General features: G+C 64.8%; 42 protein-coding genes and 1 riboswitch (2 of these 43 only partly in view). Of the genes, 21 read left to right on the top strand and 21 right to left on the bottom strand.

Features of this window, described 5'->3' with window-relative positions; genetic code table 11:
* The 7 genes from glnT to CK230_RS19945 all read left to right on the top strand — a co-directional run.
* Positions 1-1,085, top strand: the 3' portion of a protein-coding gene (gene glnT, locus CK230_RS19910) for a type III glutamate--ammonia ligase (protein ID WP_095818845.1). Its footprint begins 223 nt before the window's first position; only the last 1,085 of its 1,308 coding nucleotides appear in the window; its start codon lies beyond the left edge, outside the window; the stop codon is at positions 1,083-1,085.
* 38 nt (positions 1,086-1,123) lie between these two features.
* Positions 1,124-2,377 carry a sarcosine oxidase subunit beta family protein gene (locus tag CK230_RS19915; protein ID WP_095818846.1) on the top strand — a complete coding sequence of 418 codons (1,254 nt, stop codon included), beginning with the start codon at positions 1,124-1,126 and terminating at the stop codon, positions 2,375-2,377.
* A gap of 15 nt (positions 2,378-2,392) precedes the next feature.
* A complete protein-coding gene (locus CK230_RS19920; RefSeq protein WP_095818847.1) occupies positions 2,393-2,668 on the top strand; it encodes a sarcosine oxidase subunit delta in 276 nt (91 codons plus the stop codon).
* A gap of 241 nt (positions 2,669-2,909) precedes the next feature.
* On the top strand, positions 2,910-5,888 hold the full coding sequence (locus CK230_RS19930) for a sarcosine oxidase subunit alpha (RefSeq protein ID WP_095818849.1): 2,979 nt from the start codon (positions 2,910-2,912) through the stop codon (positions 5,886-5,888).
* Positions 5,881-6,504 carry a sarcosine oxidase subunit gamma family protein gene (locus CK230_RS19935; protein WP_095818960.1) on the top strand — a complete coding sequence of 208 codons (624 nt, stop codon included), beginning with the start codon at positions 5,881-5,883 and terminating at the stop codon, positions 6,502-6,504. The genes CK230_RS19930 and CK230_RS19935 overlap by 8 nt, the downstream gene beginning before the upstream one ends.
* A 258-nt stretch (positions 6,505-6,762) precedes the next feature.
* Positions 6,763-9,132 (top strand): aminomethyltransferase family protein, encoded by a 2,370-nt coding sequence (locus CK230_RS19940; RefSeq protein ID WP_095818850.1) that lies wholly within the window; start codon positions 6,763-6,765, stop codon positions 9,130-9,132.
* Between the two features lie 252 nt (positions 9,133-9,384).
* Positions 9,385-11,094, top strand: a complete 1,710-nt coding sequence (locus CK230_RS19945; RefSeq protein WP_095818851.1) for an APC family permease — start codon at positions 9,385-9,387, stop codon at positions 11,092-11,094.
* Between the two features lie 73 nt (positions 11,095-11,167).
* Here the strand turns inward: CK230_RS19945 and CK230_RS19950 are convergent, their stop codons facing one another.
* The 5 genes from CK230_RS19950 to CK230_RS19975 all read right to left on the bottom strand — a co-directional run bounded on the left by CK230_RS19950 (position 11,168) and on the right by CK230_RS19975 (position 19,938).
* Positions 11,168-12,517, bottom strand: coding sequence for an LLM class flavin-dependent oxidoreductase (locus CK230_RS19950; protein WP_095818852.1), 1,350 nt, complete (start codon positions 12,515-12,517; stop codon positions 11,168-11,170).
* A 193-nt stretch (positions 12,518-12,710) separates the two neighbouring features.
* Entirely contained in the window at positions 12,711-15,863 is a 3,153-nt protein-coding gene (locus CK230_RS19955; RefSeq protein WP_095818853.1) for an efflux RND transporter permease subunit, read from the bottom strand.
* A 250-nt stretch (positions 15,864-16,113) separates the two neighbouring features.
* Positions 16,114-17,274 (bottom strand): efflux RND transporter periplasmic adaptor subunit, encoded by a 1,161-nt coding sequence (locus CK230_RS19960; RefSeq protein WP_095818854.1) that lies wholly within the window; start codon positions 17,272-17,274, stop codon positions 16,114-16,116.
* A 55-nt stretch (positions 17,275-17,329) separates the two neighbouring features.
* Positions 17,330-17,935: a TetR family transcriptional regulator gene (locus CK230_RS19965; protein WP_095818855.1), complete on the bottom strand. Its 606-nt coding sequence runs from the start codon at positions 17,933-17,935 to the stop codon at positions 17,330-17,332.
* Between the two features lie 362 nt (positions 17,936-18,297).
* Complete coding sequence (locus CK230_RS19975) at positions 18,298-19,938, bottom strand: acyl-CoA synthetase (protein ID WP_095818857.1); 1,641 nt, start codon at positions 19,936-19,938, stop codon at positions 18,298-18,300.
* A 204-nt stretch (positions 19,939-20,142) separates the two neighbouring features.
* On the opposite strand from CK230_RS19975, the gene CK230_RS19980 reads away from it, so the two are divergent.
* The 3 genes from CK230_RS19980 (at position 20,143) to CK230_RS19990 (ending at position 24,529) form a co-directional block, all read left to right on the top strand.
* Positions 20,143-21,108, top strand: coding sequence for a sugar-binding transcriptional regulator (locus CK230_RS19980; RefSeq protein ID WP_095818858.1), 966 nt, complete (start codon positions 20,143-20,145; stop codon positions 21,106-21,108).
* An 83-nt stretch (positions 21,109-21,191) separates the two neighbouring features.
* Positions 21,192-23,246, top strand: coding sequence for a bifunctional aldolase/short-chain dehydrogenase (locus CK230_RS19985; RefSeq protein ID WP_095818961.1), 2,055 nt, complete (start codon positions 21,192-21,194; stop codon positions 23,244-23,246).
* A gap of 218 nt (positions 23,247-23,464) precedes the next feature.
* Positions 23,465-24,529 (top strand): D-alanine--D-alanine ligase family protein, encoded by a 1,065-nt coding sequence (locus CK230_RS19990; protein ID WP_095818859.1) that lies wholly within the window; start codon positions 23,465-23,467, stop codon positions 24,527-24,529.
* Between the two features lie 50 nt (positions 24,530-24,579).
* Here the strand turns inward: CK230_RS19990 and CK230_RS19995 are convergent, their stop codons facing one another.
* On the bottom strand, positions 24,580-26,094 hold the full coding sequence (locus CK230_RS19995) for a winged helix-turn-helix domain-containing tetratricopeptide repeat protein (RefSeq protein WP_245429982.1): 1,515 nt from the start codon (positions 26,092-26,094) through the stop codon (positions 24,580-24,582).
* Between the two features lie 172 nt (positions 26,095-26,266).
* Here CK230_RS19995 and CK230_RS20000 point away from each other — a divergent pair, with 172 nt between their 5' ends.
* Entirely contained in the window at positions 26,267-26,458 is a 192-nt protein-coding gene (locus CK230_RS20000; RefSeq protein WP_095818963.1) for a hypothetical protein, read from the top strand.
* Between the two features lie 75 nt (positions 26,459-26,533).
* Here CK230_RS20000 and CK230_RS20005 read toward each other — a convergent pair whose 3' ends face one another.
* The 3 genes from CK230_RS20005 to CK230_RS20015 form a co-directional block, all read right to left on the bottom strand.
* Positions 26,534-27,586, bottom strand: a complete 1,053-nt coding sequence (locus tag CK230_RS20005) for a substrate-binding domain-containing protein (RefSeq protein WP_095818860.1) — start codon at positions 27,584-27,586, stop codon at positions 26,534-26,536.
* Positions 27,587-27,627: 41 nt separating this feature from the next.
* Positions 27,628-28,620 carry an ABC transporter permease gene (locus tag CK230_RS20010; RefSeq protein WP_095818861.1) on the bottom strand — a complete coding sequence of 331 codons (993 nt, stop codon included), beginning with the start codon at positions 28,618-28,620 and terminating at the stop codon, positions 27,628-27,630.
* Positions 28,621-28,689: 69 nt separating this feature from the next.
* A complete protein-coding gene (locus tag CK230_RS20015; protein WP_095818862.1) occupies positions 28,690-30,201 on the bottom strand; it encodes a sugar ABC transporter ATP-binding protein in 1,512 nt (503 codons plus the stop codon).
* Positions 30,202-30,339: 138 nt separating this feature from the next.
* On the opposite strand from CK230_RS20015, the gene mtnK reads away from it, so the two are divergent.
* From mtnK to CK230_RS20045, 6 genes are all read left to right on the top strand, one after another.
* Positions 30,340-31,608 (top strand): S-methyl-5-thioribose kinase, encoded by a 1,269-nt coding sequence (gene mtnK, locus CK230_RS20020; RefSeq protein ID WP_095818863.1) that lies wholly within the window; start codon positions 30,340-30,342, stop codon positions 31,606-31,608.
* Positions 31,605-32,699 (top strand): S-methyl-5-thioribose-1-phosphate isomerase, encoded by a 1,095-nt coding sequence (gene mtnA, locus CK230_RS20025; RefSeq protein ID WP_095818864.1) that lies wholly within the window; start codon positions 31,605-31,607, stop codon positions 32,697-32,699. Before mtnK ends, mtnA begins: the two co-directional genes overlap by 4 nt.
* A gap of 216 nt (positions 32,700-32,915) precedes the next feature.
* Positions 32,916-33,061, top strand: a riboswitch (FMN riboswitch).
* Between the two features lie 79 nt (positions 33,062-33,140).
* Entirely contained in the window at positions 33,141-33,608 is a 468-nt protein-coding gene (locus tag CK230_RS20030; RefSeq protein WP_095818865.1) for a 6,7-dimethyl-8-ribityllumazine synthase, read from the top strand.
* A 160-nt stretch (positions 33,609-33,768) separates the two neighbouring features.
* Positions 33,769-34,833: a class II fructose-bisphosphate aldolase gene (gene fba / locus CK230_RS20035; protein ID WP_095818866.1), complete on the top strand. Its 1,065-nt coding sequence runs from the start codon at positions 33,769-33,771 to the stop codon at positions 34,831-34,833.
* A 133-nt stretch (positions 34,834-34,966) separates the two neighbouring features.
* Positions 34,967-35,125 (top strand): peptide ABC transporter permease, encoded by a 159-nt coding sequence (locus CK230_RS20040; RefSeq protein ID WP_095818964.1) that lies wholly within the window; start codon positions 34,967-34,969, stop codon positions 35,123-35,125.
* A gap of 222 nt (positions 35,126-35,347) precedes the next feature.
* The gene (locus CK230_RS20045) at positions 35,348-36,073 is read left to right on the top strand and encodes an MgtC/SapB family protein (RefSeq protein ID WP_095818867.1); all 726 of its coding nucleotides are present in this window, start codon (positions 35,348-35,350) and stop codon (positions 36,071-36,073) included.
* Positions 36,074-36,088: 15 nt separating this feature from the next.
* On the opposite strand, the gene CK230_RS20050 is transcribed toward CK230_RS20045, so the two are convergent.
* From CK230_RS20050 to CK230_RS20070, 5 genes are read right to left on the bottom strand one after another with little or no spacing between them, the layout of a single operon-like run.
* Positions 36,089-37,324: a VWA domain-containing protein gene (locus CK230_RS20050; RefSeq protein ID WP_095818868.1), complete on the bottom strand. Its 1,236-nt coding sequence runs from the start codon at positions 37,322-37,324 to the stop codon at positions 36,089-36,091.
* On the bottom strand, positions 37,317-39,575 hold the full coding sequence (locus CK230_RS20055; protein WP_095818869.1) for a DUF5682 family protein: 2,259 nt from the start codon (positions 39,573-39,575) through the stop codon (positions 37,317-37,319). Before CK230_RS20055 ends, CK230_RS20050 begins: the two co-directional genes overlap by 8 nt.
* Before the next feature lie 3 nt (positions 39,576-39,578).
* A complete protein-coding gene (locus CK230_RS20060; RefSeq protein WP_095818870.1) occupies positions 39,579-40,658 on the bottom strand; it encodes an AAA family ATPase in 1,080 nt (359 codons plus the stop codon).
* A gap of 19 nt (positions 40,659-40,677) precedes the next feature.
* Positions 40,678-42,123 carry a DUF5691 domain-containing protein gene (locus CK230_RS20065; protein ID WP_095818871.1) on the bottom strand — a complete coding sequence of 482 codons (1,446 nt, stop codon included), beginning with the start codon at positions 42,121-42,123 and terminating at the stop codon, positions 40,678-40,680.
* Positions 42,120-43,520: an SWIM zinc finger family protein gene (locus CK230_RS20070; RefSeq protein WP_095818872.1), complete on the bottom strand. Its 1,401-nt coding sequence runs from the start codon at positions 43,518-43,520 to the stop codon at positions 42,120-42,122. Before CK230_RS20070 ends, CK230_RS20065 begins: the two co-directional genes overlap by 4 nt.
* Positions 43,521-44,059: 539 nt before the next feature.
* Between CK230_RS20070 and CK230_RS20075 the strand changes: the two genes are divergently transcribed.
* Positions 44,060-47,464, top strand: a complete 3,405-nt coding sequence (locus CK230_RS20075; RefSeq protein ID WP_095818965.1) for an acyl-[ACP]--phospholipid O-acyltransferase — start codon at positions 44,060-44,062, stop codon at positions 47,462-47,464.
* A 70-nt stretch (positions 47,465-47,534) separates the two neighbouring features.
* Here the strand turns inward: CK230_RS20075 and CK230_RS20080 are convergent, their stop codons facing one another.
* Positions 47,535-48,260, bottom strand: a complete 726-nt coding sequence (locus tag CK230_RS20080) for an SDR family oxidoreductase (protein WP_095818873.1) — start codon at positions 48,258-48,260, stop codon at positions 47,535-47,537.
* Positions 48,261-48,409: 149 nt separating this feature from the next.
* Here CK230_RS20080 and CK230_RS20085 point away from each other — a divergent pair, with 149 nt between their 5' ends.
* On the top strand, positions 48,410-49,306 hold the full coding sequence (locus tag CK230_RS20085) for an AraC family transcriptional regulator (RefSeq protein ID WP_095818874.1): 897 nt from the start codon (positions 48,410-48,412) through the stop codon (positions 49,304-49,306).
* Between the two features lie 28 nt (positions 49,307-49,334).
* Here the strand turns inward: CK230_RS20085 and CK230_RS20090 are convergent, their stop codons facing one another.
* Positions 49,335-50,321, bottom strand: coding sequence for a zinc-dependent alcohol dehydrogenase family protein (locus tag CK230_RS20090; RefSeq protein WP_095818875.1), 987 nt, complete (start codon positions 50,319-50,321; stop codon positions 49,335-49,337).
* Positions 50,322-50,423: 102 nt separating this feature from the next.
* Here CK230_RS20090 and CK230_RS20095 point away from each other — a divergent pair, with 102 nt between their 5' ends.
* On the top strand, positions 50,424-51,326 hold the full coding sequence (locus CK230_RS20095; protein WP_095818876.1) for a LysR family transcriptional regulator: 903 nt from the start codon (positions 50,424-50,426) through the stop codon (positions 51,324-51,326).
* A 256-nt stretch (positions 51,327-51,582) separates the two neighbouring features.
* Here CK230_RS20095 and CK230_RS20100 read toward each other — a convergent pair whose 3' ends face one another.
* The 5 genes from CK230_RS20100 to CK230_RS20120 form a co-directional block, all read right to left on the bottom strand.
* Complete coding sequence (locus tag CK230_RS20100; RefSeq protein ID WP_095818877.1) at positions 51,583-52,602, bottom strand: isopenicillin N synthase family oxygenase; 1,020 nt, start codon at positions 52,600-52,602, stop codon at positions 51,583-51,585.
* 213 nt (positions 52,603-52,815) lie between these two features.
* Positions 52,816-53,472 carry a methionine ABC transporter permease gene (locus CK230_RS20105; protein ID WP_095818878.1) on the bottom strand — a complete coding sequence of 219 codons (657 nt, stop codon included), beginning with the start codon at positions 53,470-53,472 and terminating at the stop codon, positions 52,816-52,818.
* On the bottom strand, positions 53,453-54,544 hold the full coding sequence (locus tag CK230_RS20110; RefSeq protein ID WP_095818879.1) for a methionine ABC transporter ATP-binding protein: 1,092 nt from the start codon (positions 54,542-54,544) through the stop codon (positions 53,453-53,455). The genes CK230_RS20105 and CK230_RS20110 overlap by 20 nt, the downstream gene beginning before the upstream one ends.
* A gap of 76 nt (positions 54,545-54,620) precedes the next feature.
* The gene (locus CK230_RS20115) at positions 54,621-55,472 is read right to left on the bottom strand and encodes a MetQ/NlpA family lipoprotein (protein WP_095818880.1); all 852 of its coding nucleotides are present in this window, start codon (positions 55,470-55,472) and stop codon (positions 54,621-54,623) included.
* 284 nt (positions 55,473-55,756) lie between these two features.
* Entirely contained in the window at positions 55,757-56,446 is a 690-nt protein-coding gene (locus CK230_RS20120; protein WP_095818881.1) for an SDR family NAD(P)-dependent oxidoreductase, read from the bottom strand.
* Positions 56,447-56,636: 190 nt separating this feature from the next.
* Between CK230_RS20120 and CK230_RS20125 the strand changes: the two genes are divergently transcribed.
* Positions 56,637-57,671: the 5' portion of an anhydro-N-acetylmuramic acid kinase gene (locus tag CK230_RS20125; protein WP_095818882.1), read on the top strand. It continues 81 nt past the right edge of the window; the window shows 1,035 of its 1,116 coding nt (coding positions 1-1,035); its start codon is at positions 56,637-56,639; its stop codon lies off the right edge, out of view.

The following is a 57,671-nucleotide window of genomic DNA, read 5'->3' on the forward strand; positions in this document are numbered from 1 at the left end:
AGTTGCCCTGGAAGCCCGAGGTTGCCTGGGTGGCGGCCACCTGCGTGATGGACGACAAGCTCGTCGACCAGGCGCCGCGCAATACGCTGAAGCGGGTGATCGACGAAGCCGCCCGCGACGGCATGCATGTCAAGACCGGCGTCGAGGCCGAGTTCTTCCTGATCTCGCCGGACGGCAAGGCGATCTCCGACGAATACGACACCGCCTCGAAGCCCTGCTATGACCAGCAGGCGGTGATGCGGCGCTATGACGTCATCGCAGAGATCTGCGACCACATGCTGGCGCTGGGCTGGGGCCCGTACCAGAACGACCACGAGGACGCCAACGGCCAGTTCGAGATGAACTGGACCTTCGATCACGCGCTGGCGACCGCTGACAAGCACTCCTTCTTCAAGTTCATGGTCAAGTCGATCGCGGAGAAACACGGCCTGCGCGCGACGTTCATGCCCAAACCCTTCCAGGGCCTGACCGGCAATGGCTGCCATGCGCATATCTCGGTGTGGGACGAGACCGGCAAGACCAACGTATTCGCCGACAATTCGGAAGAGCTCGGCCTCTCCGCCAAGGGCAGGAACTTCCTTGGCGGCATCATGAAGCATGCCTCGGCGCTTGCCGCGATCACCAATCCGACGGTCAATTCCTACAAGCGCATCAACGCGCCGCGCACCATTTCGGGCGCGACCTGGGCGCCGAACACAGTGACCTGGACCGGCAACAACCGCACCCACATGGTGCGCGTGCCGGGACCTGGACGCTTCGAGCTGCGCCTGCCCGACGGCGCCGCCAACCCCTATCTCCTGCAGGCGGTCATCATCGCCGCCGGCCTCGACGGCATTCGCTCCAAGGCCGACCCCGGCAAGCGTTATGACATCGACATGTATCAGTTCGGCCATACCGTCACGGATGCGCCGAAACTGCCGCTCAACCTGCTCGACGCGCTGCGCGAATTCGACAACGACAAATCGCTCAAGGCGGCGCTGGGTGAGGAATTTTCGTCGGCATATCTAAAGCTGAAGCAGCAGGAATGGAATTCCTATGCTTCGCACTTCACCCAGTGGGAGCGCGACCACACGCTGGATATCTAGCATCCAGCGTTGCGGGTGAGCGGCCTCGGAATGACGCAATGAAATATTCGATCTTCTCGCTCGCCAGCGCCGCCCTCTCCGGCCACAAGAACTGGAAGCCGACATGGCGCAACGCAGCACCCAAGGATCGCTATGATGTCGTGATCATCGGCGGTGGTGGGCACGGGCTCGCCACCGCCTGGTTCCTCGCCAGCGAGTTCGGCATCCGCAACATCGCCGTGCTGGAGAAGGGCTGGATCGGCTCCGGCAATGCCGGCCGCAACACCACCATCATCCGCTCCAATTACGGTCTGCCCGGCAATACCGGCTTCTACGAGCTGTCGATGAAGCTGTGGGAGACGATGGAGCAGGACCTCAACTACAACGCCATGGTCAGCCAGCGCGGCGTGCTCAACCTCTATCACTCCGACGCCCAGCGCGACGCCTTCGCCCGTCGCGGCAACACGATGCGCATCAACGGCATCGATGCCGAACTGCTCGACCAGGCGGCGCTCAGGAAAATGCTGCCATTCCTGAACTTCGACAATGCGCGCTTCCCCGTGCAGGGCGGACTGCTGCAGCGGCGCGGCGGCACCGCCCGCCACGATGCGGTCGTCTGGGGCTATGCGCATGCGGCGAGCGAGCTTGGCGTCGACATCATCCAGAATTGCGAGGTCACTGGCTTCACGCGCGACACCAACGGCAAGGTCACCGGGGTCGAGACCTCGCGTGGCAAGATCGGCGCCGGCAAGGTCGGCATGGCGGTTGCGGGCTCTTCCTCACGCGTCGCGGCGATGGCGGGGCTGCGCCTGCCGATCGAGAGCCATGTGCTGCAGGCCTTCGTCTCCGAGGCGATCAAGCCGCTCATCCCCGGCGTTATGACCTTCGGCGCCGGACATTTCTATGTCAGCCAGTCCGACAAGGGCGGGCTGGTCTTCGGCGGCGACATCGACGGCTACAATTCCTATGCTCAGCGCGGCAACCTGCCGGTGATGGAAGATGTCTGCGAAGGCGGCATGGCGCTGATCCCAATGATCGGCCGCGTGCGGCTGCTGCGCCAATGGGGCGGCATCATGGACATGTCGATGGACGGCTCGCCGATCATCGACAAGAGCCCGGTCGACGGCCTCTACATCAATGCCGGCTGGTGCTATGGCGGCTTCAAGGCAACGCCGGGCTCAGGCTTCGTCTTCGCTCATCTTCTGGCGCGCGACGAGGCGCATAAGGAGGCCGCCCGCTTCCGCCTCGACCGCTTCCAGCGCGGCGCCATGATCGACGAGAAGGGCCAGGGCGGCCAACCGAACCTGCACTGAGGACAGCCCGACACCATGCGTATTGTCTGTCCCTTCTGCGGCGAACGCGAACTCGGCGAGTTCACCTATCTCGGCGACGCCAAGCCGCAACGCCCCGCCCCCGATGCCGGCGAAGACGCCGTCTACGATTACGTCTATCTGCGCGACAACATCGCCGGGGTGATGGGCGAGCACTGGTACCATGGCGGCGGTTGCCGGACCTGGCTGAAGGTCACGCGCAACACGCTGACGCATGAGATTTCGGCCGTCGAGCCGGCGGCGGGCGCTGGAGCGGGGCAGGTTGTGAAATGAGCTATTGTCGCCAAGTCAGCGCTGCCCCTCACCTGCCTGCCGGCATCCTCTCCCCGTATAGTGACGGGGAGAGGGGCACTGTCGCCGCCGGTTTCGCCAATCGCCAGCGCTGCAGAAAGAAAGCCGGCATCGCGGCCAGCCTCCTTCTCCCCGTCTCTATACGGGGAGAAGTGCCCGGCAGGGCGATGAGGGGCAGCGCTGCCCTTCGCCATGACTTCGAATTGACGAGAGGCTGGACACTGTGACCTCTCAACCCAATCGCCTCCCGACTAACGGGCTCATCGACCGCTCGACCGCGCTCAGCTTCCGTTTCGACGGCAAGAATTTTTTGGGCTTCAAGGGCGATACGCTGGCTTCGGCGCTAGTCGCCAATGGCGTCAAGCTGGTCGGCCGCTCGTTCAAATATCACCGTCCGCGCGGCATCCTGACGGCGGGCTCGGAAGAGCCCAACGCGCTGGTCGAGCTGCGCAGCGGCGCGCGGCGCGAGCCGAACACCAAGGCGACGACGGCCGAGCTCTATGAAGGCCTGGAAGCCGCCAGCCAGAACCGCTGGCCGTCGCTCAATTTCGACGTCATGTCGGTCAACCAGCTGTTCGCGCCGATCTTCGTCGCCGGCTTCTACTACAAGACCTTCATGTGGCCGGCAAAATTCTGGGAAGCGATCTACGAGCCGGCGATCCGCCGCGCCGCCGGCCTCGGCCGCGCGGCGGGCGTTTCCGATCCCGACCACTATGACAAGGCCTGGGCGCATTGCGACGTGGTAATCGCGGGCTCCGGCCCGTCAGGTCTGGCGGCAGCGCTTGCCGCCGCGCGCTGCGGCGCGCGCGTCATCCTGTGCGAAGAGGATTTCGCCCTTGGCGGGCGGCTGCTTGCCGATGGCGGCACAATCGACGGATTGCCAGCCGCCGAATGGGTCACGCGCGCGGTTGCCGAACTTGAGGCGATGCCCGACGTGCGCATCATGACGCGCACGACTTTGTTCGGCGTTTATGACGGCGGCACCTATGGCGCGATCGAGCGGGTCAACGACCATCTGCCGGCGCCGCCGGAGCATCAGGTGCGCCAGCGCCTGTGGCGGATCGTGGCCAAGCGCTGTGTGGTCGCTGCCGGCGCGATCGAACGTCCGATCGTCTTTGCCGGCAACGACACGCCGGGCGTTATGATGGCATCGGCCATGCGCAGCTATATCAACCGCTACGCCGCCACGCCGGCGAGACGCATTGCGCTGTTCACCAACAACGAGGATGGCTGGCGCACGGCCGAAACGGCGATCGCCGCCGGATTGCAAGTGGCGGCGGTCATCGATGCGCGGCCGGATGTCTCGCCGGCGCATCGCTCGCTGGCCAGCAAGGGCGGCTTCCCGGTGCTGCACGGCTCCGTCAGCAGCGTCGACGGCGGCAAGAATGGCGTGCGCAAGATTTCCGTCGCGCTGACCGGCGGCGCCCGCGCCGAGGTCGAGGCGGACGGGCTTGCCGTGTCGGGCGGTTGGAACCCGGCGGTCGGCCTCACTTCCTATCATCGCGGCCGGCCGAAATGGCGCGACGATATCGCCGCCTTCGTGCCGGACGGCGCACCGCCCGGCATGGTCGCCGCGGGTGCGGCCAACGGCGCCTTCGGTCTCGGCGCCTGCCTGCGCGAAGGGTTCGAAGCCGGCGCTGCCGCCGCACGCGATGCCGGGCGCAGCGGCAGCACTGGATCGATGCCGGTCGCCGACGACGAAGCCTTTTCGATCACCCCGCTCTGGCATGTAGCCGGCAAGGGCAAGGCCTTCGTCGACCAGCAGCATGACGTCACCGCTTCCGATGTCGAGCTGGCGCAGCGCGAGGGTTTTCAATCGGTCGAGCATCTCAAGCGCTACACGACGCTCGGCATGGCGACCGACCAGGGCAAGACCTCCAATGTCGCCGGCCTCGCCATCATGGCGGCGGTCAGCGGCAAGTCGATCCCCGAGACGGGCACGACGATCTGCCGGCCGCCCTACGTGCCCGTCGCCATCGGCGCTTTCGCCGGCCACCACCGCGACGAGAATTTCCATGCGACGCGGCTGACGCCGTCGCATCACTGGGCGACCGAACAGGGTGCGGTGTTTGTCGACACCGGGCTTTGGAAACGCGCCCAATGGTACCCTCGCGCGGGCGAGAAGGACTGGCTGGAATCCGTGACGCGCGAGGTCAAGGCGGTGCGCAGCGGCGTCGGCTTCTGCGATGTCTCGACGCTCGGCAAGATCGATGTGCATGGTCCGGATGCCGGCGCCTTCCTCGACCGCGTCTACATCAACGCCTTCTCCAGCCTCGCCGTCGGCAAGGCGCGCTACGGGCTGATGCTGCGCGAGGATGGCATCGTCTATGACGACGGCACGACCTCGCGTCTGGCCGAGGACCATTATTTCCTCACCACCACCACGGCCAAGGCCGGGCTGGTGATGCAGCATCTGGAATTCTGCCGGCAGGTGCTGTTCCCCGAACTTGACGTGCACCTGACCTCGGTCTCCGACCAATGGGCGCAGTTCTCCATCGCCGGACCGAGTGCGCGGAAACTGCTGCAACAAATCGTTGATGAGTCCGAAGATCTGTCGAACGAAGGCTTCCCCTTCATGGGCGCGCGCGAGGTCAAGCTGCGCGGCGGTCTGAAGGCAAGGCTGTTCCGCATCTCCTTCTCCGGCGAGTTGGCGTTCGAGATTTCTGTGCCGGCGCGTTACGGCGAGGCGATGGCGCGAAACCTGATGATTGCGGGAGAACCATTCGGCGTGACGCCCTACGGCACCGAGGCGCTCGGCGTGATGCGCATCGAAAAGGGCCATGTCGCCGGGCCCGAGCTCAACGGAACGACCACTGCCGGCGATCTCGGCCTTGGCAAAATGATGTCGACCAAGAAGGATTTCATCGGTCGCGTCATGGCCGGCCGCGAGGCGCTGGTGGCGCCGAACCGGCAGGTGGTCGTCGGCATCAAGCCGATCGACAAGGCACGGCGCCTCCGCTCCGGCGCACATATCATCCCGAAGGGCGAGACGCCCGGGCCGGACAACGACCAGGGCTATGTCACCTCGGTCTGTTTCTCGCCGGTGCTCGACCAGTGGATCGGGCTCGGCCTCGTCGAGCGCGGGCGCGAGCGCATCGGCGAGATCGTGCGGGCGCATGATCCGCTGCGCGGCGAGGACTACGATGTCGAGCTCTGCAATCCCGTCTTCTACGATCCGGATGGAGGGCGCCAGCGTGGCTGATTTTTTCTGGAATGTCCGCAGTCCGCTCGACCGCGCGCTGGTCGCGGGTCCTTATGGCGCGCAGGGCGACGCCGGCGTGACGCTGACCGAGGTCCGCAATTTCGACCTCGTGCAGGTGATGGCGCGGCGCGGCAAAGCAGACGAGACGGCGAAGGCTGCGCAGGCGCGCTTCGGTGTTGCCGCGCCGGAGACGCCGAAGGCTGTCGCTGCGGCCGATGCGACGCTTATCTGGTCGGGACCGGACCAGTTCCTCGTGCTGTCCAAGGGTGGCAGGTACACGGTCGAAAGCCTGGCGCCAATCTTTGCCGGCTCGGCTTCGCTTTCCGACCAATCGCATGCGCGGGCGCTGATCAGTGTTAGCGGCAACAAGGCGCGCGCGATGCTCGCCAAGCTGTCGTCGATCGATTTGCATCCCGATGTGTTTACAGTCGGCGCGGGAGCCGCGACCTCGATGGATCATACGAGCATCACGCTCTGGCGCGGTGGTGATCGCAATGGCGAGGCGGTGTTCAACCTCCTGGTGTTCGCTACTTTTGCCGAGAGCCTGTGGCACACGATGCTGGACTCGGCCGCGGAATATGGCGTGACCGTCAGCCATTCGGAAGACTTGGCGTAGCGACGCGCGCCCTCTCCTTCTCCCCTTGTGGGAGAAGGTGTCGCCGAAGGCGACGGATGAGGGGTGCTCCAGGGAACGCCAGGGTCTCACTCCGCTGGAACACCCCTCATCCGTCTCGGCGCTGCGCGCCGATCCACCTTCTCCCACAAGGGGAGAAGGGAAGTCCTGCCTTGCCAAACGCATTCCCCCTGCTATTCTCTCAGCGAAAATAATTTTACCCTTAGGTAAACTTGTTTCTCGCTCGGAGGAGGGTTTGAGATGAGCCAGTCGCCCTACCCGGCCGTCCTATCCGGGCCACCGCGTCCGAGCCTGATATTCAGGCCCGGCGAGATCCGGCTGCCGCCGGGCCTGGAGCGCTACACTGTGCAGGGCAATGGCGCGGTGCTCATCGACGTCGAGGCGGGCGACAGCGTCAGCGTGACCAATGTCGAGGGCGGCCAGCCTTGCGAATTGCTGGCCTGGGACAAATCGGGCGTGACCGATCCCGGTATTTTCGGTGAACGGTCGAACAGCAACGCGGCCGGCATCAAGGCGCTGCTCGCCGAGGGCGACGACAGTCTGTCGGCGCTGCGTCTCAGCCTCGAGCGCCGCAAGGTAGAGCTCGACCAACCGAAGGCCGTGCGCGTGTTCGGCGGCGCCACACCGGCCGGCGCCGAGCAGAGTTTTGCTGTCCAGCGCGACGGCGCGCTGCTGATCGCGGCGCCCGGCGGACCGATGCTGGTCGACGGTCACAACACAGCGACGCCGCTCACCGTGATCGTGCGCCGTGCGACGATCCGGCTGAAGACAAGAGGCCAGCTTGCCGATCCGCTCGCCGATCCGGTGCTCGATCTTCGCGTGAAGTCGGCGACCGCCGAAGCCTATTTCGTCAAGGCGGGCGACTATCTGCAGATCATCGATGTCGATGGCCGGCAGTGCACGGACTTCCAGTGTTTTTCCGCGCGCAAGCTCGACAAGGGGCGCGACCTGCCGCTCGACGTGACGACGACCCGCACGCTGATGGGCTCGGCCTATCCGATGCCCGGCCTGCATTCGAAATATTATGACCAGGACATGGAGCCGCTGGTCGAGGTGGTGCGTGACACATGCGGCCGGCACGACGCCTTCGCGCTCGCCTGCGCCGCCAAATATTACGACGACATCGGCTATCCCGGCCACACCAACTGCTCGGAGAATTTCAACAAGGCGCTCGCCGACAAGGGTGTCACGTCCCGCGCCGGCTGGATGGCCATCAACTTCTTCTTCAACACGGCGATCGACGCGCATGGCGTGATGGTGTCGGACGAGCCCTGGTCGCGGCCAGGCGACTATGTGCTCTTGCGCGCGCTGACCGACATCGTCTGCGTGTCCTCGGCCTGCCCGGACGACACCACGCCCGCCAATGGCTGGGACCTCACCGACATCCATGTGCGGACCTATTCCGGCCAGCACAAATTCTCGCGAGCGATCGCCAGACGCATGAAGCCCGACTCGGAACCGAAAATGACCCGCGAGACAGCCTTTCATTCGAGCTTTGCCAAGCACACCCGCGACTTCGTCGAATACAGGGGTTATTGGCTCGCCAATTCCTTCGCCAAGGAAGGCGCCATCGCCGAATACTGGGCCTGCCGGCGGGACGCGGTGATCATGGACCTGTCGCCGCTGCGCAAGTTCGAGGTCACCGGACCCGATGCCGAGGCGCTGTTGCAATACTCGCTGACCCGCGACGTCAAGAAGCTCGGCGTCGGCCAAGTCGTCTACACGGCGATGTGCTACGAGCATGGCGGCATGATCGACGACGGCACGCTGCTTCGGCTCGGCAAGGACAATTTCCGCTGGGTCGGCGGCGACGATTTCTCCGGCGAATGGCTGCGCGAGACGGCCAAGAAGCTCGGCCTCAACGTGCTGGTGCGCTCCTCCACCGACCAGATGCACAACATCGCCGTGCAGGGCCCGAAGAGCCGCGACATCTTGAAGGAGGTCGTCTGGACCTCGCCGGTGCAGCCCTCGATCGGTGAGCTCGAATGGTTCCGCTTCGCGGTGGCGCGCATCGGCGGCGGCAACGGGGTTCCGGTCGTCGTCTCGCGCACGGGCTATACGGGCGAGCTCGGCTATGAAATCTGGTGCCATCCGCGCGACGCCGAAAAAGTGTTCGACGCCGTCTGGGAAGCCGGCCAGCCGCACGGGCTGAAGCCGATGGGCCTGCAGGCGCTCGACATGGTGCGCATCGAGGCCGGACTGATCTTCGCTGGTTACGAATTCTCCGATCAGACCGATCCGTTCGAGGCCGGCATCGGCTTCACCGTGCCGCTGAAGACCAAGGCCGACGACTTCATCGGCCGCGACGCGCTGATCCGGCGCAGGGAGCATCCGCAGCACAAGCTCGTCGGCCTCGACATCGAGGCCAATATCCCGGTCGGCCATGGCGACTGCGTCCATGTCGGCCGCGCCCAGATCGGCGTCGTCACCTCCGGCATGCGCTCGCCGGTGCTGGGCAAAAACATCGCGCTGGCAAGGCTCGACGTCACCCATGCCGAGATCGGCACGGAGGTCGAGATCGGCAAGCTCGACGGCCACGCCAAACGGCTGCCTGCGCGCGTCGTGGCCTTCGCCCATTACGATCCGCAAAAGACAAAGCCGCGCTCCTGATACCCCTCCGAAGGCCAGATCCGACCCTCGCCGGCCGCCACCGGCGGCGGTCGCACCAATGTTTCGCAAGCGTGATGTGCATGACATTCACAAAACGCTTGACGCGAAAGCGCGTCGGATCAATCTTCACTCTTAAGAAAAAAAAACGACTGAGTGGAAACACGACAGTCATGCCGATCATGTGCCGGGGAGCAAGCTTTGCGAGAGCCGAAGCATCGCTGGCGGGGAACAACAAAAAGGGGATACAAACATATGAGCACCATAAGCACGGCCCTGGAGCAGCCTGCCGAAAGCAAGCTGCTCAGGCATATCGACTGGCGTGGCGCCTTCTGGGTGGCAAGCGGCGTTCCGGCGCTCGTCCTGTTCTCGATCGGCGGCATTGCCGGGACAACCGGTAAGCTCGCCTTCGTGATCTGGACGGTGTCCATGATCATGGGCTTCCTGCAATCCTTCACCTATGCCGAAATCGCCGGCCTGTTCCCGAACAAGTCGGGCGGCGCCTCGATCTACGGCGCTACCGCATGGCTGCGTTATTCGAAATTCATCGCGCCGCTGTCGGTGTGGTGCAACTGGTTCGCCTGGTCGCCGGTGCTGTCGCTCGGCTGCTCGATCGCCGCCGCCTATATCCTCAACGCGCTGGCGCCGATCCCCCTCTTCTCCGAAACCTCGCCCGAGGTGGTCGCCTATATCGCCGCGCATGCCGGGACGGCGCCCGCCGATGCCATCACCGCGGTCACCGCCGCCGCAACGCCGGCGATCCGCACCTGGACGCTGTGGGGCCATACGCTCGGCCCGGTCTCGTTCACGCTCAACGCCACTTTCTTCATCGGCGCGGTGCTGATGCTGGTCATCTTCGCCATCCAGCATCGCGGCATCCTCGGCACGGCCAATGTGCAGAAATATATCGGCCTGCTGGTCATCATCCCGATGCTGATCGTCGGCGTGGTGCCGATCATCAGCGGTCAGATCGACTATGCCAACTTCTCGCCGCTGGTGCCGCTGGCCGCGGCTTACGCGCCCGATCCCGGTTCGTGGAACATCGCCGGCTGGACCCTGGTGCTGGGCGGCATGTTCATCGCCGCATGGTCGACCTACGGCTTCGAGACCGCGGTCTGCTACACGTCGGAGTTCAAGAACCCCGGCACCGACACCTTCAAGGCGATCTTCTATTCCGGCCTGCTCTGCATGCTGCTGTTCATCCTGGTGCCCTTCACCTTCCAAGGGGAGCTCGGCCTCAACGGCATGCTGGCGACGCCGATCGTCGACGGCTCGGGCGTCGCCGACGCGCTGGCCGGCATGGTCGGCGGCGGCAAGATCATCCATAGCCTTCTGGTCATGCTGATGATCCTGGCGCTGGTGCTCTGCATCATGACGGCGATGGCCGGGTCCTCGCGCACGCTCTACCAGGGCTCGGTCGACGGTTGGCTGCCGCGCTATCTCAGCCACGTCAACGAGCATGGCGCGCCAACGCGGGCGATGTGGACGGACCTGATCTTCAACCTGATCGTGCTGGCAATCGCCTCGGCCGATGCGACGAGCTTCTTCTTCATCCTCGCCGTGTCGAACTGCGGCTACATCATCTTCAACTTCCTCAACCTCAATGCCGGCTGGATCCACCGCATCGACAACGGCCATATCAAGCGGCCGTGGAAGGCGCCGACCTGGCTGCTCGGTATCGGCGCCATCTTCGCCTATGTCAACGCGGTCTTCATGGGCGCCGGTGCCAAGGTGTGGAACCCAATGGCGCTGTGGGCCGGCCTGGTCACGGCTGCCTTGATCATCCCGGTGTTCTGCTTCCGCCACTACATCCAGGATGGCGGCAAATTCCCCGAGCATATGCTGGCGGATCTCGGCATGGCGGGGGCAGACCTCTCGGTCAAGAAGGCAGGCATGCTGCCCTATCTGACGCTCGCCGCCGGCGTGATCGTGATGCTGATCGCCAATTGGGTGTTCGTCATCTGACGTGGCAACCTGAATGGAAACGGGCGCGCTTCGGCGCGCCCGTTTGTTTTTGGCGAGTTTGTCGAAGCTGAGATCAGCCGGCCTTGCGGACGGCCTCGCCTTCGAAGAACCGGTTCGGCGGCCGCTTCAGGCCAAGATTCTCGCGCAGCGTCGACCCTTCATATTCGCGCCTGAAGATCCCGCGCCGCTGCAGCTCAGGCACCACCTTCTCGGCGAAGTCGTCGAGACCGGCGGGAAGATAAGGGAACATGACGTTGAAGCCGTCGGAGCCTTCCGTCAGCAGCCATTCCTCCATCCCGTCAGCAATGGTTTTCGGGGTGCCGACAAAGGCAAGGCCGGAAAAGCCGCCGAGCCGCTGCGCCAGCTGGCGAACCGTCAGATCTTCATTGCGCGCGAGTTCGATGACGCGTTCGCGGCTGCTCTTCGACGCATTGGTTTCCGGAATGTCCGGCAACGGTCCGTCCGGATCGAAACCCGACGCGTCGTGGCCGAGCGCGATCGACAGCGAGGCGATGCCGCTCTCGTAATAGACGAGGCTGTCCAGCTTCGCGCGCTTGGCCCGCGCCTCCTCGACGCTGTCGCCGACGATGACGAAGGCGCCGGGCAGGATCTTGATGTCGTCGCGCGCCCGGCCAAGCTTTTGCGCGCGGCCCTTCACGTCGGCAAAGAAGCGCTGGCCGGATGCCAGGTCGGGCGGCGCGGCGAAGATCACCTCCGCCGTCTCGGCGGCCAGTTGGCGCCCAACGTCGGACGCGCCGGCCTGGACGATGACCGGCCAGCCCTGGATTGGCCGGGCGATGTTGAGCGGGCCGCGCACAGACAGGTGCTCGCCCTTGTGGTCGAGCACATGCAGTTTCGATGGATCGAAATAGAGGCCGCTTTCGGCGTCGCGGATGAAGGCGTCATCGGCAAAACTGTCCCACAGCCCGGTCACGACATCGTAGAACTCGCGCGCCCGGTGGTAGCGCTCGTCATGCTCGACATGCTCGTCGAGGCCGAAATTCAGCGCGGCGTCGGGATTGGAGGTAGTGACGATGTTCCAGCCGGCGCGCCCGCCGCTGATATGGTCGAGCGAGGCGAAGCGCCGGGCGATGTGATAGGGCGCGTCGAAGGTGGTCGAAGCGGTGGCGACCAGGCCAATGTGATCGGTGACGGCGGCAAGCGCCGAGAGCAGCGTGAACGGCTCGAAGGACGTTACCGTGTGGCTGCGCCGCAGCGCCTCGATTGGCATGTTGAGCACGGCCAGATGGTCGGCCATGAAGAAGGCGTCGAACTTCGCCGCCTCTAGCGTCTGCGCGAAACGCTTCAGATGCGCGAAGTTGAAGTTGGCGTCCGGATAGGCGCCCGGATAGCGCCAGGCGCCGGTGTGAAGACTGACCGGGCGCATGAAGGCGCCGAGTCGCAATTGCCGTTTTTCTGACATGGGAATGATCCAGCGATGACGAGCGTTGCCGCTCCGATATTAGCGCAGGATCGGCCTGCATCGCGCCGCTGAAAAGGAATTCTGTTTTGCCGAAGCCCTGCCGCGGAGCATTTTCGCCCGACTGGCCCTTGATGCGGATCATCCGCCACCGGCTTTCGCCGATGGCGGATGATCGCAGGTTGCCACCTTGTTCCTATTCCGCGGCCAGTGCCAGTTGCGGCCGTTCGATGCCTTCGATCTTCTCCGGCTCCGGCGCCTGCTCGTCGGTCTTAGCCTTCTTCGGCGCACGGCCGAAGAACAGCGCATAGCCGGCCGGCAGCACCAGAATGGTGAGCACTGTCGCGACCAGAATGCCGCCCATCATGGCATAGGCCAACGGCCCCCAGAAGACGGCGCGCGAGATCGGGATCAGCGCCAGCACGGCGGTGAGCGCGGTCAGCATGATCGGTCGGAAGCGGCGCACGGCAGCACCCACGATCGCCTCCGATCGGTCCATGCCGGCCGCTATGTCCTGATCGATCTGGTCGACCAGGATGATCGAGTTGCGCATGATGATGCCGAGCAGCGCGATGACGCCGAGGATGGCGACGAAGCCGAAGGGCGCGCCGCTGATCAGCAGCGCCGCGGCGGCGCCGATGATGCCGAGCGGACCGGTGGCCAGCACCAGCATCGACTTGCCGAAATGCTGCAGCTGGACCATCAGAAGCACGACGATGATCGCGAGCATGATCGGCGCCTTGGCTGCGATCGAGGCCTGGCTTTCGGCCGAGTCCTCGGCGCCGCCCTGGATCTCGACCTTGTAGCCGGGCGCAAGGCCGGCGCGCAGGTCCTTCATGTCGTTGTACATCTTGGTGACGACATCATTCGACTGCACGCCGTCCGGCAGCGTGGCGCGCACGCTGATCGTCGGCAGGCGGTCGCGCCGCCATTCGACGCCCTGCTCCATGACCGGCACGACCTTGGCCACCTGCGAGAGCGGCACTGAACCGCCGAAATCGGTCGGGACGTAGACGGAGTCGACCGAGGACAAGAGATGGCGGCTCGCCTCCGGCTCGCGGGCGACGATCGAGACCGTCTCCTCGCCGTCGCGGAAGTCGTCGAGCGCCGCGCCGGACATGGTGCCCTGCAGCACCTGGCGGATGCGCTGCGAAGTGACGCCAAGGGCGCGAGCACGATCCTGGTCGATCACCAGCTTCATCGCCGGCACCGGTTCCAGCCAGTCGTCATGAATGGCGCCGAGCAGCGGATTGGCCTGAAACTTCGCCTTCACCTCGTCGGCGATGCGGCGCACCTCCTTGCGGTCGGGACCCATGATGCGCATCTGCACCGGCCAGCCGGTCGGCGGTCCAAGGAACAGACGGTCGACCTTACCGCGGATCGACGGGAAGTCCTTGGCCAGGATGCCGCGCATCTTGACGATCAGCCGCTCGCGCGCCGGCTCGTCCTTGGCCATCACCAAAAGTTGGGCGAAGTTGGGGTTGCGCAGTTGCTGGTCGAGCGGCAGGAAGAAGCGCGGCGCGCCCTCGCCGATATAGGTGGCGATGAAGCGCTTGTCGGGATCGTCCATCATTTTTGCTTCCAGCGCCTTTGCCTGGTTCTCGACTTCCTTGATCGAGGTGCCTTCCGGCAGCCAGAGATCGACGAGGATTTCCGGACGCGAGGATTGCGGGAAGAAATTCTGCGGGATGAACTGGAAGGCCCAGAGGCTGGTGGCGAAGGTGACCAGCGTCATCACCAGAACGATGATGCGGTGGCGCACGGCCCAGGTGACCGTCGCGCGCAGGCGCCGATAGAAACCGGTGTCGAAGACATCGTGGTGGGTGCCGGCGTGCTTGCGCTGCTTCAGGATCATGTAGCCCAGCCACGGTGTGAAATAGACCGCGACGAACCACGACACGACCAGCGCGATGCCGACGACATAGAACAGCGTGCGCACATATTCGCCGGCGGTCGACGCCGCGAAGCCGACCGGGATGAAGCCCGCCGTGGTGATAAGCGTGCCGGTGAGCATCGGGAAGGCGGTCGAGGTATAGGCGAAGCTCGCCGCCTCGATCTTGACCAGCCCTTCCTCGAGCTTTCGCTCCATCATCTCGACGACGATCATGGCGTCGTCGACCAGGAGACCGAGCGCGATGATCAAAGCGCCGAGCGAGATGCGCTGCAGGTCGATGCCGATCTCGTACATGATGGCGAAGGTCGCGGCCAAGACCAATGGGATGGCTATGGCGATCACCAGGCCAGAGCGCCAGCCGATCGACAGCAGCGAGACGGCGAGCACGATGAGCAGCGCTTCGCCGAGCGCCTCCATAAACTCGCTCACCGCGTCCTTGACGACCTGTGGCTGGTCGGAGATCTGGTCGACCGAAACGCCATAGGGCAACCCTGTCTCGAAGCGCTGATAGGTCGCCTCGACATCCTTGCCGACATCCCTGACGTTGAAACCCTTGGCCATGACGACGCCGACCTGGACGCTCTCATGGCCGTTGAAGCGGTATTTGCGCTCGTAGGGGTCTTCGAGGCCGGACGAGACGGTGGCGATGTCGCCGAGACGCGTCACCTGGCTGCCGGAGCGCAGCCTCAGCTCACGGATGTCCGCGGCCTTGGTGACGTCGCCCTCGACCGAGATGCGCACCGAGCGCAGGCCGGTGTCGACCGAGCCCGCCGGATCGACGGCGTTCTGCCCTTTGACGGCGTTCTGCAGGTCAACAATGGTCAGGCCGCGCTCGGCCAGCGACTTGGACGAGACGTCGATATAGATCTTCTCCGGCTGGTCGCCGATGATGACCGCCTTCTCGACGCCCGGGGTCGTGAGCAGCATGTCACGCGCCTGGATGGCGAACTTCTTCAGCTCCGGATAGGTGAAGCCGTCGCCGCTGATCGAATGCAGCGTGATGAAAGTGTCGCCGAATTCGTCATTGAAATAGGGACCGAGCAGGCCCTGCGGCAATTCATTGGAAATGTCGCCAACCTTCTTGCGCACCTGGTAGAAGGCGTCCTTCACCTGCTCGGGATTGGTGTCGCCTTTTACCTGCAGCGTGATGATGGCGCTGCCGGCGCGGGTGTAGGAGCGCACGAAATCGAGATGCGGCGTTTCCTGCAGCTTGCGCTCGATCTTGTTGACGACCTGGTCCTCCATGTCCTGGATCGAAGCGCCGGGCCAGATCGCCTGCACCACCATGACGCGGAAGGTGAAATCAGGGTCTTCCTTCTGGCCCATGCGCATCAGGCCGAGCGCGCCGGCGAGGATGATCAACCCGAACAGGAAGCGCGCGATGCTCGGATGTCCGATCGCCCAGCGCGAAAGATTGAAGGGCCGCTTTTCGGTGCTGCTGTCAGTCGTGGTCATGGCGCAAGTCCAGTCCAATTAATCGGCAATGCCCGCTTGGCACTGCCCGCAAACTCTCGGTCGGGTTTCCGGGCGGCGAGACCCTCAAGCGGAGAGAGACTCGCAAATCACGCAGGACGACGCGGCACTGCCGCGGGGGGAGCCAACATGCCGGCATCCCGCGATCGGGCGTCCGCCGCCCGGAACCCATGCCCTTCCCCGGCTCGCGGCTCGATGCAGCGAGGGCGGGAAAGGCGTCTGTCGCGCCTGGTTAGTGCAGGCTGTTGGTGGTTGCGGCGTCCTCCGCCGAGGCGGATTGCTGGGCGTCGTTGGAAAGCTTGACCTTCAGGTTTTCGGTCATGAACTGGGTACCGGCCGCGACCACGACATCGCCCTGTTTCAGGCCGTCGGCCACGGTGACGCCGTCGGCGGTGAAGTTGGCGACCTTGATCGGCCGGGGATGCACGGTGTCGGAGGCGCGATCGACCGTCCAGACGATCTGCTTGCCGTTCTTTTCGGTCATCGCGGTCAGCGGGATCGACACGAGCTCAGCCTTGCTGCCGACGGTCGCCTGGACATTGGCGGTCATGCCGAGCAGCACGCGCGGATCGTTGGGCAGCGAGACACGCACCGCGAAGGTGCGCGACTGCGGGTCGGCGCTGCCGGCGACCTCGCGAACCTTGCCGTCAAGGGTAAGCCCTTCGTCCGACCAGAAGCTCGCCTTGACCTGCTTGCCGGGCTTGAAGCCTGCGATATCCATCTCCGGCACCGCGATCGAAACTTCCTTCTCGCCATCGACCGCTACGGTCATCACCGGCGTGCCGGCGGCGACCACCTGGCCGACATCGGCGGAGATAGCGGTGACGATGCCGTTCTTGCTGGCCTTCAGATCGGCGTATTGAACCTGGTTCTGCGCCTGGGCCAGCGTCGAACGAGCGGCATCGCGGGTCGCCACGGCCTGGTCGTAGGTCAGCCGCGCCTGGTCGAGCTGCGACTTCGGCGCGAAATTCTTGGCATAGAGCTGCTCGGCGCGCTTCCTGGCGAGGTCGACGGTTTCGACTTGGCGCTCGGCGGCGTCGAGGCTGGCCGCAGCGCTCTTGACCGACAGTTCGTAATCGACAGGATCGACGCGGGCGAGCACGTCGCCCTCATTCACATGCTGGCCGATATCGACCAGGCGCTCGGTGACCTTGCCGGCGATGCGGAAGCCGAGATTCATCTCGGTGCGGGCACGCACCGAACCGGAATAATCGAGCTGACGGGTGGTCTGCGCCTCGCCGATCTCGACCACCTTCACCGGCCGGACGACTTCCTGGACGACCTCGGCCTTCTCCTGGCTGCAGCCGGCAAGGCCGAGCACTGCCGCGACGACGGCGGCGGTTGGGAGGCCGGCGGCCGGCAGCTTGCGGAGGATGGAACTGGACAAAGACACCTTAGCACTCCCGAACTGGAGATGATTTGTCGAAACCGCGCCCGGCGGGCGGCGGCTATTTCAAGGCTCTGATTGCGTAGTCGATAAGTTCGTCGGGCATCGCCCGATTGGTCTTGGCAAGGCACTGCGCGACCATCTGCGGATGGCAAAGAATGACGGTCGCGGCGCCGAAGCAACGCGAGGCCGTTTCCGGATCCTGCTGCCTGAACTCGCCGGCCTCGATGCCCTCGCGTATCACCTCGGCGAACAGGTCGTGGATGCTGTTGACATGCTTGTCGATGACACCCCAGTCACGCTCCAGCGCGACGATGACCATCTCATGCACCTTCTCTTGGTCGAGCATGACCTCCAGAGTCATCTTGTACTGGGCATGGATGTAGCGCCGCAGCCGCTCCTCGGCGCTGATCGGCAGGTGCATGATCTCGTAGGCCATCTTGTAGCTGGCGCCGAGCATGCGGCCGCAGACGGCCTGGTGGATTTCGACCTTGGAGGCAAAGAAGCGGTAGATGTTGGCCGGCGACATGCCGAGCTCGCGGGCAATGTCGGCAACGTTTGTCTTGCCGTAGCCGTAATGGCGGAACAGCCGCTCGGCGCAGTCGAGAATGCGGGTCACATTCTCCTGCCTGGAGGGGTCTGCCACGATGTTGGCGACTTCTGACATGGCGCTTTCGTTTTGACGAGTGACGAATTTCAATTTTCGTCAGTCGTAAAACGAAAGCAGCGAGGAGTCAACGCGAAATCGACGTACGCGTATAATTTGGTGACAGATGGTGACAGTTGCGAGGGCCGGCATGGGTGACGAGGATGCTACCTCTAACGCAGCGATCCTTCGCGCCCCCCTCTGTCCTGCCGGACATCTCCCCACTTGGGGGGAGATTAGAAGCTTTGGCGCCGGCTCCATTCCTGCAACGTCGGCAATTGGCGAAAGCGGGCGCGACATCCAATCTCCCCCCTCGTGGGGGAGATGTCCGGCAGGACAGAGGGGGGCGCTGTCCCGCCGACGTGGCTTTTTCGCTCGCCGAACTACGCCCCCTTCGCCATCTCCCTCAACCTGAACTTCTGGATCTTCCCCGTAGAGGTCTTCGGAATCTCCGCGAACACCACAGCCTTCGGCACCTTGAAACGCGCCAGCAGCCCTCGGCAATGCTCGATGATCTCTGCCTCTGTCGCGGTCTTGCCGGGCTTCAGCTCGACATAGGCGACAGGCACCTCGCCCCATTTGTCGTCCGCGCGAGCCACCACCCCGCACGAGGCGACCGATGGATGCTTGTAGAGCGCGTCCTCGACCTCGATGGACGAAATGTTCTCGCCGCCCGAGATGATGATGTCCTTGGAGCGGTCCTTGAGTTGGACGTAGCCGTCCGGGTGCATGACGCCGAGGTCGCCGGAATGGAACCAGCCGCCGGCGAAGGCCTCGTCGGTGGCCTTGCGGTTCTTGAGGTACCCCTTCATGACGATGTTGCCGCGGAACATGACCTCACCAATGGTCTCCCCGTCGGCCGGCGTTTCGACCATGGCCTGCGGGTCCATCACCGTCAGGCCCTCGAGCGAGGCGTAGCGCACGCCCTGGCGCGCTTTCTTCCCCATCCTAGGCCCCTTCTCCAGCGCGTCCCACTCATTGTGCCATTCATTGACGACGGCCGGGCCGTAGGTCTCGGTCAGGCCGTAGAGATGGGTGACGGCAAAGCCTGCATCGGCCATGCCGGACAGCACCGCTTCCGGCGGCGGTGCCGCGGCGGTGTTGAAAGTGACAGTCTGCCGGAACGCGCGCTTGTCCTCGTCCTTCGCATTGATCAGCACCGACATGACGATCGGCGCGCCGCAGAGATGGGTGACGCCGTGGTCGGCGATCGCGTCATAAATCGGCTTCGCCCGCACCCAGCGCAGGCAGACATGCGTGCCGGCCTGCACGGCAAGCGTCCAGGGGAAGCACCAGCCGTTGCAGTGGAACATCGGCAGCGTCCAGAGATAGACCGCGTGCTTGGCCATGCCGGCATGAATGGTGTTGGTATAAGCCATCAGGGCGGCGCCGCGATGATGGTACACGACGCCCTTCGGGTTGCCTGTCGTGCCGGACGTGTAGTTGAGCGAGATGGCGTCCCATTCGTCGTCCGGCATCGACCATGCGAACGCCTCGTCGCCCGCGGCGACGAAATCCTCATAATCGAGCGCGCCGATGCGCCCGCCCTTCGGATAGGGAGCGTCGGCCGCATAATCGGGGTCGTCATAGTCGATCACCAATGGCTTGGCCTTGGCCAACGCCAGGGCCTCCTTGACCACGCCCGAGAATTCGCGGTCGACGATCAGCACCTTCGCGTCGGCATGGTCGATCTGGAAAGCGATGACGGCGGCGTCGAGACGGGTGTTCAGCGAATGCAGCACCGCCTTGGTCATCGGCACGCCGAAATGCGCTTCCAGCATCGGCGGCGTGTTGGACAGCATCACCGTCACCGTGTCGCCCTTGCCGATGCCGTGCCTCGCAAGCGCCGAGGCAAGCTTCAGCGAGCGGCGCCAGAACTCGCGATAGGTGATGCGCTGGCTGCCATGGATGATGGCGATGTGGTCCGGATAGGTCTTGGCCGCGCGTTCAAGATAAGTGAGCGGCGTCAGCGGCTGATGGTTGGCGGCGTTCCTGTCGAGGTCCTGTTCGTAGGGATTGGCCATCCCGTTCTCCCCAATGTTCTTTTCGAGCTTTCTAACCCTAGGCCCGCCGTCACGCCATCCCCCTTCCGCGGCTGAAAATGCTATGCTGCGCCGGCTTGGTAGAATGGCGATCCGGATTGGGCCGCGCCGCGAGGCGATCGCGGCCCCCGCGTGCAAATTTGACTTTTGTCGAGAGCCGTGACTAATGTCAGCCGAGGAGGCGGCATGGCGATCAGACCGGCAGAACAGCTCATCCACAAGGCCGCCTGGCTTTACTATGCGCACGGCCTTCGCCAGGACGAAGTGGCGAGCCAGCTCAACATTTCGCGGGCCTCGGTCGCCATGTATCTGCGCAAGGCGCGCGAAACCGGCATCGTCAATATTTCCACCTCGACGCAGCTTTTCACCAACGACGTCATGGCGCGCAATGTCGAAGACGCCTTCGGGCTCGACGCCGTCTGGATCGCGCCGGAAAATGCCTATCTCGCCGACCCTTCGACCGACATCGCGGTGCTGGCAGCGAGCGTCTTCCTCGAGCTGGTGAAGAAGGGCGACCGCATCGGCGTCGCCTGGGGCCGCACCGTCTACACCATCGCCGACATCATGTCCTTTGCCGACCTGCAGGATGTCACTGTGGTGCAGCTCTGCGGCAATCTCGGCGCGCCCTATTCCTACCGGCCAGACCAGTGCACGATGGAGATCGCGCGGCGGCTGAACGCCAAGGGCCTGAACTTCTACGCGCCGCTGGTGCTGTCGACGGAAGAGCTGGCAAAGAGCCTGCGCGCCGAGCCGGTGATCCGCGACCAGCTTGCCGGCATCGCCGACTGCGACCTTGCGCTCTATTCCGTCGGCGCGGTCGATGCCGACAGCCATCTGGTCAAATGCGGCGCGCTGTTGCCGGCCGAGATGGAAGGGCTGCGCAGCCAGGGCGCCGCCGGCGTCATCGCCGGGCAGATCATCGACGCCGGGGGCGAGGTGCTCGACTGCAGCTACAACCGGCGCGTCATCTCTGCCGAGCTCGCTTCGCTGCGCGCCATCGAGAAGCGGCTGATGGTGGTGCAGGAAGACACCAAGTTCGAGCCGCTGCTTTCAGCCATCGCCGGCAGGCTCTGCACGCATCTGGTGATCGGCGCGCATATGGCCGGGCGCCTGCTCCAGTACGCCGAGGCGGCAACCAAAAAGGCCTCTTAGAAAAACCAGCCTCGCCGCTTCTGTCATACAGGCGTCGCGGCTTTCTGTTCATGAGCAAAAAGACGAGTATCGGACGGAACGACATGAAGAATCTTTGGAACGACGCCGACGCGGAGAAGATGGTTGCCGACTATGCCAGGAAGGGCGTCGGCGGCGACCTTGCGTTGCGCGTCTACACGACCCGCCTGCTCGGCGGAGAGCCGCGGCTGGTGCTGCATGGCGGCGGCAACACCTCCTGCAAGACCAAGGCCACCGACCTGCTCGGCGACGAGTGGGATGTGCTGTGCGTCAAGGGCAGCGGCTGGGACATGGCCGTCATCGAGCCGCAAGGCCTGCCGGCGGTGAAGATGGGCGCGCTGCTCAAGGCGCGCTCTCTGGACAAGCTCTCCGACGAGGATATGGTGGCGCTGCAGCGCTCCAACCTGATCGATCCCGCCTCCCCCAATCCGTCGGTCGAAACGCTGCTGCATGCCTTCCTGCCCCACAAGTTCGTCGACCACACGCATTCGACGGCGATCCTCGCTATCGTCGACCAGGAGGACAGCAAGCCCCTGATCAAGGCCGTGTTCGGCGACAAGATGGGTTATGTCCCCTATATCAAGCCGGGCTTTGACCTCGCCAAGGTGGCGGCGGAAGTCTTCGACGCCGACCCGAGCGTCGAGGGCCTGATCCTCGACAAGCACGGCATCTTCACCTTTGGCGACGATGCCAAGCAGGCCTATGACCGCATGATCCACTATGTGACTATGGCCGAGGACTATGTCGCCAGGAACGGCAAGCCGCAGGCAGCCAAGGCGGCGCTGCCGGCAAAGCTCGCCAAGCCGGGCGATATCGCGCCGACGCTGCGCGGCGCCGTGGCCGTGGCACGCGGCGAAGGCCGTTTCGACCGCATGATCAGCGACTTCCGCACCTCGGACGCCATCGTCGATTTCATCAATTCGACCAAGATTGCCGAGTTGGCCGGCCGCGGCGTCTCGACGCCCGATCTGTCGATCCGCATCAAGACCGGGCCGATGGCGGTACCGGCGCCGGACGCCGACAAGTTCGGCGACTACAAGGCTGTGGTGCGCAGCCATATCGAGGCTTTCGTCAAGGACTACACCGCCTATTTCGAGACCAATGACGCGCTGGACGACGTCAAGCGCACCATGCTCGACCCGATGCCGCGCCTGACGCTTGTGCCGGGTCTCGGCATGTTCGGCCATGGCCGCACGCTGAAGGATGCGAAGATCGCTTCCGATGTCGGCGAGATGTGGATCGAGGCGGTGCGCGGCGCCGAGGCCGTCGGCAATTTCCATCCGCTCTCCAAGGCCGATCTCTTCCCGCTGGAGTACTGGTCGCTGGAGCAGGCCAAGCTCGCTTCCAACAAGCCGAAGCCGCTGACCGGCCAGGTCGTGCTGATTACAGGCGGCGCCGGCGCCATCGGTGCCGCGACGGCCAAGCTGTTCGCCGCCAATGGGGCGCATGCGGTGATCGTCGACCTCGATCCGGCTAAGGCCGCGGAAGCGGCGAAGGCCGCCGGCAACAACTCGATCGGCGTTGGTGCCGACATTACCAATGCTGCCGAGATGTGCGCCGCCTTCGACAAGGCGGTTGCCGTCTATGGCGGTGTCGACATCCTGGTTTCGAATGCAGGAGCGGCGTGGGAAGGCCGGATCGGCGAGCTCGACGACGCTACTTTGCGCAAGAGTTTCGAGCTCAATTTCTTCGCTCATCAGTCGGCGGCGCAGAATGCGGTGCGCATCATGCTGGAACAGGGCACGGGAGGTGTGTTGCTCTTCAACACATCGAAGCAGGCGATCAATCCCGGCCCGAAATTCGGCGCCTACGGGATTCCCAAGGCGGCGACGCTGTTCCTGTCGCGGCAGTATGCGCTTGACTACGGCGCCTATGGCATCCGCTCCAATGCGGTCAACGCCGACCGCATCCGATCGGGCCTTTTGACCGATGCCATGATCGCCAGCCGTTCCGGCGCGCGCGGCGTGTCGGAAAAGGAGTACATGTCCGGCAATCTGCTCGGGCAGGAAGTGACGGCCGACGACGTGGCGCAGGCCTTCCTGCATCAGGCGCTGGCCGAGCGCACCACCGCTGATGTGACGACGGTAGACGGCGGCAACATCGCGGCGGCGCTGCGGTGACGAGCACCGTTGCAGCGGTTCGTCGTTTCACGAAAACGACGAACCGCTCGCCTCGCGTTGACTCCTCTCAAAACGGAGCGCCTTTCGCGCTTCTGCTGAAAAACTGCTTCAACCGGTCAAAGTCCCACTCCAATCCTTCCTTACTACTGGAAGGGTTGAAGGGGACTAGCTGCTGTTTCGCATGCGAGCTCCAACCCTGATCATTGGTGGAGTTGTCGATGCCCGCAAAAAAACTTCGTATCGGCGTGCTGTTCGGCGGGCGCTCGGCCGAGCATGAGGTGTCGCTGCTTTCGGCGGCCAATGTCATGGCCGCGCTGGACCCTCTGAAATACCATGCCGTTCCGATCTTCGTCACGCGCGAAGGACTGTGGCTGCTGAGCCAATTCGAGAACGGCGCGCTGGCGACGCCGTCGGCTGGCACGCAGCTCTGCCTGGTGCCGGGCGGGCATGGGCGGATGCTGGCGATCCCCGCCGGCGGGGCGCCCCACGACCTTCCCGCCATCGATATCCTGTTTCCGGTGCTGCATGGCCTGCATGGCGAGGACGGGGCGGTGCAGGGCCTGGCCGAGGTAGCGCGCGTGCCGCTCGCCGGCTGCGGCATACTGGGGTCAGCAACGGCGCTCGACAAGGACATTGCCAAGCGCTTGCTGAAGGCGGCGGGCGTGCCTGTCGCACGCGCGGTGACAATCGATGAGGGCGCGGCGCCTTCCCTCGCCGAACTGGAAGAGCAGCTCGGCCTGCCGATCTTCATCAAGCCGGCGCGGCAGGGCTCATCCGTCGGTGTTGCGAAGGTCAATGCCAGCCAGGAATTCGAGCGGGCACTCGAGGAAGCCTTCCAGCACGATCGCAAGCTGCTGGCGGAGGAATTCGTTCGTGGCCGCGAGATCGAATTCAGCGTGCTGGAGAGTCCCTCGGGCGAACTCTTCGTCTCGCGACCGGGCGAGATCGTGCCCGCGGCGAGCCACGGCTTCTACAACTACAACGCCAAATATATCGACGAGAACGGCGCTGCGCTCATAGTGCTGGCGGAATTGCCGCCGGAGGTGGAGGAAGCCATGCGCGACATGGCCGCGAGGGCGTTCAGAGCGCTTGGTTGCGACGGCATGGCCCGCGTCGACTTCTTCCTGATGCCGGACATGACCTTCCTGATCAACGAGCTCAACACCATTCCCGGCTTCACCAACATCAGCATGTACGCCAAGGCGATGTCGGCGAGCGGCGTCAGCTACCCGGAGGTCATCGACCGCCTGGTGGCGCATGGGCTGGCGCGCGCGGGCCGGTGAAGAGCTCTGAGGATGAACCCTCGCAGTGGCCAGTAGGCCACGTCGCACCACTACGCCGGAAGACCTGCCTTCCTGAACCCGTCGACGAAATGCTCAAGCGTCGCGTCGTCGCGGAAAGGCTCCGTGTCGACCCATCGCTGCGTGGAGAAATGCGGGTTGCCGACGAGGAACAGCGCGACCTCGGTGCGCGCCTCGTCGAGGCGGTCGAGTTGAGCAAGGGCCGCCGCGAGGAAGCGGCGCGAGCTGGTGCGATAGGTCTCGTCGCGGCGCAGCGTCTCGACAGCCGCCTCGTAGTCGCGGGCCGCATACTGTGCCTGGCCGAGCGTCAGGTAATACCAGCTCGGCGGAAACGGATTGAGCCGGAACGCCTTGCGGATGTGTTCGAGACTTATCTCCACCTGGCCGGCCAGCACCTCGATGTCGGACAATGTCGCCCAGATATCGGCCTCGTTTGGATCGAGTTCGATCGCCTTGGCGAACTCAATCTCGGCCTTTTCGAAATCGCGTTCATAGGCAAGCAGGTTGGCGAGCACCCAGCGGCAGCCGGCGTCGTTGGGGTCGATCGCCACGGCCTTGCGCGCCAGTTCCAGCGAGGTGCTTCTAGCAGGCTCGAACGGCTCGCCCCAATGCACCCAGCCCATCCAGTGGTTCATTGCAAGCCAGCGATAGGCCTCGGCATAGTCCGGATCGAGCGAGATCGCGCGCGTCAGCATCAGATGCGCTTCGCGCGCCATTTGCGGCGACTCGTCGAACATTTTGCGTGCCCGCACGACGAGATCATAAGCTTCGAGGTTCTTCGGCCGGTTACGTTCCGGGGGCGCGCGCAGCCGCCCGAGCAGCGCCTCGACGATCTTGGCGGTCGCCTCGTCCTGAACGGCGAAGATGTCTTCCAGGCCGCGATCGAACCGCTCGGCCCACAGATGCTCGCCGCTCAGCGCGTCGATCAGCTGCGCGTTGATGCGCACGCGCCCCGCCGCGCGCCTGGCGCTGCCCTCCAGCAGGTAGCGCACGCCGAGTTCCCCGGCGATGGCGCGCACGTCCATCGCCTTGCCTTTGTAGGCAAACACCGAATTGCGCGCGATGACGAACAGGCCAGGGATCCGCGAGAGGTCGGTGATCAGGTCTTCGGTTAAGCCGTCGGCGAAAGACTCCTGCTCGCGATCGTTGCTCAGGTTGATGAAAGGCAGAATGGCGATCGACGGCTTGTTTGGCAGCGGCAATGTCTTGCGCGTGGTATCGGACTGTTCGACGGTGCCGGTGAAACGATAGCCGACGCGCGGAACCGTGGCGATCCATTCGCCGCCACCGGTCGCCGGGCCAAGCAGCTTCCTGAGCTGCGCGATCTGGACGGTGAGGTTGCCTTCCTCGACGGCGGTGCCCGGCCAGGCCGCGTCCATCAACTCGGCCTTGGCCAGGATTTCGCCGGGACGCGCGACAAAGGCCTCGAGGAGCTTCAGCCCGCGGTGACCGGCGGCAACGGGAACATCGCCCCGAAGCAGCGTTCCCGCGCCCGGATCAAGCACAAACGGTCCGAAGGCAAAGCGCGATCCCTGCATGCGGCGCATCTATAGCCGATTTGGAAGTTTTGAGAACTATTTGGCAGGGCTTAATTACGCCGCTCGCCGCCTGCGGCACACTGTAATCTCAATCAGGCCGAGGGCTTTCGGAACCCTCATTTCGATGGAGGTTGTCATGAACGACAGCTTTGCGCCTTCCACATGTCTGACGGCACCGGCAATGCACACGGGCCCCCGACGCTATAGCCTGGCCGCCTTGCGCAGCCTCATCGCGGAGCACCGCAAGCAGGCCTATTTCCGCTTCGAGCTCAAGCGCATGGCGAGGGACAATCCGCACCTGATCGACGATATCGGGCTGACAAAGAAAGAGGTCGACGTCGAGATCGCCAAACTGCCCTTCTGGCAGCGATGAGGCCGCAACAGCAGCCGTGGAAAGACAGAGAGCGGCCCATTGGACCGCTCTCTTCGTTTTTCGGCTGCCCGGACCTTACTTGGCGTTCGGGTTCGGCATCCAAGCGGGCATCGCGACATTGGCATGGGCGAACTGCGGCAGCTTGGCCGACAGGTCTTCCATGTTCTTGATGTCCTTGTCGATCAGCTCCTTCTGGGTGATCAGCGTCGGCGGAACGATGACGTTGTGGCCCGGATCCTCGCTGGCAAGCAGCTGCGCCAGCGCGCGCACCGAGACCTGGCCGACGACGGCCGGGTTGGTGGCGGCGGTCGCCGCCCAGGCGCTGTCCGGCTCCCGCATCGCGGCGATGTCCGAGGTCGAGATATCAGCCGAGTAGATCTTGATGCCCTTGTTCAGGCCAGCCTCGTCGACGGCGATCTTCACGCCCTTGGCGAACTCGTCATAGGGCGCGAACATCACCTTGATGTCGGGATGCGCCTGCAGCACCGAGCGCGCCTGGTTGGCGACGGAATTGGCGATCGGGTTGTCGAGCGTGCCGAACTGAGCGACCTCGCTGATGCCCGAATATTTCTTCTTCACATCCACCCAGGTCTCGTTGCGGCGATCGAGCGGGGCGATGCCGGCGACATAGACATAGCCGGCCTTCCAGCTCTCGCCATTGTCCTTGACGGCCTGTTCGAGCGCCAGCTTGGCGAGATCCTTGTCCGACTGCTCGATCTGCGGGATCTTCGGGTTTTCGACATTGACGTCGAAGGCGACGACCTTGATGCCGGCGTCGACAGCGCGCTGGGCGGCGTCCTTCATCGATTCCGTCAGGCCGTGCTGGATGATGATGCCCTGCACGCCGAGCGCGATGGCCTGGTCGACCATGTCGGCCTGGAGCGCGGCGTCCTGGCGGCTGTCCAGCACGCGCAGGTCGACGCCGAGCGCCTTGGCCTGCGCCTCGACGCCGGACAGATAGGCCTGGAAGAAGTCACCGGTCGACAGATAGCGCACCAGCGCGATCTTGACGCCGGGCTTGTCGAACGGCGCCGGCTTGTCTGCCGCCAATGCCGTACCCTGCATCAGCAGCGCCGCGCCGGCGAGGCCGAGTGCCGCCTTCCCCAAAAGTCTCCTTGTGATGCTCACTTTTTCCTCCGTTTGTGTTCTCATCAATGTCCCGGTCGAAACTATCTCTTGCCCCTGCCGGAAAGGGCGAAGGTGAAGACAAGGGCGACGACAAGCACCGCGCCCTTGACGAAATCCTGCGTGTAGTAAGGGGCGTTCATCATCGTCAGGCCCTGCAGCAGGACGCCGACGAACACTGCGCCGACGGCCGTGCCGAAGGCGTTGGGCTTGGCCGCGCCGAGCACTGCGTAGCCGATGAGCGCCGCCGCTACTGCGTCGAGCAACAGATTATTACCCGAGGCGATGTCGCCGCGTCCAAGCCGGGCGGCGAGCAAAATCCCGCCGATCGAGGCAAAAACTCCCGAAATGACATAAGCCCAGATTTTGTATGCCTTGACAGGCGCGCCGGCGAGTTCGGCCGCCCGCTCGTTGGAGCCAACCGCATACATCATGCGGCCGAAGCGGGTGTATTCGAGGAAGAACCAGATCAGCACCGCAAGCACGACCAGCACCACCACCGAGACCGGGATGAGGCTCGGGATGAAGAAGTCGATGCGGTGGCGGCCGAGCGCCAGGAAGGCTTCGGAAAACTTGCCGTTGGCGACCGAGCCATCGGGCATGGTCATGCCGGTGGCGATCGAGCGTCCCTCCGTCGGGATGCGCTGCAGGCCGAGCAGCAGGAACATCATGCCGAGCGTCGCAAGCAGGTCGGGCACACGCATATAGACGATCAGCCAGCCATTGATCAGGCCGACGATGACGCCGATGACCAGGCAGGCGATGACGGCGACGATGGCATTCTGCTCCAGCACCACCATGGCATAGGAAGCCGCCATCATGGCGCTGGTGGCGACTGAGCCGATAGAGAGGTCGAAGCCGCCGACGACGAGCGTCGCGGTGACGCCGAGCGCCAGCACGCCGGTGATGGCCACCGACTGGAAGATGAAGACCGCGCTTTGCGGCGAAACGAAACCGTCGGCAGCGCTTGCGAAATAGGCGATCAACCCGATAAGCAGGACGATGAAGCCGTAGCGGATGGCGTAGTCGCGCATCATTCAGCGCCCCGCCGCGCGGCTGTTCGGGAAAAGTTCATTCCGACTCCACTCCATGCAAATTTCCCGATCTCATGCCACGCTGTGAAGCGGTCCGCCGGCCACTTCCGCCAGCAGCCGGTCGAGGTCGATATCGGCGTTCCTGTGCTCGCCGACAATCGTGTGTTCCGACATCACCAGGATGCGGTCGGCGGTCTCCAGCGCCTCGTCGATCTCGGTGACGAAGATCAGCGTCGCGCGGCCGTCGGCGCTGGCTCGAAGCTTCGCAGCGATATCGCGGCGCGCCGAAATGTCGACGCCCTGGAACGGCTCGTCGAGAATGAAGAGCCGCGAAGCCTGCGACATCCAGCGCGCCACCATCACCTTCTGCTGGTTGCCGCCGGAAAGCGCCGACAACTCGTCCTTCTCGGAGCGGCAGACGATGCCGAGCTCATCGATCTGGCGCCGCGCAATAGCGCGCTCGGCGCGCTTCTTCATGACGCCAAAGCTCGACATGCGCTTGAGGAATGGCAGGCTGATGTTGCGCTCGATGTTGAAGCCGTCGACGATGCCGCTCTCGGCGCGGTCCTTGGCGACCAGGAAGACACCGGCGGCGATCGCCTCACGCGCCGAGCCCGGCGCGTAGGGCTTGCCGTCCATATGCATGGCGCCGGCAAGCGGCCTGCGCACGCCGAACAGCGTTTCGGCCAACGCCGTCTTGCCGACGCCGACAAGGCCGGTGATCGCCACCACCTCGCCGGCGCCGAGCGTCATCGAAATCGGTTTTGCGCCATGCGCGATCTGCAAGCTTTCTGCCGTGAAGACGGCGCGGGCCGAGCTTCTGGCGACGACCCGGTCGAGGTGGATCTTGCGGCCGAGCATGGCGTTGACGGCGCCCTCATAATCGAGCGGTTTTTGATCGAAGGCGCCGGAGATGACGCCGTCGCGCATCGACACGATACGGTCGGCGAGCCGCCTGATGTCTGACATGCGGTGCGAGATATAGAGGATGGCGACGCCATGGCCGCGCAGCCGGTCGATCAGCGAAAACAGCCGGTCGGCCTCGGCGCTCGACAGCGACGAGGTCGGCTCGTCGAGGATCAGCACTTTGGGCTCGTGCGCCATGGCGCGGGCGATGGCCACCATCTGCCGGTCGGCCAATGACAGATCGCTGACGCGCGCCTTGAGGTCGATGGTGAGCCCCATGCGGTCGGCGACGGCCCTCGCCTCGGCCCGGACATTGGCGGGCTTGAACAGCAACGACGCGCCCTTGCCGCTCAGCCGGTCGAGCGTCAGGTTGGTGGCGACGTCGAGGTCGGCGACCACGCCGTCATTGATATTCTGGTGCACGGTCACGACGCCGGCGCGGATGGCCTCGGCCGGGGTCTGCGGGTCGAACACCTCGCCAGCGAGCCGCATCGTGCCGGCACCGCGCGCGTAGACGCCACTGACGATCTTGACCAGGGTGGACTTGCCGGCGCCGTTGGCGCCCATCAGCACGGTGACCTCGCCCGAATGCAGTTCAAGCGAGATGCCGCCAAGCACCTCGTTCTGGCCGAAGGATTTCCTCAGCCCCTCCACATGGAACACGGCATCTGCGCCCATTCCTTCCTCCCTGGTCCCTGACGCTATGGGCTCATTCGGCAATTGTCAACACGATTGACATTTGCCAGAGTGCTTCCTAGCTTGGCCCCGCCGCCGTGGCTCCGCTATCGTCGGACACCACGAGCAGGAGGGGAGAGAATGACCGGGAAGTTCGAAGCATTGTCGGTGGAGACGCTGCCGAAGCGCCTTGGCGAGACCTCGGCGCTAACCGAGCGCATCGGCGACGACGCCAGCCGCTGGAAGGTGCGCGAGGTCGGCGACGGCAATCTGAACCTCGTCTTCATCGTCGAGGGCGACCAGGGCGCGGCGGTGGTGAAACAGGCGCTCCCCTACGTACGGCTGGTCGGCGACAGCTGGCCGCTGCCCCTAAAACGCTCCTTCTTCGAATATCATGCGCTGACCAGGCAGGAGCGCCGGGCGCCCGGCTCCGTGCCGGCGATCTACCATTTCGACGAAGGCCAAGCGCTGATCGTGATGGAATATCTGGCGCCGCCGCACGTCATTCTCAGGCGTGCGCTGATCGACGGGCGCGAATTGCCGAACATCGCGCGCGACATCGGCCTGTTCATGGCCCGGACGCTGTTCCGCGGCTCTGACCTGTCGATGGTGGCCAAGGATCGCAAAGCCGATCTGGCTTTATTCGCCGACAATGTCGAGCTCTGCGACATCACCGAGAACCTGGTGTTTTCCGACCCCTATTTCGACGCCAAGATGAACCGGCATACCTCGCCCCAACTCGACGGCCTGGTGGCGGAGCTACGCGCCGACCGTGATCTCAAGGTCGAGGCGCAGCGGCTGAAGCATCTCTTCGCCGCCAATGCCGAGACCATGCTGCATGGCGACCTGCATTCGGGCTCGATCATGGTGACGGACACAGAAACCCGGATGATCGATCCGGAGTTCGCCTTCTACGGTCCGATCGCCTTCGATGTCGGCATGCTGCTCGCCAATTTCTGGATGGCCTTCTTCTCGCAACGCGGCCACGAGGAGAAAGGCAGCAGGGACTCGATGTGCGCCTATCTGCTCGGCGTAACCGCCGAGACCTGGGCGACCTTCCGCGCCGAGTTCTCTCATCTGTGGCGCACCGAACGCACCGGCATGCTCTACCAGAAGAGCCTGTTCGAGGATCAGGGCGACAGGCTGGGTGCCGAGCAGGCGCTCGACCACACGCTGCATTCCATCTGGACCGACCTGCTCGGCTTTGCCGGCATCGAGGTGCACCGGCGCATCCTTGGGCTGGCCCACAATGCCGATTTCGAGACCATTGCCGATCAAGACCTGCGCGCCAGATGTGAGGCCAAGGCTTTGCGCTTCGGCCGCCACATCGCCGTCAACCGGCGCCAGATCCACAGCATCGACGAGGTCAACAATCTGGCCGCGCTGATCGAACAGGAGAAGAGCCTTTGAACGTCGGCCAACGCCACTATCGCACCATCTGGCTTAGCGACGACGAGCGCTCGGTCGAGATCATCGACCAGCGCTGGCTGCCGCATGAGTTCCGCATCGAAAAGATCGGAACCGTCGGCGGCATCGCCGCCGCCATCCGCGACATGTGGGTGCGCGGCGCGCCGCTGATCGGCGTCACCGCGGCTTACGGCGTCGCCATCCAGATGATGGACGATCCGTCGGACGAAGCGCTCGACGCGGTGTGGGAGACGCTCAACAAGACGCGGCCGACGGCGATCAACCTGCGCTGGGCGCTGGACGAGATGCGGCGCTCCCTCAAGCCGCTGGCGCCGGAGGAACGCGCGGAGGCTGCCTACAAGCGGGCCGCCGAGATCGCCGACGAGGATGTCGGATTGAACCGCGCCATCGGCGAGAACGGGCTTGCCATCATCAGAGAGATAGCGGCGCGCAAGAAGCCCGGTGAAACCGTCAACATCCTCACCCATTGCAATGCTGGCTGGCTGGCGACGGTCGACTACGGCACGGCAACCGCGCCGATCTACTTGGCGACGGAGGCCGGCATTCCGGTGCATGTCTATGTCGACGAGACCAGGCCGCGCAACCAGGGCGCCCAGCTGACCGCCTGGGAGATGGCCGGGCACGGCGTGCCGCACACGCTGATCGTCGACAATGCCGGCGGCCATCTGATGCAGCATGGCGACATCGACATGGTGATCGTCGGCACCGACCGCACCACCGCCAATGGCGACGTCTGCAACAAGATCGGCACCTATCTCAAGGCGCTGGCCGCCGCCGACAACGACGTGCCCTTCTATGTCGCGCTGCCCTCGCCCACGATCGACTGGACGGTGGCCGACGGGCTTGCCGAAATCCCGATCGAGGAGCGCTCGGGTGACGAGGTCTCCCTGGTCTGGGGCAAGACCTCGGACGGCAAGATCGCGCAGGTGCGGGTGTCGCCGGATCAGACGCCGGCGGCGAACCCGGCCTTCGATGTGACGCCGGCACGGCTGGTGACGGGGCTGATCACCGAACGCGGCGTGGCAAAGGCCTCGCGCGAAGGACTAAAGGCGATGTTCCCGGAGCGGGGATAATCTCCCCCCTCGAGGGGGAGATGTCGCCGAAGGCGACAGAGGGGGCGCCCCGCGTGAAGCACTGACGCCCTCGCGGACACGAAGAAGAAGTTGGCGCTCCACGCGAGGCGACCCCCTCTGGCCTGCCGGCCATCTCCCCCCTCAAGGGGAGAGATTCGCGCTTCAGCGGCGCCGCCAATTGACAACCCTGCGCCCGTCCCTCCATACCTGCACCGTTAATGTTCTCAGGGCGGGGTGAAAGTCCCCACCGGCGGTAAGGGTCTCGGCCCAAGCCCGCGAGCGCCTTCCAGAAATGGGAAGGGTCAGCAGATCCGGTGCGATTCCGGAGCCGACGGTTACAGTCCGGATGGAAGAGAACGTACGCAGGAGACGGTCCGCTCGCGCGGGCCGGTTTCTTGCGTCGTGCGTCCTGATTCTGGTTCGAAACGGAAGGAAGGACCCATGAATCAGCGTTTCCCCAAAGACCAAACTACCCTTCGTGTGGCCGTCATTCGCGCGCGCTGGCATGCCGATATCGTCGACCAATGCGTAGCGGCGTTCGAGGCTGAGCTTGCCGCGCTCGGCGGCTTCACCGTCGAGGTCTTCGACGTGCCGGGCGCTTACGAGATTCCGCTGCACGCCAAGACGCTTGCCGAGACCGGCCGCTATGCCGCGATCCTCGGCACCGCCTTCGTCGTCAATGGCGGCATCTACCGGCATGACTTCGTGGCGAGCGCCGTCATCGACGGGATGATGAATGTGCAGCTTGCGACCGGCTTGCCGGTGCTGTCGGCGGTGCTCACGCCGCACAATTTTCACGACAGCGCAGAGCATCACCGCTTCTTCCACGAGCATTTCATCATGAAGGGCAAGGAAGCGGCGAAGGCCTGCGTCGAAATCCTCGCCGCGCGCGCACGCATCGCGGCCTGAACCGCTCTGCGAGCGCTGCACTGAAACTAAACCGATTTGGATTTCAGGGCCGCAACTTGAGTGGTTGCGGTCCGTCGGAAATCCGGCCAGAAGCAGTCGGGTCAGGCCGTGGCGCCTGACGTGGTAACTTGCGCTTTCAACAGATACGGGAGACTATTCGTTGGCTCGCATCACACTGAGACAATTGCTCGACCATGCCGCCGAACATGGCTATGGCGTGCCTGCCTTCAACATGAACAACATGGAACAAGGCCTCGCCATCATGGAGGCGGCCGAGGAGACCAAGTCGCCGGTCATCCTGCAGGCCAGCCGCGGCGCGCGTGCCTATGCCAATGACGTGGTGCTGGCCAAGCTGATCGACGCGCTGGTCGAGATCCATCCCGACATCCCGGTCTGCATGCATCTCGACCACGGCAACAATGAAGCGACTTGCGTCACCGCGATCCAGTACGGCTTCACCTCGGTGATGATGGACGGCTCGCTGAAGGAGGACGGCAAGTCGCCGGCCGACTATGCCTACAATTCCGGCATCACCCGGCGCGTCGTCGACATGGCGCATTGGGGCGGCGTCTCGGTGGAAGGCGAGATCGGCGTGCTGGGCTCCCTGGAGAGCGGCGGCGGCGAGCAGGAAGACGGCCACGGCATCGAAGGCGCGATCAGCCACGACCAGCTTTTGACCGACCCGGTGCAGGCCGAGCAGTTCGTGCGCGACACGCATGTCGACGCGCTGGCGGTGGCCATGGGCACCAGCCACGGCGCCTACAAGTTCTCGCGCAAGCCGGACGGCGCGGTGCTGGCGATGAACGTGATCGAGGAGATCCATCGCCGCCTGCCCAACATGCATCTGGTCATGCACGGCTCGTCGTCGGTGCCGGAAGAGCTGCAGGAGATCATCAACAAATATGGCGGACAGATGAAGCCGACCTGGGGCGTGCCGGTCGAAGAGATCCAGCGCGGCATCAAGCATGGCGTGCGCAAGATCAACATCGACACCGACAATCGCATGGCGCTGACCGGCGCGATCCGCAAGGTGCTGACCGAGAATCCGTCGGAGTTCGATCCGCGCAAATATCTGACGCCGGCGATGGCTGCCATGAAGAAGCTCTGCAAGGAGCGTTTCGAGCAGTTCGGCACCGCCGGCAACGCGCCGAAGATCAAGCCGATTCCGCTGGCGGAGATGGCCAAGCGCTACAAATCGGGCAGCCTCGATCCGAAATTCGGCTAAAGCGAGATCTCCCGCGACCGGTTCAATCCCGGTCGCGGGCATTGCTCCTGCCGAAATGCGGCGGAACTTCACACCGACAAATCGGTTCCTGCTCAGAGACCTTCCGGATCCGTTCCAAAGGAAGGAGCAATTCATGAGCAAGGATCGCGACAGCGAAGGGCCGGTCTTCTCGGGCCAGGACGCGCGACAGGGTGAAATCATCCTGCGCACGCGCACCCGCCGCATCATCTTCATCGCTGGGCTGGTCGGCATCGTCGTGCTGGCGTTGCTGATGAGCATTGCCGCTCATTGAAGGCCGTGCCTTGCGGATGCCTCAGACGCACCGACTCAAGCGCGTCGCGATCTTTCAGATTCGCTCCATGCGCTTTAGGTTTTTGACTTTACGCATGTCTTTATCCCGAAACCGGTTCCCACTTTCGGGAGACATGCTTTAGGGAACCATTCCCCGCTCTGCCCGGTTGAACGTCGCGGACGAAATTGAGGCGCGGTGAATTTACATCCCACTGTCGAGACGATGTTCGAGACACTTTGCTGCGACATGCCGCTTCATCCGACCTGGCTGGACCTTGTCGGGCGGCTCTTGCTGACCTTGCTCGCCGGCTTCCTCATCGGCCTGAACCGCGAGGCGCGCGGCCATTCCGCCGGACTGCGCACGACCATACTGGTCGGTCTGGCGGCCTGCGTGGCCATGGTTCAGGCCAACATGCTGCTCGACGTCTCCGGCAAGACGCCGGACTCTTTCGTGCGCATGGATGTGATGCGCTTCGCGCTCGGTGTGCTGACCGGCGTCGGCTTCATCGGCGGCGGCGCCATACTGCGGCGCGGCGATCTCGTCACCGGCGTCACCACCGCCGCCACGATGTGGATCATGACCATGATCGGCCTTGCCTTCGGCGGCGGCCAGTATGGCCTCGGCATGATCGCGACCGTGCTGACGCTGGTGACGCTGCAGGCGCTGAAATGGGTCGATCTGAAAATCCCGCGTAACCACAAGGCGATCCTATCGGTCTCATGGCCGGAAAATTCACCGCCCGACATACGCAACATGGTACGGCCGCTCGGCTACGACGCGCGCTTCGTCGGCATGGAGCACGATGTCGACCGCAACTGCTTTGTTTTTTCCTTCGACGTTCAATGGAAGCAGCCCGACGCGGTCGAGCCTTCGACAGACATCCTGGCTGTGATTGCCGAGCACTGCGCGGTCGAGCGCTTCGAGGTGACCGGCGAGAAGCCGTTCTGAGTTCGGGCGGCAAGCCTACTCCGCCGCGCCCGGCGCCTCCGTATCGGCACGGATGAGCTTGATGTCCGCGCCTGCCGCCCAGGCGCCGATGTCCTCGCGGCGCAGCGCCGCTGCCATCATGTCGGGGAAATGGTCGGGCGTGCAGGCAAAGACCGGAATGCCGATCGCGGCGACCGACCCCGCCATCGACGGATCGTAGCCGGGACGGCCTTGGTCGGTGAGCGCCAAGAGCACGACGACGTTGACGCCCGACCGGACAAGTGCTGCCAGCCGTTGCAGGAGTTCCTTGCCGTTGCCGCCTTCGTAGAGATCGGTGATCAGAACGAAATGCGCCTTGGTCGGCCGCTCGATGCGCTCGGCGCAATAGGCGACCGCCTGGTTGATGTCGGTGCCGCCGCCGAGTTGGACGCCGAACAGCACCTCGACCGGATCGCTGAGCTCTTCGGTCAGATCGACGATCGCCGTGTCGAAGCAGACCAGCTTGGTTCGCACCACCGGAAGCGAGGCCATCACGGCGGCGAAGATCGAGGCGTAGATGACCGAGCTTGCCATCGAGCCGGACTGGTCGACGCAGAGCGTCACCTCGTCGAGGTCGACCAGCCGGCGCTGCCGGCGCATGAAGCCGACCAGCTTTTCCGGCACGACGGTCTTATGGTCCGGCTGGTAGTGGCGAAGGTTCGCCGTGATCGTGCGCGGCCAGTCGATATCGCGCTGGCGCGGCCGGTTGGTGCGCCGCGACTTATCGAGCGCGCCGCGGATCGCCTCTGCGGTCTTCTGCTCGAGGCGCTGCATCAGCTTGGCGACGATGTCGGAAATGATCGACCTGGCGATGTCCTTGGTCTTGTCGGGCATCGCCGAGCGCAGCGAGACGAGGTCGGCGACCAGATTGACGTCGGCCTCGATCGCCTTGAGAAATTCTGGCTCCATCAGCATCTGCTTCAGGTTCAGCCGCTCGAAGGCGTCCTTCTGCACCACCTGGACGACCTGCTCCGGGAAGAAGGAGCGGATGTCGCCCATCCATTGCGCGACGCGCGGCGCCGAACGGCCAAGCCCGCCGCGCCGCTTGCGCGGATCGCCGGCGGTGTCGCCGCTGCCGTCGCCATAAAGCGCATCGAGCACCGCCGACAGTTTTCGGTCCTCGGCCGAGAGCGCCGAGGAGGATTGATCGTCGGCGCCAATCGCCAGCCGCCAGCGGCGCTCGCGATTGTCCATGGTCGGATCAAGGTCCGGCCCGGTCGTTTCGTCAGCCATGATTGGCCTCCCCTGCCAGCAGCTTTGCGAGAAGACCAAAATGCCTGTTCCATGCCGCGCCGCCGTCCGGCGCCGGAATCAGCCCACCGGGCAGGCTTGCTCTTTTGCCAAGCACCGCCTCGATCAGGCGCCGGCGCTCCATGCTGTCGAGGTTGGAGAAGACGCGGCGCAGCAGCGGCAGATGCGCCACGAAAGCCTGCTCGTCGAGCGAGGCCAGCCAGGCATCGACAGCGCCGCGCAAACCCTCGTCATAGATCAGCCGCTGGCCGGCGCCGCTGAAGAAACCTTCGAAGAAGGCGGCGGCATCGAGAACGGGCGTCCCTGGCGACAGGCGTCTTGCCAGCAGATCGGCGGTGGCTTCGGCGGAGAGCTGGCCGGCCTCGTAGAGCAGATGCGCTGCGCAGCCGGCGACGAGCGCCGTCGAGCGCGAAGAGTCGAGCACGGCCGCCAACCCGTTGCGCCAGGCCTCCACAACATGCTCATCCGACTCGACCAATTTGATCGCCTCGTCGGCCTTGCGAAGTGCTGCCATCAGCGCGGCGGCCGCCTGCGCATCGAGATCGCGCGCCGCGTATGGGAGTGCGATGGAGCCTTCGATGACCAGCCGCTCCAGCAGGCCGGCGAGCCGTTCCGTCTCGGTCTTGCGCGCTTCGCCGTAGCGGATGATGTCGGCGAGCGGCGGCACCGAGGCCAGCAGCTCCAGGCACTCGCTGCTGTGCGCCGCCTTTTCCTCGAGCGCTGCGAGGCCGGCCGCGGATGCCTCGCTCAGGGCGGCGGTGATCGCGCTCTGCACCAGCGCGGCCAAAACATCGAGTGTCGCGGCGGCGCCGATCATCTGGATCAGCCGGCCATTGGCGGCCTTCTCGATGGTCGGGCCGTAGACCAGGTTCTCGACCAGGCGGACGGCATATTCCGGCTGCCAGGCGAGCATCCAGCGCTCACGGAATGTGCCGCGGCTGCGACCGACATCCGTCAGCCTGCCCCAGTTGACGCCGAGCACGTTCAGCCGGTGCAGCAAGGTCGAGCGAAACAGCCCGCTCTCGCTGCGCAGGTCGACGGAAAGCTCGCGCTCCAGCGCTTCGGGCTTCAGCCGCGCAGCCTTCTGGTTGCGCTGCAGATCGTCGATCAGCGGCGCGAGCGGCGTGTCGGGCGGGATCTCGCCGACATCGGCGCCAAGCAGCAGCTCGGCCTCGACCATCTTCCACAGCAGGGCCTCGCCGTTGAAGAGCGCCGAGACCGAGGCGTCGCGAAGTTCCTCGAAGCCCGGCTTCGGCCGTTCGCGGATTGCGGCAAGCGCGCGCGCCAGACGCTCCGCTTCGATCAGCGATGCAGTCGAGATCATGTGGCCCTTCGCCCTGAGCACCGTGGCGATGCGCGCCAACCACAGGACCGAGGCGTCGTCCTGCCCACGTGTCTGCCACAGATGCTTGCACCAGCCCGGCGCGACGACGCCGGCGCCGTAGCCATAGCCCAGAGCCAGGCGCGGTCCGGTCCAGGGCGCGAAGGTCATCGTGGTCTTGCGCCGGCCGATGCCCTTGAGCAGCGCCTGGTCGCTCTTCTGCGTATGCGCCGCTTGAAGGGCCGGCACGTGCCAGGCGCCGCAGACGACAGCCAGCGGGCCGTCGAATTCTTTCCGCGCGGCGGCGATCTCGAGGCGCATATGCGCCTCGCGCATCGCCTCGAACCTGCCGATCGTGCCCTCGCCGTCACGCAGCGTCGTCATCGCGTCGGCGATGGCCGCGAAGATCGGGCCGGGTTCGGGATTCTGCTCGATGATATCCGACCACCAGCTCTCGCCGTCCTCATAGCCGGCGGCGCGCGCCAGGGTACCGATCGGATCCTGAATGCGCGTGGGTTCTTCGCCCTGCTCGTCCGTGGCCCCCGACTCGGCTGCTTCGGCGTCCGCTGCCCCTTCAGGCGCCTTCTCCGCAAAACGCGCGGCCGACGGCAGGTCGATGAAGCGCGGCGCCGCCTTGTTGGCGACGGTCCAAAGTGCTGCCTGATATTCCGGCGAGAATTCGGCGAAGGGCCAGAAGCTGGTCGCGGCGGGATCATCCTCCGGATAGCAGAGCAACGCCACCGGCGGCTTCATGTCGGGGCTGGCGAGCAGCGGCAACAGCGGCGAGGCATCCACCGGCCCCTCGATCAGCACGGCGACGGGCTGCAATTCCTGCAACGCCTTGACCAGGCTCCCGGCGGAGCCCGGCCCGTGGTGGCGAATGCCGAAATAGCTGATGCCGCCCTGCGTCATGGTTCAGATGGCCGCGTTGAGCGCCGCATAATAGCCGGCATAGTCCGGCCGCTTCTTCAGCACCGTCTCAAGATATTCCTCCAGCACCACCTTGTCCTGCACCGGGTCCTTGACGATCGCGCCCACGAGGCTTGGCGCCAGCCCCTCGGCGTGGAGCTTGCCGTCGTCGAACCATGCCGCCTGGCTGAGCCCGCTGACCATGGTGGCGATCGCCTCGGCGGTCGACAGCGAGCCCGACGGCGTCTTCAGCGTCACCTTGCCGTCGGCGGTTGCGCCCGAGCGCAGCTCGCGGAAGATGGTGAGCACTCGCGCAATCTCCTCGCCGACATTCTTCGGCACCGGCAGGTCCAGCCCGCCGGCCATCTCGCCGACGCGCCGGGAGACGATGGAGACTTCCTCCGCCATATCGTCCGGCAAGGGCAACACCACGACGTTGAAGCGGCGCTTCAGCGCCGAGGAGAGTTCGTTGACGCCCTTGTCGCGGTTGTTGGCGGTGGCGATGATGTTGAAGCCGCGCTGGGCATAGATCGAGGTGTTGAGCTCCGGCACCGGCATCATCTTTTCCGACAGCACTGTAATCAGCGTGTCCTGCACGTCGGAGCCCATGCGCGTCAGCTCTTCCAGCCGGCAAAGCTTGCCGTCCTGCATGGCGCGGTAGAGCGGCGTCGGCACCAGCGCCTCCTGGCTCGGGCCCTTGGCGAGAAGCTGGGCATAGTTCCAGCCATAGCGGATCTGGTTTTCGTCAGTGCCGGCGGTGCATTGCACGACCAGCGTCGAATTGCCCATGATGGCGCCGGCGAGATGTTCTGAGACCCAGGATTTTGCCGTTCCGGGAACGCCGAGCAGAAGCAGCGCCCGGTCGGTCGCGAGCGTGGCGACCGCCGTTTCCATCAATTGCCGGCGGCCGACATATTTCGGCGAAATCACCGTGCCGTCGCTCGCCTTCCCACCCATCATATAGGTAAGCACGGCTTTCGGCGACAGGCTCCAGCCGGCAGGCTTTTGCCGGTCGTCGCCGCGCGCGAGCGCCTGCAGTTCGGCGGCGTAGACCTGTTCGGCCGGGAGGCGGATGGCTGCGTTCATGCGATCTTCTCCGGGTTGATCATCTGTCGGACTTGGAAGGGTTTTCGGTCAGTGCCGCGTTGAGCCGCAGCAGGCTGAGGGATGAAGACGCCGGCGGCAGGCCGGCTGCGACGACCTCATCGATCAATTTTTCCGCCGTCACAGAATTGGCCAGAAAGCCGATGGCTTCGAGATACTGCTCGGCGTTTCGTTTCGTGACGTCGTTGTCGCCCGAGACGGCGGATCGCAACGTAGAAAGCGTCTTGCCCTTTGCAAGGTCGCCCCACTCCAGCCAGCCTGCCTCAGCGCCTTCAACCATGTTCAGCGCGGCCAGATTTTGCGCGTCATGCAGGATCTGACTGATCAGGACACGCTTCCTGCCGCTGTCCAAACGCGCCGTGAGTTGGAGGCCGAGAATCGCCAGCCTGCCGCCGGCTGCGGCAAGCAGATCCGCCAGAGAGGCCACCGCCGCGTCGCCGCCGGACACCGAGACCATTCGAACCAGAAAGAGATCGGCGCCATCATCGACGCCGAACTGCCATGCGCCGATGAAATCGACCTCTGTCTTTCCGAAGCGGGCGACGAGATCGCCGAGGTAACAGGTGGCGAACAGGTCGGCGCGACGGGCTTGTTGCGCCTGTGACTTGGGTTTTATCGGCGCATAAGTGGTGCGACGGCGGATGAACCCGGATTTGCCTTCCTCGATGAAAGCGGCGAGCTCGGCTATCGGGTCTTCCGACCCGCCGCTAGCCGGACTTCCATGTTCCCCTAACCTTGCCAGCAGCCGGCCCGCCATTTCGCGCACTTTGCCTGAGCGATCGGCAGAGAGGCTTTTCAGGAACGGAACGTCATCGGCCCCCAGGCCGAAGCGCATAAGCTCAATGAACGCAAGCCTGACCTCGGCGGGCTCGCTTGCCCCTTTTGTCTCGATAAGGGTCCGCGCCAATGCGGGTGCGGAGCGCCGCAAATCGATGAGCGCGCTGCGGCGCGCGGCGGGATAGAAATCATCCCAGGTTGCCGCCGTCAGATGCTCGCGGCGGGACTGTCTTTCGCCATCCGCGCCTGCCTGCCAGTCGACCCAGGGAGCATAGACCTCCGGACCACTCTGATCCGATGCGGCGGGCATCCAGTCCATCGGATGGGTGACGAAGCCGCGGCTGGCGACGAGCGCGGCCACACGCGTCTTGAGCCTCGCATCGGCCGCATATTTCAATGCGGCACGCAGCAACGGCCGCAGGCGTTCAGGCAGCATCGGCAAGGCCAGCACCGGCAGCGGGGGACGGCGTCTCAAGATTTTCGGCGCCGCCGGGCGGAGCGCCACGTCCAGCGCCTGCCCGGCGATGGCCAACAGCCGCCGCTCCCGTTCGTCGGGGCTGGCAGCCGCGGCGACCTCCTTCCATTCGGCGGGCGCCAATTCGAAAGCGGCGCCGCCGGAAATCCAGCCGTCGCGCAACCTCGCCAGCCCTGCTTGGTCGAGCTCGTTCATGACAGATCGAGCCTCCCGATGCTGCTTTGCGAGGCCAGCAGCTCGAGCCTGGCGCCGTTCCAGAGTGCGGCGGTTGCCGCGAGATCGATGCCGAGCAAGGTCTGGTTGACGGAGCCTGCCACCGGCAGGGCAATGCCATGCGGATCGCTCGCCGCCTGCCACCAGGCGCCGTCCTTTTCGTCCAACGCGATCGCGCCGGCCGGCAGGATGATGGGGCAGTCCGACAGCCATGGGGCGCCGTCCTGAAAGGCGGCGTAGGCGGCCAGCGGGTCGCCTGCCGCATCAGGGGCGAATGCCGGCCACGCGCCGGGCGCCACGTCGCCCAGCCGTTCGGCGACCAGCGCCCGCAGCGGATAGCGCGACGGATAGAACGCCAGCCTCGCTCTGAAGCGGTCGCCCGCCGCGAAGGCGCCGGAGCGGCGTCCGGCCGAGGCGGGGAAGAAATCGAGCAGTACCGCAAATCGCGGCGTCGTGCTTTTCAGGTCGAGCAGCCAGGTCGCGTGACTGACGAGCCCGTCGCGGCGGGTCTCGATCTTTTCGCCAAGCACCTCCCAGTCGCTCTCTACCTGAACGGCGTCGGGGTTGGCGAGTATCTGTTCGCGCGTCTCCGATGTCGATACCAGGCGTTTCAGCTCGGCATCATCGGGTGCCGCGCGCCAGGCCTTGGCAAGCAGGACCAGCTTGCCGAGCTCGCGAATCGCGGCGTCCGGCCGCTCCTCGCCGCGCAGCGCCATCAGCTTGGCGGGCAATTCGTCGATGCGCCCGGCGAGCGCCGTCGCCTTCAGGTCGACCAGCCGTGCGGCGATGCGGCGGCAGCGCTCGCTCGAGGCATCGACAAAGCCAGCAAGGCCGAGCCGCAACTGGTCGGCGATCCACTGGTCAAGCTCGTCGAGCGCCGCCGAGACCGCGCTGCGCGTGTCCTCCGCCCGCTTACGCTGCGCCGCCTCGCGGCGTTCGGCGGCAGCGGCGTCCACTACCGGCGCGCTTTCCTCGGGTCGCGTGGCCTCGTCGATGCTCTTGCCTTCGGAACTGGCCGCCGCCGGTGTTGGAGATTGGCTAGGCTTGCGGCGCCGGCCGAGCCAGTCGTTCACCCAATCGGGCGTCTGGTCGACGCGGGCGAAGCTGTCGGATGCCGTGGCGCCGATCCAGGCCAGCGCCAGAATGTGCTTGCAGGGGAATTTCCGCGACGGGCAGGTGCATTTATAGCCGTGGTCGGAGGTGTCGAACGCGACCCGGTAGGGGTTGGAGCCGGAGCCCTGGCATTCGCCCCAGATCAGCGGCAGCTGTTCATGCGCTTCAAGCCTGGGCCAGTTCGACCGCTTGGTCAGCTTGGCGGCAGCACCAAGCGAGGCCTGATCGGGGGCCAAAGCCTCGACTGTTTTCAGATCCAGCTGCAAGCCGCGCGCCTCTCACCACCCCGAAGCTGACTTCGCGACGATTGATAGCCGTTTGCGGCCGGCTGGTGTAGCTCCAGTCGCCGCAAAATCGAGAGCTTGTCTAACGTTCCGTTGTTCTCCTGAACGCCGGGGTCGCGGGAAGCTCGCATTCAGGATGTTCTCGTTCGACAATTCGAGCCGTGAACGCTGTTCACTTTTTTCTTGAACGCCGTTCACGATGTGCTATGCTGCGACCGTGAACAATGTTCACTGGTCTGTATCCAGCCTGAAACAAGCCCACGCCGACGCAGCCTAAGCCTGAAACGAAAGGATCATATCGATGCTCACTGACATCCATGCCCGCAAATATTCAAGCGCCTGCAAGCCCTGGAGACCGATCGCGGACGACAGATGCGGGGCGCCAAGGGCAAGAAACAAATGGATTGGAATAAATCGCAGTAACGAAGTTTAACCGGTTCCCGGTAAACAAGGCTCAAACCGCGCAAGTGTCCGCTCAGTCCAAACGGATTGCCAGTCGGGCTTGCCCAATGGAAATTGCCATGAACACCCATCTCATGATGTCGCGGCGCTTCGCGCCTCTCTTCTGGACGCAATTCCTCTCGGCCTTCAACGACAATTTCCTGAAGAACACGCTGGTGTTCCTCATTCTCTTTACGCTGGCGAAGGACCAGGCGGCGTCGCTGGTGACGCTGGCCGGCGCCATTTTCATGGCCCCCTTCCTGCTGCTTTCGGCGCTTGGCGGCGAGATCGCCGACCGCTTCGACAAGGCGCTGATCGCGCGCCGCCTGAAATTCACCGAGATCGCCGCGGCCGCCGTCGCCGTCGTCGGCATCGCGCTGTCCTCGATCCCGGTGCTGATGACGGCGCTCTTGATGTTCGGCATCATCTCGGCGCTGTTCGGACCGATCAAATACGGCATCCTGCCGGACCATCTCGAGCGCAAGGAACTGCCCAAGGCCAATGCCTGGATCGAGTCGGCCACCTTCGCCGCGATCCTCGGCGGCACGATCGCCGGCGGCGTCGTCTCCGCCGACGGTATCGGTGTTGCGGTGTTCGGGCCGATCATGATGGCGCTGGCCGTCGGTTGCTGGTTCGTCAGCCGCTATATCCCCTCCACCGGTTCGGCCGCCCCTAACCTCACCATCGACTGGAACATCTTCCGCTCGACATGGCGGCAGGTCGCCGACTTGCGCACCGACACGCGCATCTGGCGCGCCGGCCTCATGACCTCGTGGTTCTGGCTGGTCGGCGCCATCGTGCTTTCGATCCTGCCGGCGATGATCAAGGATTCGCTCGGCGGCAACGAGATCGCGGTCACCGCCTATCTCGCGGTGTTCGCCGTCTCGATCGCCATCGGCTCGGCCATCGCCGCTTGGATGTCGCAAGGCCGCATGGTGCTGCTGCCGGCGCCGGTCGGCACCGCGCTGCTGGCGCTGTTCGGCCTGCATCTGGCCTGGACCATCGGCAGTATGCAGCCTTCGCCGACAGCCGCCAGCCTGTCGGCCTTCTTCGCCGGCCCGAACACCATCCGTGTCGCTATCGACCTCGCCGGCATGGCCATTGCCGCCGCCTTCTTGGTGGTGCCGACCTTTGCCGCCGTGCAGGCCTGGTCGCCGGAAGCACGCCGCGCCCGCGTCGTCGCCGCGGTGAGCATCGTCAATGCCGGTTTCATGACGGTCGGCGGCATCCTCGTCGCGGCCATCCAGGCGGCAGGCGTCTCGATAGCGGGCATCCTGTTCGGCCTCGTCGTCGCCAACGCCATCGCCGCCTGGCTGATGCTGAAATTCCTGCCGACCAATCCGTTCCGCGACTTCGTCTCGATCCTGTTCCGCGCCTTCCTGCGGCTGGAGGTCGAGGGGCTGGACAACCTCAAGGCGGCCGGCAAGGCGCCGATCCTGGCGCTCAACCATGTCAGCTTCCTCGATGGTCCGCTGGCGCTGACGCTGACCGACGAGGAGCCGGTCTTCGCCATCGACTACACGATCGCGCAGGCCTGGTGGATGAAGCCGTTCATGAAGCTCGCCCGCGCGCTGCCGCTCAATCCGGCAAAGCCGATGTCGACCCGCACGCTGATCAAGATCGTGCAGGGCGGCGATCCGCTGGTCATCTTCCCGGAGGGACGCATCACCGTCACCGGCGGCCTGATGAAGGTCTATGACGGCGCCGCCATGGTCGCCGACAAGACCGGCTCGATGGTGGTGCCGGTGCGCATCGAGGGGCTGGAGAAGAGCTACTTCTCGCGGCTCTCCTCGCAGCATGTGCGCCGCCGCCTGTTCCCGAAGGTCAAGGTGACCATATTGGAGCCGGTGAAGCTCGAAGTCGCCCAGGAGCTGAAGGGGCGCCAGCGGCGCGCGGCGGCAGGCTCGGCGCTCTATCAGGTGATGTCGGACCTCGTCTTCCGCACTCAAAACATCGACAAGACGGTGCTTCAGAAGATCATCGAGACGGCCCACGAGCGCGGCATGAAGGAGCTCGCCGTGCAGGATCCGGTCACCGGTTCGCTGAGCTACGGCAAGCTGCTCACCGCCGCGGCGGTGCTCGGCGAGAAGTTCGAGCATCTCTATGCCGGACAGCAGACGCTGGGCATCATGCTGCCCAACGCCAACGGCTCCTGCGCGACGCTGCTCGGCGTCATGTCGGCGGGCAAGGTGCCGGCGATGATCAACTTCACCGCGGGCGCGGCCAACATTCTGTCGGCCTGCAAGGCGGCAGAAGTGAAGACCGTGCTCACCTCCCGCGCCTTCGTCGAGCAGGCAAAGCTGGGGCCGGTGGTGGAGGAGATCGGCCGCTCGGTCGACATCGTCTGGCTCGACGACCTGCGCGCCACGATCGGCCTCAAGGACAAGCTGCTCGGCCTGTTGCGCAAGACGACGCCGCGGGTAGCGCGCAAGGCGGACGACCCGGCTGCGATCCTGTTCACCTCGGGCTCGGAAGGAACGCCCAAGGGCGTGGTGCTGACCCATCGCAACATCCTGGCCAACGCTGCCCAGGCGGCCTCGCGTATCGACTTCCACTCGGGCGACAAGGTGTTCAACGTGCTGCCGATCTTCCACTCCTTCGGCATGACGGCGGGCACGGTGCTGCCCCTGATCTCGGGCGTGCCGGTCTATTTCTACCCCTCGCCGCTGCACTACCGCATCGTGCCGGAGCTGATCTATGGGTCGAACGCGACGATCATCTTCGGCACCGACACCTTCCTCGCCGGCTACGCCCGCACGGCACATCCTTACGACTTCCGTTCGGTGCGCTATTGCTTCGCCGGCGCCGAGCCGGTCAAGGCCGCGACGCGCACGACCTATATGGAGAAGTTCGGCCTGCGCATCCTCGAGGGCTACGGCGTGACGGAAGCAGCCCCGGTGATCGCCATCAACACGCCGATGTACAACAAGTCGGGCAGCGTCGGAAAAATCATGCCCGGCATGGAGTACCGCCTGGATCCGGTGCCCGGCGTCGAGGAGGGCGGACGGCTGTTCGTGCGCGGTCCGAACGTCATGTCAGGCTATCTGCGCGCCGAGAACCCCGGCGTGATGGAGCCGCTGGCCGATGGCTGGCACGATACCGGCGACGTCGTCACCGTCGACGACGCGGGCTTCATCTCGATCCGCGGCCGCGCCAAGCGCTTTGCCAAGATCGCCGGTGAGATGATCTCGCTTGCCGCGGTCGAGGCGCTGGCCGGCGAACTCTGGAAGGGCTCGCTGTCGGCCGTCGCCACGGTGCCGGACGCGCGCAAGGGCGAGAAGCTGATCCTGATCACCGAGGCTGCCGGCGCCACGCGCGCGGAGTTCCTGGCCTTCGCCAAGGCAAATGGCGCCATGGACCTGATGGTGCCGGCCGAGGTGCGCGTCGTGCCGAAAGTGCCGGTGCTCGGTTCCGGCAAGCTCGACTTCGCCGGCGTGACCAGGATGGTGCGCGGCGCGGAAGAGCTGAAGGTCAAGGCGGCGTGACCCATGCCTGAGACAGGCCGGCGCGAAACGCCGGCCTGTTCGCATCTGGCTAACTCGGCGGTACGACGGTCTACATGTTAGCGGCGGTAGGCCTCACGATCACTTCGTTGACGTCGACGCCGTCGGGCTGTTCGAGGGCGAAGCGGATCGCCCGCGCAATGGCGTCCGGCGTCAGCGATTTCTGCCGCCACTCCTTCAAAGCCGCGGCCACCTGCGGATCGCTGATGTCGTCGCCCAGTTCGGTCGCGGTCACGCCGGGCGAGATGATCGTGGCGCGGATGTCGTCATGCTCCTGGCGCAGGCCTTCGGTGATCGCCCATACCGCATATTTGGTGCCGCAGTAGACCGCCGCGGTGGGCAGCACGAGATGCGCGCCGACGGACGCCACATTGACCACGTGCCCGTTTTTCTGCGCGACGAAGCGGGGCAGCACCGAAGCGATGCCGTTCAACACGCCGAAGATGTTGACGTTGATCATGCGCGCCCACTCATCGCGCTTCAGCGCGGCAAGCGGCGACAGCGGCATGACGCCGGCATTGTTGATCAGCACGTCGATCCGCCCGAATTGCGCATGAGCGGCATCGGCGAAAGCGGCGAAGCTTGCCGCATCCGTCACATCGAGTTCGCGCCAGGCAACCCCTTCACCGAGTTCCTCGGCCAGCGCCTTCAGACGCTCGGCGCGGCGGGCGCCGATAAACAGCCTGGCGCCTGCCGAGGCAAGCTCGCGAACCGTCGCTTCGCCGATGCCGCTCGAGGCGCCGGTGATCAATACAACCTTGTCTTTCAGTCCCGTCATGAACGTTTCCTTTTCGCTTGCAGTGACGGGACGCAAAATGGTGGCGCGAAGGCGGAGAGCGGTAGCGCGATCGTCCAAAGAGTTTGCACGATCCTCCAAATAAGCCGACCAAGCCTTGCAATATCGCGCGCGATGCAGATTTATGCGGCATGGACAAAATTGCCGATCTGGCTCAGCTGATCTCGCGGTTCGCACCGGTTTCCGGCATGTCCGGCACCGCGGTGCCCCGGCTGTCGCTCATTCGCGCCGACCATCCCAGCGCGCCGGTGCCGGCGGTCTATGAAGCTTCGCTTTGCATAATCGCCCAAGGGTCGAAGCGCGTCTCGCTGGCCGGCCAGAGCGTGGTCTATGATGCATCGAGCTATCTTCTCGTTTCGGTCGACCTGCCTCTGATCGGCCATGTTCTCGAGGCCAGTCCGACCGCGCCATATCTATGCTGCAAGATCGACTTCGACCCCGGTGCACTTGCCGACCTGCTAGTGACCGAGCGGCGGGTTTCTCCCGAGAAGGACTTGCCCGTGCTTGCCGTCTATCCAAGCGACCCGGACCTGATCGATGCCGCGTGCCGATTGGTGAAGCTGCTCGCTCGCCCCGAAACCATCGATGTCCTGGCCCCGCTCGTGGAGCGCGAAATCCTCTACCGTCTGCTCACCGGTCCGCATGGCGCAACGCTTCGTCAAATGGGAACCGTCGACAGCCACCTGAACCAGGTGAGCCGCGCCATTGCCACGATCCGGAACGGCTTCCAGGCGCAATTGCGCATCGACGAGATTGCCGCTGCGTCAGGCATGAGCGCGTCGTCGCTTCATGCCCACTTCAAGGCGATCACACGCATGACCCCGCTCGAGTATCAAAAGCAGCTACGCCTGCAGCAAGCGCGAAGGCTGATGCTGGCTGACGGGGCCAACGCCGGCACGGCCGGCTTCGCCGTCGGCTACGACAGCCCTTCGCAGTTCAGCCGCGAATATCGGCGCCTGTTCGGCGCCCCGCCCCGTCAGGACATCGAGCGCCTTCAGGCTATACCCGGCTCGGCCGCGGCCTATTAAGCCTTTGGCTGAGCGGGCAAAGCGCGCCTCAAACCACGACCACCACCTTGCCGAACTGTTCGCCCGCCTCGAGAAAGCGGTGCGCCTCGACGATCGCCTCGAACGGAAACGTCCTGGCGACGATCGGCTTCAGGGCGCCTGATTGGAGGCCGTCGAGAATGAAGGTCTTGGCGGCTTCCAGCCGGCCGGGATCACCGGTGATCTCGTGAACGAGGTAGCCGCGCAGCGTCAACGTCTTCGCCAGGACCTCGAACAGCGGGAACGGCGTCGGCTCGGGGCTGAGGCCGCCATATTCGATGAGAATGCCGCCGCGTGCCATCGCGGCTGCAAGAGGCGTGAAGATCGGGCCGCCGACCGGGTCGAGCACGACGCGCACGCCTTGTGGCGCGATCGCTCTCAGCTGCGCCTCGAGATCGTCTTCAGCCAAGGCCACCACATGCCCAGCGCCGGCATCGAGCAATGCCGTCTTCTTGGTCGATGTCCGGGTGACGGCGATCGGCACGGCGCCAATTCCATTGGCGATCTGGATGGCGGCGAGCCCGACGCTGCTCGACGCGGAGGTGATGACGACGGGCTCGTCACGGCGGAGACGGGCGATATCGATCAGCGCGCCATAGGCGGTGAGATATTGCATCCATGTCGCGGCGGCGGCCTCGAACGAAAGCGATGGCGGATGTTTGACGACGAGTTCAGCCGGAAAGATGACGAGCTCACCATAGGCAGGCCAGCGCGCCATCGAGCGCGGCGGGATGATGCTGACCGCATCGCCCGGCGCGAAACCACCGACGCCCTCGCCGATCGCCTCGACAATGCCGGCCGCCTCAAGACCGAGGCCTGACGGCAGCGATGGCGTTTCGATGTAAGTGCCGTTGCGCATCGAGGCTTCGGCGCGGTTCAAGCCCAGTGCCCTGACGCGGATCCGCACCTCGCCAGGACCTGGTGGAGGAACCTCTATTTCCTCGATGCGAAGCACCTCGGGGCCGCCGTGACTGTGAAAGCGAACAACCTTTGCCATCCATGCAACTCCAAATCCGATTGATGGAATTGACTATGAAGAGGCTTTCAAAAGGGATAAATCGCTCAATCGGCAGAACAGTCGAAACATTTGGTTTTGAATATGGATCGCCTCGAAAGCATGGAAGTGTTCGTGAAAGCCGTCGACCTCGGCTCGTTCACGGCCGCCGCGGCGGCGCTTGACCTTTCGGGGCCAATGGTCGGCAAGCATGTCCGCTTCCTTGAGGAACGGCTCGGCGCACGGCTCATCAACCGTACGACGCGCCGGCAGAGCCCGACCGATTTCGGGCGCGCCTATTACGAGCGCTGCAGGATCGTGCTGGCGGAAGCGAAGGCCGCCGACGCATTGGCAGCCGACCAGTTGTCCGAGCCGCGCGGAAGACTGCGCGTGACGATGCCGACGCATTTCGGCCGCCACTGTGTCACGCCGATCCTGCTCGCACTTGCCCGGCACTATCCGACACTGGAGTTGGACCTGTCGCTCAGCGACCGCTTCGCCGATCTCGTCGAGGATGGTTTCGACCTTGCGATCCGTACCGGCGCACTGGATGATCGGGCTGGCATCATCGGGCGCCGAGTCGCGCGCCAGCGCATGGTCGTCTGCGCTTCGCCGTCCTACATCGAGACCTTCGGCCGGCCGCTTCAGTTTGAGGACATCGCCAGCCACCAGGCAATTATTTACCGTCGTCTCGGCCAAACACTGCAGCCATGGCTGTTCCCGCGTGACAATGGCTCGGTGACAGAGATCGCGCCCGTCGGCAGGCTGCGGCTCGACGACCTCGACGCCATCGCTGATGCGGCGACCGACGGTATGGGACTGGCCTGGCTGCCATTTTGGCTGGTGCGCCAACGCGTCGAGGCCGGAACTCTAGTGCGGCTGCTGCCCGAGCAACCGGATTATCTCTATGACTGCCACGCACTCTGGCTGCAGGTGCCGCATCTGCCGCTGAAGGTGCGGCTGGCCATCGATGCGCTGGCGGCGGGATTGCCGAAGCTGATGAGCTAGGCCACTTTGGCGCGATCGGTATCGCCTTTGCCTAGTCGGGGCATCTCCGGCATTTGAAAGAAAAAGGCCGGGCGCGAAAGCGGCCCGGCCAAAGCATGAAGGTCATAACCTTCAGAGGGGAACATCGCCCGGCGCAATGGGAGGAAAACACCGAGCGACGCTATCTATTTGGGGTCTTGGGGGAGTATTTTCCACGAACGAAATTCCAAAAAAGATCGAGATCACGAAAAAATCTCGCTTAATCATCGTGAAGTCGTCAGCCGGCGGCCGATGCTTTTTCGAACAGGTCCGCATAATGGCGCCGCGCCACGTCGGGATGCGACCTCAGCCGGCTTTTCAGCACATTGGTGCCGACGTTGCGGAACAGCGGGTTATCCGGGTCGCTGGCCGGGCCGCGCGCCTCTGCCGCCAGTTCCTCCGGCAAGTCGAGCAGCGGGATCGTGGCGTCGAGCCTAGCGCTGAAGAAGAACGGCACCGAAATCCGCTCGACGCCGGCGGGCGGCGTTACGACACGATGCACGGTTGCCCTGAGATAGCCGTTCGAAGCGAGTTCGAGCAACTCGCCGATGTTGACGACCAGCGTCTGAGGGATCGGGTCAACATTCACCCAGCTGCCGTCATATTCGACCTGCAGGCCCTTGTTGCCATCCTGCAGCAGAAGGGTGAGGAAGCCGCCATCCTTGTGCGCGCCGACGCCCTGGTCGTCGCCGGTCGAGTCGCGGCCGGGGTAGCGCACGATCTTCATGCGGTGGTTCGGCTCGCCGCGATAGATGGCATCGAAGGCGTCCTCCGGCTGGTCGAGCGAGAGCGCGAAAGCCTTGAGCAGCCGGATCGCCACATCTGTCGCCTTGGCCTGCCAGGCGAGCAGCGCCGGCTTCAGATCGGGAAGCGCGGCAGGCCACTGGTTCGGACCCTGCAGCCGTGTCCAGGGCGGCACGCCCGGCCCTTGCGCAATGGTCGTGCGTTCAACGCCGATGTCGAGCTGCTCGCGCCAGTCGGCCTTGCCCCTGGTCAGTTCGCCGCCGGCGCGCGTATAGCCGCGGAACTGCGGCGACTTCACCATTTCGATGGCGAGCTTGTCGGCTTCCGGCAAGGCGAAGAAGCCACGCGCGGCGCCCAGCACTGCGTCGATCTCCGGCTGGGTGATGCCGTGGCCGCTCAGATAGAAGAAGCCGACATCGCGGGCGGCGGTGCGCAGATCAAACAAGAAAGTTCGAAGTTCGGATGGACCCTGCTCCAGGCGGTCGAGATCGAGCACCGGAATTATTCTTGGCATGGACAGGCTCCTGTTGGCGGCAACTCTTTGTCCTCGCAATCCGGACGGAAAACCGCTGCGCACTTTTCCTGGAATTGCCCGAGCAACCCCAGCCGCACGATGACATCAGCGCCATTGTTGGTGAAGAAACACACCGACCAATCTCATTCCAAACACAGCATATCGGCGCTCAATTCCCGGCTTTTGCGGCAAATTGCGTTCGGATGCCGCACATCATCCACGACGATCCAGACGAGCGACCAGCCGGTCGCCGATCCACTGGATGCCGCAGACCAGCACGATGAGCACGATGACAACGGCGACCATGACGCTGGTTTCGAAGCGCTGGTAGCCGTAGCGGATGGCGAGATCGCCGAGGCCGCCGGCGCCGATGGCGCCGGCCATGGCCGAGGCGCCGACCAGCGTCACCAGCGTCACGGTAAAGCCGGCGACAATGCCCGGCAGCGCCTCCGGCACCAGCACCTCGCGGATGATCGTCCAGCGATTGCCGCCCATGGCGCGCGCCGCCTCGATCAGCCCATGATCGACCTCGCGCAGCGACACTTCGGCAATGCGCGCATAGTAGGGCGTCGCCGCGATCGACAGCGGCACGATCGCCGCCCAGGTGCCGATCGAGGTGCCGACGATCAGCCGCGTCACCGGGATCAGCGCCACCAGCAGGATGATGAAGGGCACCGAACGGAAGCCGTTGATGATGGCACCCAGACCACAGTTCACCCAAAGGCTCTCGGCGATGCCGCCGCGATCGGTGGCGACCAAGGCAAGCCCGAGCGGCAGGCCGAAGACCAGCGAGATGAGACCGGACGCGCCGGTCATCAGCACCGTCTCCCAGATCGAGCGGAGCAGGAGTTCAAACAGAACCGGCGACATGACCAAGCACCTCCACCCGCGCGCCGCGGTCTTTGAGGAAAGCGATAACCGCGGCCAGATGCGCGGCGTCGGCTCCAGGAATTGCCACGAACAGCGTGCCGACCGGCTGCTGCTGCACGTGGTCGATACCGCCATGCACAAGCCGGAACGCGCCGGGCACGCTGGCGGTCAGTTCGGACAGCAGCGGGCGATGCGCCGCCTCGCCGGCGACATCGATCCGGAGGATCGTTTCGGCGCCCTCGCCCGCGGCGAGCCGGCTGGCGATCTCCGGCGGCAGCTGCGGCCGGATGCCGCCGAGCAGGCTGCGGGTGATCTCTGATTTCGGATCGGCGAAGACCTGCCAGACAGCGCCCTCCTCGACGATCCGGCCCGCATCGATCACCGCCACGCGATCGGCGATGGAGCGGATCACCTCCATCTCATGCGTGATGAGCAGGATGGTGAGGCCGAGCCTGGAATTGATGTCCTTGAGCAGCGCCAGAATCGAGCGCGTCGTCTCCGGATCGAGCGCCGAGGTCGCCTCGTCGGAGAGCAGCAGCGCCGGCCGCGCGGCCAAAGCCCTGGCGATGCCGACGCGCTGCTTCTGGCCGCCCGACAGCGAAGCGGGATAGGCCTTGGCTTTCTCCGACAGACCGACGAGCTGCAGAAGCTCGGCCGCGCGAGCCATGCGTTCGGCGCGCGGCCGCCCTTCGATCTTGAGCGGCAGCGCGACATTGTCCTCGACGGTCTTTGCCGACAACAGGTTGAAGTGCTGGAACACCATGCCGATGCGGCGGCGCAGCGGCTGCAGCTCGCGCTCGCCGAGACGGCTGATCTCGTGGCCCTCGATGAAGACCTCGCCGGAATCCGGCCGCTCCAGCCCGTTCAGGCAGCGGATCAGCGTCGACTTGCCGGCGCCGCTGCGGCCGATGATGCCGAGGATCTCGCCCTTTTTCACGGTAAGCGAGACGCCGTCGAGCGCCGCCGTCGCGCCGAAGCGGCGCCTCAGATCGACAAGGCGGACAACGTCTTGCGACGCGGCTGGTTCGATAGCGACCGGGTCGCCTGTTTCGGTCGTAACATGCTGATTCATCTCTGTTTCCGTACCGCTCAATGCGAGGGCGGCCCGCTCAACAGCGGACCGCCAACTTCCGACAGCCAGACGCCGGTCAATAGGCGCTGATCCCGGTGCCCTTGTAGACCTTGTCGAACTCGGCCTTGACCGTCTCGTTCTGATAGGAGGCGACCAGCGTCTTCACCCAGGGCTCGTTCTCACTTCCGGCCTTCACCGCGATGAAGTTGCGGTAAGGATTGTCCGCCACCGGCTCCTGCGCGATGCGGTTTTCCGGGCCGAGACCGCTCTTCAGAGCCCAGTCGGTGTTGACGACGGCGGCGTCGAGATCGTCGACCGAGCGGCCGACGATGCCGGCGTCGAGTTCCTTGATCTCGAGCTTCTTCGGGTTGTCGGCAATGTCGGCGGTGGTCGCCAGGATGCCGGTGCCGTCCTTGAGCTTGATCAGGCCTTCATGCTCCAGCACATGCAGCGCCCGGCCCTCGTTCGACGGATCGTTCGGCAGGCCGATGACAGCGCCTTCCGGCAGGTCGGCGACCTTGGCATGCTTCTTCGAATAGAGCCCGATCGGCCAGACGCCGGTATAGCCGACGGGCACGATGTGGTAGCCTTGCGTCTTGATCTGGTTGTCGAGATAGGGCTTGTGCTGGAAGGCGTTGGCGTCGATCTCGCCGCGCTCCAGCGCCTCGTTGGGCTGGGTGTAGTCGTTGAAGACGACGGTCTCGATCGTCAGCCCGTTCTTGGCCGCCTCGGCGGTGACGACGCGCCAGACATCCTCATCCTCCCCGCTGATGATGCCGACCTTGATCGCCTTCTTGTCCTCGGCGAAGGAGGGCGACGGCGCAGTCAGGCCGATGACGGCCAATGTCGTGGCGAGAAGTGCCGCCAGTCCGGCGCGCCTGGTGATTGACGTAACGAGAGAATTTGAAGCGCTGCCGCGTTTTGACATGATGCGTTCCTTGCAATCTTGAAATCATTTCGGCCTGGCGGGATGCGAAGCCTTGATCTCAAGCATCACCAATGCTGCCCGCTCGGGCAAAGAAGCGCATTTCCTCTCAGACGGGAGGCGGAAAATATTCTCTCAAAGATTTTATGACTTGGAGCACATCGGCCGCTGACAAGCGGTTATAGGCACAACGAGGCAATGGAGGCGCGAGCGCCTACGAAGCCCGCCGGGCGACGCGCAAGAGCGGCCGACCCGTCTGCCGGAGCGACGAGACAGTGCGCAGGCCGTCAGAACGTCTCGACCCAGGGCCTCAGCTCGACCTCGAAACTCCAGGCGCTGCGATGCTGGCGATGGACGGCGAGGTAGGTCTCGGCGATCGCGTCGGGCGAGAGGCGGCGGTCCGGACGTTCGGGCTCGGGCGCCTGACCGGCCGGCTCGATCTGGCCGTCAATGATGAAATGCGCGACATGGATGTTCTTCGGGGAAAGCTCGCGCGCCATCGATTGCGCCAGCCCGCGCAGGCCGAATTTCGGCATGGCGAAGCCGGCCGAGCCCGGAAAGCCTTTCAGGCTCGCCGTTGCCCCGGTGAACAGGATCGAGCCGGAACCACGCGCAAGAAGCCGGCGCGCCGCCTGCTGGCCGATCAGGAAGCCGCCATAGGCGCCGACGAGCAGGGCCTGCTTGACCGCTTCCGCGTCGAGCTCGGCGATCGGGCCGCGTGTGCGGCCGCTGGCGTTGAAGACGGCGATTTCGAGCGGGCCTGCCTTGTCGGCCGCCTCGAACAGCCGCTCGGCGGAGGCCGCGTCCGACACGTCGGTTTCCACCGCATGCGCGCCGGTTTCCTTGACCAGCGCGGCCAGTTTGTCGAGGTTGCGCGCGGCAAGGACGACGCGGAAACCCTCCTTGGTGAGAAGCCGCGCCAACGACGCGCTCAGCCCGGAGCCGGCGCCCGCGATCACTGCAACATTGGCTGCCATGGCATTTCCTCCTTGAGACAGGTCGGTGACGGTCGCGCAGGCTCGCGCCTTCAGTGGCAAGAGGCAAGAACGTGGTTGCTCGATTTTCGCCATTTGGCGCAAAACGCCGCCTGGATGGGCGCGGCGAAAGACTTGCCTGCTGGGCCGATCCGTCCGACACGTGGTTGGACGACGATTCGGGAACAAGACCATGGAACCAATCTGGGCCGTCGGCCTGATGACCGGCACGGTGCTCGACGGCAATATCGACGTGGCGCTGATCAAGACGGACGGCGAGCGCATCGCCGACACCGGCACCTACACGCTGGCCCCCTACCCGCAATCGATCCGCACGTTGCTCGAAGACACGCTGCGCCAGGCGCGCGCCTGGAATTTCGAGGGACCGGAGCCGATGATTTTTCGCGAGGCCGAGGAGGCGTTGACGCGGGCGCAGTCGGCGGCGGTCAGGGATCTGGTCGAGAGCCAGGGCATGAGCATGGCCGATATCGGCGTGGTCGGCTTTCACGGCCAGACAGTGCTGCATCGCGCGCCGCAGCCGGGCAAGATCGGAAGGACTCGCCAGCTCGGCGACGGCGAGTTGATGGCTTCGCTGCTCGGCACCAAGGTTGCCTACGACTTCCGCTCGGCCGATGTCGCGGCAGGCGGGCAAGGCGCGCCTCTTGCGGCCACCTATCATGCGGCGCTGCTGAAGGAGGCAGACGCCAGCGGCGACACCGCCGTGCTCAATCTCGGCGGTGTCGGCAACATCACCTGGTGGGACGGCAAGGACAATATCGTCGCCTTCGACACCGGGCCGGCCAATGCGCCGGTGAACGATTTCATCAAGGCGAAGGGCCTCGGCGAGATGGACCGCGACGGCAGGCTGGCGGCTACCGGCAAGGTCGACGAGGACCGGCTCGCGCGGCTGCTCCAGCATCCTTATCTGACGAAACCCTATCCGAAATCACTCGACCGGTTCGACTTCACCGCTGCGATGGCCGAGGGACTCAGCGCGGAGGATGGCGCGGCGACGCTGACGGCCTTCACCGTCTCCGCCGTCGGCAAGGCGCTCGACCTTTTGCCGCGCCGGCCGAAGCGGCTGGCGGTCAGCGGCGGCGGCCGCCACAACCCGACGATGATGGCGATGCTCGAAAGCCGCGCCGGCGTCGAAGTGGTGCAGGCCGAGACGCTTGGATGGAAGGGCGACGCCGTGGAGGCGGAATGTTTTGCTTTCCTCGCCGTGCGC

The sequence above is a fragment of the Mesorhizobium sp. WSM3859 genome, from assembly GCF_002295065.1.
Lineage (GTDB): Bacteria > Pseudomonadota > Alphaproteobacteria > Rhizobiales > Rhizobiaceae > Mesorhizobium.

Coding starts and splice junctions, on each gene's coding strand:
- CK230_RS19915 (WP_095818846.1), top strand. CDS start 1,124: ATGAAATATTCGATCTTCTCGCTCGCCAGCGCCGCCCTCTCCGGCCAC.
- CK230_RS19920 (WP_095818847.1), top strand. CDS start 2,393: ATGCGTATTGTCTGTCCCTTCTGCGGCGAACGCGAACTCGGCGAGTTC.
- CK230_RS19940 (WP_095818850.1), top strand. CDS start 6,763: ATGAGCCAGTCGCCCTACCCGGCCGTCCTATCCGGGCCACCGCGTCCG.
- CK230_RS19945 (WP_095818851.1), top strand. CDS start 9,385: ATGAGCACCATAAGCACGGCCCTGGAGCAGCCTGCCGAAAGCAAGCTG.
- CK230_RS19950 (WP_095818852.1), bottom strand. CDS start 12,517: ATGTCAGAAAAACGGCAATTGCGACTCGGCGCCTTCATGCGCCCGGTC.
- CK230_RS19955 (WP_095818853.1), bottom strand. CDS start 15,863: ATGACCACGACTGACAGCAGCACCGAAAAGCGGCCCTTCAATCTTTCG.
- CK230_RS19965 (WP_095818855.1), bottom strand. CDS start 17,935: ATGTCAGAAGTCGCCAACATCGTGGCAGACCCCTCCAGGCAGGAGAAT.
- CK230_RS19975 (WP_095818857.1), bottom strand. CDS start 19,938: ATGGCCAATCCCTACGAACAGGACCTCGACAGGAACGCCGCCAACCAT.
- CK230_RS19980 (WP_095818858.1), top strand. CDS start 20,143: ATGGCGATCAGACCGGCAGAACAGCTCATCCACAAGGCCGCCTGGCTT.
- CK230_RS19985 (WP_095818961.1), top strand. CDS start 21,192: ATGAAGAATCTTTGGAACGACGCCGACGCGGAGAAGATGGTTGCCGAC.
- CK230_RS19990 (WP_095818859.1), top strand. CDS start 23,465: ATGCCCGCAAAAAAACTTCGTATCGGCGTGCTGTTCGGCGGGCGCTCG.
- CK230_RS19995 (WP_245429982.1), bottom strand. CDS start 26,094: ATGCGCCGCATGCAGGGATCGCGCTTTGCCTTCGGACCGTTTGTGCTT.
- CK230_RS20000 (WP_095818963.1), top strand. CDS start 26,267: ATGCACACGGGCCCCCGACGCTATAGCCTGGCCGCCTTGCGCAGCCTC.
- CK230_RS20010 (WP_095818861.1), bottom strand. CDS start 28,620: ATGATGCGCGACTACGCCATCCGCTACGGCTTCATCGTCCTGCTTATC.
- CK230_RS20015 (WP_095818862.1), bottom strand. CDS start 30,201: ATGGGCGCAGATGCCGTGTTCCATGTGGAGGGGCTGAGGAAATCCTTC.
- mtnK (WP_095818863.1), top strand. CDS start 30,340: ATGACCGGGAAGTTCGAAGCATTGTCGGTGGAGACGCTGCCGAAGCGC.
- CK230_RS20030 (WP_095818865.1), top strand. CDS start 33,141: ATGAATCAGCGTTTCCCCAAAGACCAAACTACCCTTCGTGTGGCCGTC.
- CK230_RS20040 (WP_095818964.1), top strand. CDS start 34,967: ATGAGCAAGGATCGCGACAGCGAAGGGCCGGTCTTCTCGGGCCAGGAC.
- CK230_RS20045 (WP_095818867.1), top strand. CDS start 35,348: ATGTTCGAGACACTTTGCTGCGACATGCCGCTTCATCCGACCTGGCTG.
- CK230_RS20050 (WP_095818868.1), bottom strand. CDS start 37,324: ATGGCTGACGAAACGACCGGGCCGGACCTTGATCCGACCATGGACAAT.
- CK230_RS20055 (WP_095818869.1), bottom strand. CDS start 39,575: ATGACGCAGGGCGGCATCAGCTATTTCGGCATTCGCCACCACGGGCCG.
- CK230_RS20060 (WP_095818870.1), bottom strand. CDS start 40,658: ATGAACGCAGCCATCCGCCTCCCGGCCGAACAGGTCTACGCCGCCGAA.
- CK230_RS20065 (WP_095818871.1), bottom strand. CDS start 42,123: ATGAACGAGCTCGACCAAGCAGGGCTGGCGAGGTTGCGCGACGGCTGG.
- CK230_RS20075 (WP_095818965.1), top strand. CDS start 44,060: ATGAACACCCATCTCATGATGTCGCGGCGCTTCGCGCCTCTCTTCTGG.
- CK230_RS20080 (WP_095818873.1), bottom strand. CDS start 48,260: ATGACGGGACTGAAAGACAAGGTTGTATTGATCACCGGCGCCTCGAGC.
- CK230_RS20085 (WP_095818874.1), top strand. CDS start 48,410: ATGGACAAAATTGCCGATCTGGCTCAGCTGATCTCGCGGTTCGCACCG.
- CK230_RS20090 (WP_095818875.1), bottom strand. CDS start 50,321: ATGGCAAAGGTTGTTCGCTTTCACAGTCACGGCGGCCCCGAGGTGCTT.
- CK230_RS20095 (WP_095818876.1), top strand. CDS start 50,424: ATGGATCGCCTCGAAAGCATGGAAGTGTTCGTGAAAGCCGTCGACCTC.
- CK230_RS20100 (WP_095818877.1), bottom strand. CDS start 52,602: ATGCCAAGAATAATTCCGGTGCTCGATCTCGACCGCCTGGAGCAGGGT.
- CK230_RS20105 (WP_095818878.1), bottom strand. CDS start 53,472: ATGTCGCCGGTTCTGTTTGAACTCCTGCTCCGCTCGATCTGGGAGACG.
- CK230_RS20110 (WP_095818879.1), bottom strand. CDS start 54,544: ATGAATCAGCATGTTACGACCGAAACAGGCGACCCGGTCGCTATCGAA.
- CK230_RS20115 (WP_095818880.1), bottom strand. CDS start 55,472: ATGTCAAAACGCGGCAGCGCTTCAAATTCTCTCGTTACGTCAATCACC.
- CK230_RS20120 (WP_095818881.1), bottom strand. CDS start 56,446: ATGGCAGCCAATGTTGCAGTGATCGCGGGCGCCGGCTCCGGGCTGAGC.